Below are 55297 nucleotides of genomic sequence, written 5' to 3'. Positions count from 1 at the left end.
GCGCCGTTACCGTATCGGGTCTGCCCCAGAGGCTCGACCACAATCTTGTAGTGGAAGCACTGGCGATTCAGCTTGGGCATAATGTGGGCGAAATCGCTCTTGCGGAGGGGTGAGTGAAAACGAAAAGGACGAGGCGAACTGACGCCCCATCCTCTTTTACGATGAAGTCATTATGCTCAGTTAGCGCCGGATCGCGCGACCCAAAGCGATCAAGATACAGGCGCCGATAAAGCCCGCGATCAGGTAGCCGAGCCAGCCGCCCAGCACGACGCCGAACACACCGAGGATGGCATTCGCGACGATGGCGCCTACAATGCCGAGCAGGATGTTCATCAGAACGCCCATATTGCTGCGCATGAACTGTTCCGCCAGCCAGCCTGCAATGCCGCCGATAATAATGGCTGCGAGCCAGCCGATCCCTGCATTTTCCATGGCCTTACCCTCCTGTCGATGGTTTCGGTCCGATAACGTCACAAGCGTCGCCATTGTTCCATTGGCGGCAAATGCTGCAGCCGTAGAAAACCTCCGCCGCATTGTCGTTAAAGCCGACCAAACTCCGCCGCTTTCTTTTCCTAGGCGACGCATCTATGGAGTATTTCCAATATTCTGCTCACAGGTTCGATTGGTTGGAGAAGGTCTTGCTGAAAAGCGTTGCCCGTTCACTGGTGTTATTTGTTGTGGTTGCGTTCTGGTCAATCGCTGGAGGCCCGGGGGCCTCCCTTGCACAACAGACGGCGCCAAACGCTGCACCTGTAGCGAATACTCAACCGGATACCGTGGAAGCGAGCGGTCTGCAAAAAACGCAGGCCCTGCTGACGGAGGTTCGCAAGCAGCTAGACCGGATGCAGGCCAATGCGAATGCCAGCAATGCCGAGGATTTTCAGCTGGCCGAGCTGAAGGCGCAGGCGGACGATCTCGCAGGGCAAGTGGACAAGTCCATCGCGGAACTGCGCCAGCGCGTGGAACAGATCCAGGCGCGACTGAAGGAAATCGGGGAGCCGCCGGCGCAGGGCCAGCCACCAGAGGCAACGGTGGTGACGGAGGAACGCAAGAAGCTTCAGAGTGAAAAGGCCGCCATTACTGCGAGCGTGACCGAAGCCAGCCAGGTGTCCACGGCGGTCAAGACTCTGTCGAACAACATCACCGAGAAGCGTCGCAGACTTTTCAGCGATACGCTTTTGAAGCACACCGAACTCTCCCCGGCTGTCTTCGCCGATGCGGGACAGGCGTTTCTCGATGAAGTGGAAGCATTCCGCATTACCATTGCGGGCTGGGCAAAATTCGCTTGGAAGTTCAAAAAACTGTCACTTCTGGCGGCGCTCATTTTGTCCGTCGGATCCGGCCTTCTTTTCCTTGCGGGCGGTCATCGCCTCTTCGGCCGCCTGATGAAGCGGAACCTGGCCGACGAAAACCCGCTCTATACAGCGCGTCTGTCTTATGCATTCTGGTCGATGATCGTCGAAACCCTTTCGCTGACGGCCTTCCTGATCACGACCTTCTTCTTCCTGTTGAGCTTCAACGTATTGCGGCCCGATGTGACCCCTATAGTGGGCGCCATTTTTGGCTTCATCTGGCTCGTTTATTTCGTTGAAAAACTGACAGAAGCTCTGCTGTCTCCGCGCTATCCGGCCTGGAGATTGATGCGGCTTTCCAATTCGGGCGCAAAGGAACTGCGCTGGTTCGTGCTGTCGCTGGCTGTTTTGAATGGTCTTGATTTCGTGCTGGGCAGGATCAGCGAATCCCTGAACTCGCCGGTCTCGATCACGATTGTCAAAAGCCTTACGCTTGCGGTTCTGCAGGGCAGCATCCTGATCGCGATCTCCTTCCTGAAGCCGGTGATGAATGACAACAAGGATCCTGAGGCGCCAGGCCGGCACTGGCCGCGCTTCTTCCCCTCGCTGCTGCGCGTGATGGGTATTGCACTGATCTTTGCTGTCATGACCGGTTATGTCGGGCTTGCGCGCTTCTTCTCGACGCAGATCGTGCTGACGGGTGCTGTCATCGTCACGATGTATATTGGCATTCTATCGGGCAAGTCAGTCGGCAAACAGGGTGCCTTTGCCAAGACCGTGGCGGGGCGCTTCCTCGTGGAGCGCCACAAGCTCGGCGAAGTGACGCTGGACCAGATCGGCCTTGCAGCAGGCCTCGGCATTTACGCCGTTGCCTTTATCTTCGGCGTGCCATTGATTTTGCTCACCTGGGGCTTTCAGATCCAGGATATCCAGTCGGCCGCCTATCGTCTGTTCACCCAAATCTCCATCGGCAACATCAATATCTCGCTGGTCGGAATCCTTGTGGGCGTCTTGTTCTTCCTCGCCGGATATGTCGTAACCCGGTGGACGCAAGGCTGGATCGATCGCAATGTCATGGCCCGCAGCCAGGTGGACCCCGGCGTGCGCAACTCCGTCAAAACGGGCATCGGCTATCTCGGTGTGGGTTTCGCTGTCGTGGTTGGCGTCTCTGCCGCCGGGATCAACCTCTCCAGCCTGGCGCTTGTCGCATCCGCGCTCTCGGTCGGTATCGGTTTTGGCCTACAGAATATCGTGTCGAACTTCGTGTCGGGTCTGATCCTGCTGGTGGAGCGGCCCTTCAAGGTGGGAGATCACGTTGTTACGGGGGCTACGGAAGGTATCGTGAAACGCATTTCCGTGCGCGCCACCGAAATCGAGACCTTCCGCAAGCAGTCGATCATCGTGCCGAATTCGGATCTGATCAACGCTGCCGTCGGCAACTGGACTCACCGAAACCGCATTCAGCGGTCAGAGGTGCAGGTCAGCGTCAGCTATGATTCCGACCCGCAACGCGTGATGGATCTCCTGCTCGACATCATCAATCAGGTGCCGCAGGTCTTGCGCAATCCTGAACCGCATGTGGAATTCCTGCGCTTCGGCGGCTCGTCGCTGGATTTCGAAATGCGCTTTCACTTGGCGGATATGAGCGACGGCATGACCGTGCGTAACAATGTTCGCATTGAAATCCTCAAGCGCTTCCGTGAGGAGGGGATCGAGATCCCCTATCCGCATCAGGATGTGAATATCAGCGGGCCCATCCGCGCCATGTTGGTGCCGCGTGAACCGGAGACGCCGAAGGAGCGTGCCGCTGAAGCTCCGGCTTCTGCTCCGAAGACGGAGCCAAAGCCGGATGCCAAGCCGGCCTGAGGCGTTTGCTGATCAGATGGCAATGGTTTCGAACATTGCCATATCCAGCATGAACGAACCATCGGGCTCGATTTCGAAATGCTGCTTCACTTCAGATGCGGCAAGCACCTGCAGCCTGCGGATGGTCTGGGCCAGATCCGCAGGGGTTGCCATCCGGCGGATCCAGGTATCGAACTCCATCTTCACCCGGAAAGTTCGGACTTTCTGGAGGCCAAAGCGTGCTTGGCCCAGCATCGCGGTCCATTCCTGCAGGCTGTAATCTCGCACATGCGAGGTGTCACGCAGCAGTTCAACCGCCTGCAGATGCGTGTCGAGCAATGGATGGGCCGGTGCGATGACATCGATGAAGACGGCAGGGGCACCGGCTTTGAGCACACGGCGTCCTTCGCGTAAGCCGGCGGTAACATCGTGCCAATGATGCGCCGTATAGCGACAGCCGAGGAAGTCGAAATGGCCACTGTCAAATGGCAGCGATTCGACGGACGTTTCAACAGTTTCGATATTGCCGAGGCCGCGTTCTGCCGCCGTGCGCGCAACAGCGGCCAGCATGTCGGCGGACAGATCGACGGCGACGACCCTACCGGCATGGGCTGCCATCGCGTACGACACATGTCCGCCACCACAGCCGAGATCGATGGCGCGAGCAGGCTTGGCATCGGCGACAATCGCCGTCAGCGCGGCAAGATCCTCGCCGGTCGAATGAACGGCGCTTGTGACATAAGAATTGGCGCGTGCACCGAATTGGCTTTGGACCTGCGCATCATGTGCCGCAGCATTGCTGTTTGTCGTCTCGTTATTCATCGTCCGTCTCCTGTGATGACACACAGAATGCGCCGAATTTATCCTGTTACAAGTGACAAGATATCCTGTTATAGATTCTGCCATGCTGGATTTGGAAAAGCGTAAATTGCTGGGCGATTTCGTCCGTTCCCACCGCGAGCGGTTGGAGCCGGAACGTCAGTTCGGGCGTCGCCGCACGCCGGGCCTAAGGCGGGAGGATCTCGCCGATCGCGCCGGGATCAGCGCCACGTGGTGTGCCTGGATAGAGCAGGGGCGGGAGGTGCATCCTTCCCCGCAGGCTCTTGCGCGGCTGGCTGTCGCGTTGGAATTGACGCGGGCCGAACGGGCCTATCTCTTTCAATTGGCGGGTCGGCGTGATCCGGATGACAGCCAAACGCTGGGTTCCCCGGGGGCGCCGCAGTCACTGGTACGGATGGTCGAATCCCTCGGCGTGCCAGCTTACGGGCTTGATGCGCTCTGGAATGGCTGTGTCTGGAATGCGCCCGCCGAAAACCTGTTTGAGGGCTGGTTGACCGAGGGCTGCGACCGCAACCTGCTTCGCTTCGTTTTTCTGGAACCATCGGCGCGTGGGTTGATCGCCGACTGGGAGCATAGGTCTTTGCGCCTGCTGGCGGAATTCCGGGCCGATTACGGCCAGGCCATGCGAAATCCTGCCATGAGCGAACTGGTCGATATGCTCATGGACAAGAGCGACGTCTTCCGGGATGGCTGGCGCCAGCAGGTCGTTCTGGAGCGGGAGGGCGGCGAACGGCGTTTCCACCATCCGAGGCGTGGTCCGCTGCTTTTCCAGCAGCATACATTCCGTCCCTCCGACCGCCCGGACCACAAGCTGGTGGTGCTTCATCCTGTTTCTGCCGCCGAGGAATAAAGCGGTCGCACCCGCTTGCGGAAAATCAAATTCTTGGACGCGTCGCCGCAATTGATCCGCATGTCGCAAACGGGCGGCAATGCCTCTTTCGTCTTCAGCATAGTCCGATACGATCTGTTTGCGACACAATCCGGTTGCCACGCATGCCGGATGGTCCGGTTCCGGCCGAGACCATTGAAGAGGGGAAGTTAAATGTCGATCAAATCTCAAGCCCGCGCGGTCGTTATCGGAGGCGGTGTCGTCGGCGTATCCACGCTCTATCACCTTGCCAGAAAGGGCTGGACCGATGTCGTGCTGATCGAGCGCAAGGAGTTGACGTCTGGCTCCACATGGCACGCAGCAGGCCTGCTGCCTCTCTTCAACCTGTCCTACTCGGTCGGACAGCTGCACAAATATTCCGTCCGCTTCTACGAGGAGCTGCAGGAAGAAACCGGCATGAATGTCGGTTTTTCGAAAGTCTCCAACATTCGTCTCGCCCGCACCAAGGACCGCTGGGACGAATACATGTATTACGCAGGGATCGCCGAGACGATCGGCGTGAAGGTGAATATCCTCACCCCCGAGCAGGTCAAGGAAGTCTGGCCGCTCTGCGAAACGGACGGCATCCTTGGCGCCATCCAGCATCCCGATGATGGTTACATTCAGCCCGCAGATCTGACGCAGGCGCTTGCCAAGGGCGCGCGCGATCGTGGCGCCACCATTTACCGCAACACGACAGTGACGGGCATCGAGCAATTGGCCGATGGCCAGTGGAAGGTCACGACCGACAAGGGCGAGATCATTGCGGAACACATCATTTCCTGCACGGGTTCCTTTGCCCGCAAGACCGGCGACATGGTCGGCATCAACATCCCGGTCATTCCGGTCGAGCATCAGTACATCGTCACCGAGCCGCACCCGGCCATTCAGGAGCGTCGCAAGCAGGGTCTGCCGGAAATGGGCGTGCTGCGCGAGTCGGACTCCGCCTGGTACATGCGCGAAGAGGCAGGCGGCCTGATCCTCGGCCCGTATGAAGTCGGCGCGCCGGTCTGTTATGTCGATGGTCCCTCGGACCAGAGCGAATACGAACTGTTCCAGGAAGAACTGGACCGGCTGATGCCGCATATCGAAACGGCGATCGCACGCGTGCCGGCCTTCGGCGAAGTCGGCATCAAGAAGGTGTATAATGGCGCGATCGCCTATACGCCGGATGGTAACCCGATCGTCGGTCCAGCGCCGGGCCTGAAGAATTTCTGGCTGAACGAAGGTCATTCCTTCGGCATCACGGCGGCAGGCGGTGCCGGCTGGCAGCTGGCGGAATGGATCGTCGATGGCGAACCCACCGTCGACATGATGGGCGTCGATCCACGCCGCTTTGGCCCCTACGCAACCGAAGGCTACCTCATCGCCAAGAACGAGGAGGCCTATGCCAACGTTTTCACCATGCACTATCCGGACGAGGAACGCGCGGCCGCTCGTCCGCTGAAGGTGACGCCGATCTATGATCGCCTGAAGAAGCTCGGCGGCGTGTTCGGCTCACTCTATGGCTGGGAGCGTGCCAACTGGTATGCGCCTGAGGGCTATGAACTGCCGGAAAGCGAAAAGGGCGTTGGTGCAGATGTCATTACCAACCACAATTATGCGCCTGCGCTGGAAGATGGACGTTTCGTCGAGAAGTGGTCCTTCCGCCGCTCCAATTACTGGGAGCATGTGGGGAATGAAGTGAAGCATGTCCACCAGAATGTCGGCGTGCTGGACATGTCGCCTTTCGCCAAGATCGAAGTCACCGGTCCCGGTGCCCGCGACTGGCTGGAAAGCATCTTCGCCAATGCCATCCCGAAGAAGCGCGGCCGTATCGCGCTCTGCCATCTGCCGACACCGGCTGGCGGCGTGAAGGCGGAGTTCACGGTCTATGAGTGGGCGTCCGGTCGCTTCTACATGGTGTCCGCTGGTGGCCTCGAAGCGCATGACCATGACCTCCTCTGGCGTCTGGCGCCCAAGGATGGTTCTGTCACGCTGCAGCCGATTACGCAAAAATACGGCGTGCTGGTTCTGGCAGGGCCGAAGTCGCGCGATGTGTTGAAAAAGCTCACTCGCACCAGCCTGGAGAACAAGGATTTCCCCTGGCTGACCGGCAAGCAGATATCGGTTGGTGTCGCCACCGCCCATGCGCTGCGCGTCAATTTCATCGGCGAACTCGGTTGGGAGTTGCATCACCCGATTGAAATGCAGGCCTATATCTTCGACAAGCTGTTCGAAGCCGGTGCCGAGTTCAATATCAAGCCCTTCGGTATCCGGGCCATGGTGGCCATGGCGGTCGAGAAGTCCTATCGAAACATGGGGCGCGAACTCTCCATCGAATACAATGCCTTCGAATCCGGCCTCGACCGCTTCATTCGTCCGGAGAAGAACTTCATCGGGCGGGATGCGATGGTGGCCACCAAGGAAAAGGGCCTGCGCTGGAATTTTGTGACGCTGACCGTGAGCGGGAATAGTGATGTCGACGCGCGCGGATCTGAAGCCATTTATGATGAGTCTGGCGCGCTTGTCGGGCGCGTCACGAGCGGTGGCTACGGCTGGCGCATCGGCAAGTCGGTGGCGCTTGCCATGGTCAAGCCTTCACATGCCGTGGTTGGTACAAAGCTGAAGGTCAAAATCCTCGGTACGCAATACGAAGCGGAAGTCGTGCCGGAAAGTCCATTCGATCCCGATAATACTGTGCTTCGGGCGTAAACTGCTTAAGTTTGGGACAGTAACGGTCGGTTGACCATCTTTGAAAGGCGGCCTGTAAAGGTCGCCTTTTTCTGTTGCTTTGTGCCCGTGTAGATGCCGCGGCTTAATCTTTCAGCAATCGGCGTCCGCTAGTTTCACTTCGGATCACAAAGAAGAAGGCGGATCATGACTTACTTGGGCATTTCCGGAATGCAATATTCCGGCGAACAGTTTCCGGACGCTCGTATCATCGTGGCCGAAGACTCGAATGTCTTTACCTCCATGATCCGTCAGCGCCTGACGGAAATCTTTGGGATCGACCCGGAAATCTGCCGCACGTATGAAGATCTGATGATGGCAAACGAGCTGTCGGAAACGCCGGTGACGCTTGCCATCTCCAATATCAATCTGCCGGGCGCCGAAAACGGCGAGGCACTTGAGTATCTGACGGATCTCAATATTCCGACGATTGTCTTCACGGGCACCTTCCAGGAAAACACGCGCGAAAAACTTCTGGCGAAAGATATCGTCGACTACATCCTCAAGGACAATATCTTCGCGGTGGAAATGCTGGTTGAATCGGTCTGCCGCTTCCTCACCAATCATCGTCATCACGTGCTGATCGTGGACGACAGTCCGACGGCGCGTGCGCTGCTCTCCACGCGCCTGAAGCGTTACAATTTCCGTGTCAGCGTCGCCGAAAGCGGCGCCAAGGCCATCGATCTGCTGAAGAAGAACCCGGACATCGGCCTGGTCGTGACTGACTACAACATGCCCGACATCGATGGCTTTGAACTGACCCGTCGCATTCGTTCGGTGCGCGGTTCGCACGAGCTTCGCATTATTGGCGTGTCGTCTTCAACCGATCGTCTGCTGTCCGCGCGTTTCCTCAAGGCCGGCGGTAATGACTTCATGCTGCGCCCCTTCATCGACGAAGAGTTTTATTGCCGCGTGAACCAGAACCTGGACACGCTGCATCAGATCAAGTCCGAGCAGGCCCGACGCGAAACCAGAGCTAAGGCCGCCGTTCCGGCATAAGGCAGCAGTGTAAATGCCCTACATTCAGAATGAGCCTCAGGGCGCTAAGGTACGACGGGACGGACCGATTCTTCTCATCGATGACTCGCGTACCTTCGCCTCTATCCTGACCTATCGTTTCAAGCGTGAAGTCGATCTGGATGTAGTTCATTGTTCGAGTATGGACGCCGCACGCCAGGCGTTGGAGCGCGGAGATCGCTTCTCCATTGCGGTCGTCGGCCTCAACCTCCCCGGTTCTCCGCATGGTGAGGTTGTCGATCTCACAATGAGCCGGCATGTCCCGACAATCGTCTTTACCGCCACATTCGATTTGGGCGTTCGGGAACGCATCCTCGACCGCCGCGTCGTGGACTATGTCTTGAAAGATAGCGAACGTGCCTGCGACACCATCGTCCAATGCGTCAAGCGGACACTCGCGAACCGTGATCGTCGAGTGCTGATTGCCCATCACGATACGACGGTCCGCAACTGGCTTGTCGATTTCTTCCGCTCGCAGCTCTTTTCCGTATCAGAAGCGCTCAACGGTACGACCGCACTTCTGCTGGCGGAGCAGTTCCAGGACATTGAGCTCGTCATTTGCGCCCATAACCTGCCGGATATGGAGGGCAGCCAACTTGCCCGGCGTCTGCGCCGCAAGGTCAGCGAAGACCGAACACGCATCATGGGCGTCTTTCCCTCGTCAGACCGTATCAAGTCCGTCGGCTTTCTGAAGGCGGGTGGCAACGACGTGGTGTATGAGCCGCTGCTGACCGAAGAGGTTCAGTGCCGCGTCAACCACAACATTGATACGCTGGCGCAGATCAAGCAGCTGCGTCAGGCGGCTTCCAGCGACTACCTGACGGGTCTCTTCAACCGCCGCCATTTCTACACGGCAGGTAAGGTGTTGATCGATGATTGCCTGGACAACAAGGAAGCTTGTGGCATGGCCATTATTGATATCGACCACTTCAAGCGCCTCAACGAGAAATACGGCCATGACTTTGGTGACAGCGTGCTCGTGGCCATGGGTGCGCGTCTCATGCAATTGGTGGATCAGGAGAAGCATCTCTTGTGCCGCCTTGGCGGGGAGGAATTCGGTCTTCTGCTGAAAGGCATGGACGGAGAGCAGGCCTCGGATTTCTGCGAAATGATCCGAGAGGAACTGGGGCGTCTTCATTATGTGTTCGGTGATGAAGACATCGCCGCAACAGTCTCGATCGGCCTTGCCGAGGTGCAGGCGCGCGAAACCTTCATCAACTACGTGAATGCCGCCGACCAGTACCTGTTCATGGCGAAACAGTCCGGTCGTGATCGGGTGTTTTCAGACCACTTCATGGTCCGCGAACTGGAGAGCCAAGTGATGAACCGCAAGCGTCTGGCTGTTGCCTGACGCTTGCGTTCGCTAACTGGGGAGCTTCAGGCGGCTGCGCCCATCCTGTGCGTGATGACCGTCAATTTACGCTCTGCCCGTTCCTGTTGCGGTGAGCGATTGTAGATTTCGCGATAACACTTGGAGAAGTGTGACGCGGAGACGAAGCCGCAGGCAACAGCAACTTCAACAACCGGCATCGACGATTGCACGAGGAGATGGCGGGCGCGATCCAGTCTGATTTCGAGATAGTAGCGGGCTGGTGAACGGCCCATTTCCTGCCGGAACAGGCGCTCGATTTGGCGGCGGGAGAGGCCGACATGATCGGCGATCTCGACGAGGGAAATCGGCTCTGCCAGATTGCTTTCCATCAATTCAATGATCGACAGCACCTTGGAGTTCTGCACACCGAGGCGGGCGCGCAACGGCAGGCGCTGGCGATCATGCGGGTTGCGCACGCGGTCCGTCAGCTGCTGCTCGCAAACGCGGTTCACAAGGTTTTCGCCGAAATCCTGGCCGATGAGGTTCAGCATCATGTCGAGCGATGCGGTGCCGCCGGCGCAGGTGTAGATATTGCTGTCCACCTCATAGAGGTCCGCGTAAACCTCGGCCTGCGGAAAGGCTTCTGAAAAGCCCGGCAGATTTTCCCAATGAATGGCGCAGCGCTTGCCGTTCAGCAGCCCTGCCTGTGCCAGCACATGGGCGCCGGTACAGAGGCTGCCGACAGCAACGCCGCGGTTATAGGTCTCACGCAGATAGGCATTGACGGATTTGTTCTGGAACTCTTCCACATAAACGCCGGAACAGACGAGAACCATATTGGGGCGGTTTTCTCCGCCCAAGTGCTTGCGTTCGTCGGCAATGGACGAGTTGACCTCGATTGCGATGCCGCTCGATGAGTACACTTTCTCTCCATCAGCGGATGCGAGCCGCCAGCTATAGGCGGGATAACCCAGCATTCGATTGGCAATGCGCAAGGTTTCGACGGCAGCTGCGAAGGGCAGCATGGTAAAATGCGGTACGAGGAAAAAGACGAGAGTGCGTTTCTTGGCCTGAATCTTGGTCATGGGGCGGGGACTCCGTGGCGGCCCCCATTCGTCGCTTGAAATTGTGGTTCTTCAATGTCCTGTTTGCGACGTCGGGATCAATATTCGCGGCATGCTCGCGAAATCAGTGCAACACGCACGTCGCTAAAAGACAAATGCCCGATGACGGTGCCGTCCTGACGATTATCAGATTGTGGGAGATAGTAGCCTGAAGTTCTTGGATGCGATGGACCGATCGGCTCTGCTGGCGGGCAGGAGCGGGTCGGCCCTTGTCGCAAACAGCAATTTCATCGTGATGCCTTGGTGATGCCGTCGCTGTCTGGCCAGCCCAGATCCTTGCGTACGTCATACGGTAGCGCTTCGAGAAGTCTTTCCGTGCGCCGCTTTTCATAGGCGAGGCGCCAAGCGTGTAAAAGCTTTCCGATCCTGGAAAGCGGAAGATAAGGCCGGGATGGAAGCCAGCCATATTGGCCGGAACTGGTGTCTAACAGTGCCATGGAAGGGGCTCCTTTCGATCGTGGCAATGCAGCATGCGATGAGATGACGCATCACTCAAACGAATTGATTTTATAGGTTTCATCGACATTTGTTGTGTTTCATGAGCTGAAAATGCGCTTGGATTGACGATCAATCAAACGAAATGATATGGTGCTTACTGTGAGAAAAATTGAAGGTTGACCCGATGAATGCTCCGTTTCGCCAATCGCTACCCTTGCTGGATAACGACGTGTTGCGCACCTTCGTCGCCATTGCGGAAACCGGCAATTTTTCGACGGCGGCTGAAGCGGTTTTGCGGACACCCTCCGCCGTCTCCATGCAGATCAAGAAGCTGGAGGAGCAACTGCGGACCACGCTGTTTCTGCGAGACGCGCGTTCCGTTACACTTACCCAGCATGGTGAAATGCTGCTCTCCTATGCCCGGCGAATGATTGCTCTCTCGAATGAGGCGATGTCACGCTTCGTCATGCCCGAGTTGTCCGGTGTCGTGCGCCTGGGTGCGGCAGACGATATTGCCGAGCGTCTGCTACCAGGCATCCTCAGGGATTTTGCCGCAAAGTTTCCGGGCATCATGGTGGATGTGACGGTTGACATGAGCATCAAGCTGCGCCGTCGTATGGAGGAGCAACGGCTGGATCTTGCGCTGATCAACTGCGCGTCAAAGCCGTTTCCGACTGAGGGCGAGGTCATCTACACGGAGAAGCTTGTTTGGGCTGGTGCACGGTGTGGCACTGCCCACTTGCGGGATCCATTGCCGATCTCGATCTGGGAGGATGGATGCATCTGGCGGCAGGAAGCGCTGGAGCAATTGGAGCGGATGAAACGGCCTTATCGAGTGGCGTATCTCAGTGCCAACACAATGGCACAGCGTGCAGCTGTGGTCTCCGATCTGGCCATCGCGCCGTTCCCGCGTTCCTACATCACGGATGACATGCGCGTTCTCGGGCCGAAGGAAGGACTACCCGAACTCATTACCTTCGATATCCGGTTGATCACGGCGGAAACCTTGTCCGTCCCGGCGCGCGCTGTTGCCGAAAACATCCGTGAGGCTTATGTCGAAATGGGTCGGGCAGCCGCGTAATACTGCAATGATATCAAGCCGCTCGCTCCGTTCTCTGTTGAGATCGGAGCGAGTGCTTCATAGAATTCAGGAGATCTGCATTAGCATAACGGCCAAGAGAACCGTTGACGAAGCGATGATCCAGCCGAAACGGATAAACATGCGACGGCGGTGATCATGACCGGTCCAGTCATATTGCATATTGCGGCCTTTCTGTCGTGATATCTGCCAGGTCATTGGCGGATCTGCGACGATGGCGGAGCTCTACATTCCGCCCAGGTTTGCATTAGCACGTGAGACATTCGCGAAACTGGAGACTTTTTGTTCCACAGAATGAAAGGCTTTGCAACGGTCTCATGCGACTTACAAACAGTCGCTACCAGATGCCGCGTTTCAGGCCGTGGAACAGGTAGGTCCAGACCGGTGGCGGGAAGCGGAGTACGGAACGGCCTGTTGGATGCACAGCTGTCGAACGGCCTTCCAACACATCCTCGATGGCCCGAATTGCGGCCTCCGTTCCGGCTGCGGTTATCAATAGCGGATATGTGGAAATGGTGTCGGTGCGCGCGGGGCGCACACGCGCTTCCTTGAGCGTTGCCCCGGTATCGATGCCCGCATCGACCAGATGGACTGTTGCGCCGAAGTTTTCTTCGTCCCTCTCTACCCGTGCCCAATAGCCGCCCATCTGACCTCGATAGGTGGGATTGATGCCGGCATGGAAATTGATGATCGGGCAGGGGATTGCCTCGATCGTGCTGGCTTTCAAAATGCGGCACGAAATGGTGAAGACCACCGCCGGTCTCAGCTTGCGAACCGATTCGATTGTGTCTGCATCGTTGATAGAGTTTACGCGCGTAATGGGCACGTCAGGATGGGGTTTGCCACTTAAGCCATAGTCGCGCAGGATTTCCTCCGTCCGGCGCTGTGCCATCGTTTTTCCGAGCCGGGACACCGCCATGGTTGCGAGTTGCCCAAAGGCTGTCGGCCACCCCAGTCGCCGGGCGCGACGCTTGAGGATCAGCGATTTTGTCTCATACTGTTCTTCGATGACATGCAGGTTGGGGAAATGCCCTGCCAACGCATTGATCATAATCTGCGGATTGAGCCCGCCTCCCGTGAGAACGACAATATTGGCTTGCGTGGTCAAGTCCTGTTTCCTCCGCTCCGATTGTGCTTAGGAATGCGCAAGGGAGTGAGAAAAATCCGTTAAATGGTCAGAGCTTCGGTTGCGTGCGAAGGAGTGCCTCACAACAATTTGCAAGGCGCCGCAGAATATCGTGAACCTTTTTGGCCTTCAAACGTTCCAGTGGCCGGATGAACATCTTCACATCCCTTTCAAACCTTTGTTCACTGGAGCATTTGACATGAAATCCGTCTGCCTGATCGCCGCAACGCTCGTTACCCTGGTTTCTCTTACGTCTTGCGGCAATACGATCCGCGGCATGGGCCAGGATACGGCCAACACCGTCAATGCAACCCAGGATGCCGGCAAGCGCGTTCAGCGCGCCGCTCAGTAACAATTTAAACTGTAACGGCCGGGATACTCTCCCGGCCGTATCCCTATGACAGGGTACCAGACCGCGGCAACTTTATACTTTTGCCTTGGGATAGGCCCGCTCGAAGCCTCCGGAGCGCTTCAGCCCTTCATAAAATGCCTGGTAGGCTGCATGCTGGCTGGATCGCGCGGCCTCCGCCAGGCGGATCTGCAAGCGGCCGGCCGTGAGATTTCCCATCCATTCCCCCGCCTTCTGAAGCTTTAGCGAATTGAGAAACTTCGCTTCGGAAGCGCGATCCAGATAGAGATGAAGGCCATCGAGCAATGTGTCGTCGGCTGCCGGATTTTCCATCATCAGCTGAAGCCAGGACTGGTTATCGGAACTCATGCCGTTGATGGCGTCAGCAACCGACTCGCGTGTTCCGATCGGGGAAACCTTACTCATATTAAAACCTCTTCATCAGGATCGCATTGGCGCGATATTTGCCGCAGCTTCCTGACGCGAAGCTTGTAAGAGCTAAAGTTACAGTCCGGCCTTTACTTTATCCGCGATATCAGGCGTTAGCCAGGCACTCCAGATATCCTCATGGCTCTTGAGGAAATAGAGAGCAGTTTGCTCGTTGCTTGCATTGTGTTCGCTCTGCCAGGCTAAAAGCGTATTCAGCGTGCCGTTACCCCATTGTCGTGCCTTGAGATAGGCCAGCGCCGGGCCGGCGCTGTCGGCGAAGCGCCGCGTGACGACCGTGAACGCCTGTGAGGTCGGATAGGAATTCGGCTTCGGGTTTGCACAATCCTTGACGGAGGTGCAGCCATCCCATTCCGCCTTATCGAAGGGCACTCCCATGGAAAGCTTGACCATCTGATGCTTGCCGAAAATGGCAGTCGGCGCCCAGTAGTAGCCGAGCCAGCCGGTCTTTTCGGCGAAAGCTTTTTCAAGGGAGGCGTCAAGTTCCGCAGCGCTGCCGGAACCGACAAGCGAAAAGCCCTTATCCTTTGCATTCAACGCGCGATAGAGATTCTCCGTGGTAATCTGGCAGCTCCAGCCGGAGGGACAATTGCGGACGGCGCCTTGCGAGGGATTCGAAGGATCGGGAAACAGGTTCGGCTGCTTTAAGGCATCTTGAACGGTACGGATCTCCGGATGTGCGTCCGCCAGGAATTTAGGTATCCACCAGCCCTCGATTGCGCCATCTGCCAGGATCTCGGCTCCGATCACCAGGCGTCCCTGGGCAAACGCCGGCTCAAGCTGGCTGCGTAATGCATTGACCCACAGTTCTGGCGCGATATCCGGCTGGCCGCTTTCATTCATGGTCGCAAAGGTGGAAACCGTGTCGCCTGGTATGAGCTCTGCCGTACAACCGAAGCCCAAGGAGAGAATCAGCCGGTCAACATGGGCTGCCACGCCGGCAGAGTTCCAGTTCATCTCCGCAATGGAGACATTGCCGCAAGCATAGGCGGAGGGCACACCAGCAAGAAAACTGGCAAGGAGACCTCCTGCGGCAAGAAGACTGGCCCTGATCATGGTCTATGTCCCATTGTCATCCGCTTTCGTCGTGGCACTGTCATTGTCTCGCTACTTCACCCCAAGGACATGGCGGTAAAATGACGATACGGCGTTTCTTATCGTGCCTGTTTCCCCTGTGTGATTTCCCTTCAATAACTGTCGTGCGATTTATCCCGCTGTTTTATTAGGATTTCGCTAAACTATTTATGCAGCTGCATAAATTTCAATGGAAACCTTAGGAGCATCCGATCAATAGAAAGATCGGTGTCTCAAAAACTTTTGCGTTGGAGCGGTGAAAAATAACCTCGCGGTAAGAAATTGGCGGCTATTCGTTCAGCGCGGCCATTGATGCCGAAGGCTCCGGAAAGGTAGTGCGTCCCGGAGCCTGTTAATCGCCATTAAGGCGGCCCTCCCTGTTTTGGATCCGTTGCGTTTGCGGTTAGGCAGTTGACAGAATTGCCGGAACTCCCAAAATATATTGTGTGGCGCGTGCCACGATTTCACAATCAGCCCCGGGCGGGGGCCTCTAGGATCTACGAATCTCCCGCTCGGGTTTTCTCATCCTTTCCATTTTTGAATTGCACATGGCGCCTGACAGATCTCGACGCGTGACCTTTGTTCTTGGCGGCGCGCGGTCCGGCAAATCGGCATTTGCCGAACGTCTGGCCCGCGGGGATGGGCGTGAACTCCATTACATTGCCACAGGCCAGGCCTTCGATGACGAGATGCGGGCGCGCATCGCGCGCCATCGCGAAGATCGGGGCGAGGCCTGGATCACGCATGAGGTGACGACGGATCTTGCCGGGAAGCTAGCGGAGATCGATGCGCCGGATCGGGTGATCCTGGTCGATTGCCTGACGCTATGGGTCACCAACCTCATGCTGGAGGAACGGGCCGTCGACGGCGAGGGCAGGGCGTTTGTGTCTTCTCTCTCCGATCTATCCGCGCATCTGATTTTCGTATCGAACGAAGTCGGTCTCGGCATCGTGCCAGAGAACAAGATGGCCCGCGACTTCCGAGACCATGCAGGCCGCCTGCATCAGGCTTTGGCTGCGGCGGCGGACGAGGTTTATTTCATCGCGGCTGGTCTGCCGCTCAAAATGAAAGGCTGATCCCCTTTCAGAAGCCGATCAACTGGCGCAGCGGATGGGCGGGATCGGCAAGAAGCTTTATGGCGAGTGCCAGACAGGAAATAATCAGCAGCGGCTTGATCAGCTTTGCGCCGCTGCGCATGGCGAGCCGCGACCCCAGTTGCGCGCCGATCAGCTGACCGATCCCCATGATGATGCCGAGCTTCCAGAGCATCGTGCCGTTGATGGCAAAAACGGTGAACGAGCCGAGGTTGGAACCGAGATTGATCAGCTTGGTATGGGCGGTCGCCTTCAGCATGCCGAAGCCTGCCAGCAGCACAAAGCCCAGCATGTAAAAGGATCCGGCACCGGGGCCAAAAATGCCGTCATAAAGCGCAACCGCCGACACTGCCGTGATCGCGAACAGGGCGGGGGAGATGCGGCGCGTGCTGTCCGTGTCCGACAGGTTGGGCTTCAGCGCGAAGAACAGGGCGATGCCGATCAGCAGGAAGGGGATGGCTGTTCCCAGCAGCTTGGACGGCATATGTGAGGCAATGATCGCACCGGCTCCGCCTGCCACATAGGCAATGGCGGCCATCGGCAATTGCTCCTTCAGCTTTACATGTCCTTTGCGGGCATAGGCGATCGTGGCGGAGCCTGCGCCGAACGGTCCCTGAACCTTGTTTGTTGCCAGTGCTTCCAGGGGCGGAATGCCTGCCAGTAGCAGGGCAGGGATGGTGATCAATCCTCCGCCGCCTGCAATCGAATCGATGAAGCCAGCAAGAATGGCGACAACAAACAGCAGGAGGACGACATTCAGGGCAAGGTCATGCACGGGAAGGGCTCGGAGGAACTGGAGAGATCGATGCGGCGCTTCTGGCACCTGCGGCCTGTTTCGGCAATCGGATTCTTGTCGCAATTGGATGAAAGCTCTTGTGTCCGCACCGCACGGCGCTATGTTGCCGCGCCTTTGAAACATCAGGACGGCAGACCATGCACAAGGTTATTTTCGATACGGACCCCGGCATTGATGATGCCATGGCGCTGCTGTTCCTGCACCGTCATCCCGAGATTGATCTCGTCGGCGTGACGACCGTCTTCGGCAATGCATCAGTCGATACGACGACCCGTAACGCGCTTTACCTTGCGGAAGCCTGGAACATCGATGCGCCCGTCGCACGCGGCGCAGACCGAACCATCGATCCGGCCCGCAAGGAAGGCCATTGGCCGACCGCCATTCACGGCCATAACGGCATTGGCGACGTGGTGATCCCGCAATCAATTTCGCGTCAGGCCGATCCGCGCCCAGCGCATCAGTTCATCATTGACACCGTACGCGCGCACCCGGGCGAAGTGACGCTGGTCGCCGTTGGCCGCATGACCAATCTGGCGCTGGCGCTTCAGGCCGCCCCTGAAATAACCAAGCTTGCCAAGGAAGTCGTCATCATGGGCGGCGCCTTCGACGTGCCGGGCAATGTGACGCCGGCGGCTGAAGCCAATATCCATGGCGATCCGGAAGCGGCCGATATCGTCTTCACGGCCCCGTGGAAGGTGACGGTGATCGGTCTCGACGTCACCATGAAGACCGTCATGACCAGCGGCTACCTCGCCAAGATGGTCGAGGCAGGCGCCGATGATGTGCGTCTGCTGTCGGATATTTCTCAGCTCTATATCGACTTCTACAAGAGCCGCGTCGGCGATGGCATGGTGGTGCATGACAGCTGCGCCTGCGTCTATGTCGTGCGTCCAGATCTCTTCGAGACTCGCAGCGGCTCCATCCGTGTCGTTTGCGGCGGCATCGCCGATGGCCAGACGATCCAGAAGCCGGATGGCCGCGGTTTTCCGCCGAGCCCCTGGGACGGTCTGCCGAGCCAGATCGTGACGACCGGCATCGATCCGGATGGCGTTCTGGAGGCTATTCGCGCAGCTCTCGTTGAACATCGAGCGGCTTAAAGCTATCAGCCCCTGTCAAGGTCTGATTGCTGTTTCCGCAACACAGCAGATGCAAAAATTTCCCGGCTGAATCGGATGCCATTGGCATTTCGGCTGGATTTCCTTATGTGGGACCCACAATAAATCAAGAATTCAGAGGATACGAGCTTGACCGCTACATTTGACAAAGTCGCCGACATCATCGCTGAAACGAGCGAGATCGATCGCGCCACCATCACGCCCGAGAGCCACACGATCGACGATCTCGGCATCGACAGCCTCGACTTCCTCGACATCGTTTTTGCGATCGACAAGGAATTCGGCATCAAGATCCCGCTTGAGCAGTGGACGCAGGAAGTCAACGAAGGCAAGGTTTCGACCGAGGAATACTTCGTTTTGAAGAATCTCTGCGCCAAGATCGATGAACTGAGGGCTGCCAAGGGCTGAAACGCCCGTGGTGAGAATGCCTGATGCTTCTTGAGTATTTCCAGATGATCGACCGTGTGAGTGCGGTCGATATCGAGGCGAGGACGCTGAAGGCAACCTCCGTGGTTCCACAGGCGAGCCCCGTGTTCGAGGGACATTTTCCTGGCATGCCGCTGGTTCCCGGCGTGCTCCTGATCGAAACGATGGCGCAGGCAAGCGGCTTTCTGCTGCTGGCCTATTCCAATTTTGCCGCCATGCCGTTCCTGATGTCTGTCGACGGGGCCAAGATGAGAAGCTTTGTCGAGCCGAATGCCGTGCTCGACATCGAAGCTTTTCTGGAGCATGACGGTTCCGGTTATGCCGTGACCAAGGCCAAGATCTCGTGTGAAGGCAAGAAGGTCTGCGATGCGCAGCTGAAACTGCGCACCCTGCCATTCGATGAAGTGCCGCTGGCGGATATCGTTCGCAAGCGTGCTTCCGAAGTCGGCCTGATGGAAGCGCTTGGCTCCCGTTCCTGAACGGAAAGCAGAAGGATTGATCCTGAGATGAGCAAGTCCGACAATGATGTCGTGATCACAGGTATTGGCATCGTCACCTGCCAGGGCGTGGGCAAGGATGCCCATATTTCCTTGCTGACGTCCTCCGAGGTTGCTGCCCCGCGGGTCGATGCCGAACGCTTCAAGCCCTACCCCATTCATCCGATGCCCGAGATCGACTGGTCGCAGCAGATCGCAAAGCGTGGCGACCAGCGCCAGATGGAAAACTGGCAGCGGCTTGGTGTTTTCGCCGCCGGTCTCGCGCTGGATGATGCCGGTCTCAAGGACAATGCCGAAGCCTGCGGCACGATGGACATGATCGTGGCGGCCGGTGGCGGCGAGCGCGACATCAATGTCGACACGCTGATCGTCAACGAGGGGCTGAAGCGCAACGACCGCGAACAGCTGCTCAACGAGAAGCTGACCACCGAATTGCGCCCGACGCTGTTCCTGGCACAGCTTTCCAACCTGATGGCCGGCAATATCTCCATCGTGCATAAGGTCACCGGCTCTTCGCGCACCTTTATGGGCGAAGAGGCAGCTGGCATTTCCGCGGTCGAGACGGCCTATCACCGCATCAAGTCCGGCCAGTCCACCCATTCGCTGGTCGGTGGCGCTTTTGTTGCGGAGCGCGCCGACATCATTCTTCTGGTGGAAGGTATCCGCGCGCATGCAACGGGGGACTGGCATCCGCTCTGGTCGCGCGCGATCGAAAACGGCGGCGGCATGATCATGGGCTCCGTCGGGGCCTTCCTGGTGCTGGAATCGCGCACCAATGCGGAAGCACGCGGTGCGCATATCTATGCCGTCATCGACGATATCGAGGGCGATCGTGGCCGTCGTGAGGATCGCGGTCTGGAAACACGCCTTGGCCGGTTGGCGGGTCTGGCTTCCGATCTTCCTGCGTCCGATCTCGTCGTCTTCTCGGGGTCGAGTGGCCTCGTCGATCTTGCGGCACGCGAACGGGCTGTTCTGGAATCGGAATTTCCGGGTGCGGCCATTCGTGGCTATGGTGGCGTAACGGGTCACGCACTCGAAGCGCAGTTCCCGCTCGGCCTCGCGCTCGCTGCATTGGCGCTGGACACCAATGCGCATGTGCCCGCTTTCGACAAGGATCATGAAAAGCCCATGTCCGGCGGCGCGACCCATGCGGTCGTAACGACCGTTGGCTACATCAGGGGCGAAGGCCTTGCCGTTCTTTCCGGCAACGCCTGAGGAGACGATCATGACGAACACTGCTTTCAAGGATCATCTGGGCCGCCCCATCATTGCCGTGACCGGCATGGGGGTGATCACCTCGCTCGGCCAGGGTCTGGCCGACAACTGGGCGGCGCTGACATCCGGAACGTCAGGCATCCACAAGATCGAGCGTTTTCCGACCGAAGGGCTTTCGACCCGCATCAGTGGCACGGTGGATTTCATCGCCATTCCTCGCCCCAATGCCGTCGAGCGCTCCTTTGCCATGGCACGCGAAACGACGACCGAGGCCTTGGCCCAGGCCGGCCTCTCCGGTGATTTCGAAGGTCCGCTGTTCCTGGCCGCTCCCCCGGTCGAACCGGAATGGAGCGATCGCTTTGAGCTGGCTGACCGTGCGCCGCCGCCGCAGCGCGATGGTGATGCCTATGACCGTTTCCTCACGGCCATGCGTCAGCGTCCCGATCCGGTTTTCCTGGAAGCGGCTCAGTTCGGTTCGATCTCGGAGCGGCTTTCCGATCACTTCGGTACGCGCGGCCTGCCGGTGACGCTGTCGACAGCCTGTGCATCCGGTGCAACGGCAATCCAGCTCGGTGTCGAGGCCATTCGCCAGGGTCGTACCGATCGCGCATTGACGGTTGCGACGGACGGTTCCGTCAGCGCCGAGGCGCTGATCCGTTTCTCGCTTCTCTCGGCGCTCTCCACGCAGAACGATCCACCGGAAAAGGCATCGAAGCCCTTCAGCAAGGATCGCGACGGTTTCGTGATTGCGGAAGGTGCAGCAACGCTGGTGCTGGAATCGCTCGAATCTGCGGTGGCCCGCGGTGCCAAGGTTCTTGGCATCCTGAAGGGTTGCGGCGAAAAGGCCGACCATTTCCACCGCACGCGCTCTTCGCCGGATGGCGGGCCTGCCATTGCGACGATCAGAGCAGCTCTTGCCGATGCCGGCATCGGCGAGGACGCGATTGGCTACATTAATGCCCATGGCACCTCGACGCCGGAAAACGACAAGATGGAATATGGCGCGATGCTTTCCGTGTTCGGCGAGCGTCTGAAGGACGGCATTCCCTGCTCCTCCAACAAGTCGATGATCGGCCATACGCTGACGGCAGCCGGTGCGGTCGAAGCCGTGTTCTCCATCCAGACCATGCTGACGGGAACGCTGCCGCCGACCATCAACTACACCAACCCGGATGCGGCCATTCAGCTCGACGTGGTGCCGAATGTGAAGCGGGATGCTGAGGTGAAGGCCGTGCTGTCGAATTCCTTCGGCTTCGGCGGCCAGAATGCCAGCCTTGTCATGACGCGGGAGCCGGCCTAAACACCGGTTCCATTCTGCTGATCCCAGCTATAAAGCGTGTGGCCGTCTTTCAGACCGGCTCTCACGCTTTAGGTCCTTGTTTTACGCATGTCGTTAGCGCAAAACCGCTGCACACTTTTGCGCGACATGCTCTAGACGCCTTCGGGCGAAGGAAGACCCTTATGCGCGCATTGCAACTGATTGATGATCGTCGTCTCGAAGCTGTCGATATCCCCGAGCCGGAAGCCCCGGCACCGGGCGAGGTGACGCTGCGCGTGAAGGCGGTGGCCCTCAATCACATCGATGTCTGGGGCTGGCGCGGCATGGCCTTTGCCAAGCGCAAGATGCCGCTGACCATCGGCGCCGAGGCGTCAGGCGTGGTGGAAGCGATTGGCCCCGGCGTTGCCAATGTGCTGCCCGGCCAGCTTGTCTCGGTCTATGGCGCGCGCGTCTGCGGCCTCTGCAAGCCCTGCCGGGAAGGCCGCGACAATCTCTGCGAACATGTCGGCGGCGTGCATGGCTTCCATCTCGATGGCTTTGCGCAGGAAAAGATCAATATTCCCGCCCGCCAGCTGGTTCCGGCTCCTCCGGGTGTAGATGCTGTCGGCGCTGCCCTTGCACCCGTCACGTTCGGAACCGTCGAACACATGCTTTTCGACAATGCCAAGCTGGAGCCGGGCGAAACCATTCTGGTGCATGCCGGCGGCTCCGGCATCGGCACGGCTGCCATTCAGCTGGCCAAGAAAATCGGTTGCACGGTCATCACCACTGTCGGTTCCGACGACAAGATTGAGAAGGCCAAGGCGCTCGGCGCCGATCATGTGATCAACTACCGCACCGACCGCTTTGAAGGCGTGGTGCGCAAGCTGACCAAGAAGAAGGGCGTCGATGTCGTCTTCGAACATGTCGGCAAGGATACCTGGGCGGGTTCCATGCTCTGCCTCAAGCGTGGTGGGCGTCTCGTCACCTGCGGTTCCACATCCGGCGTCTCGACCGAGATCAACCTGATGATGCTGTTCCAGCAGCAGCTGAAGCTGCTTGGTTCCTTCGGCTGCCGCATGGAAAACATGGCAAACGCCATGCAGAAGATGGCGCGTGGCATTGTGCATCCGGTCATCGATACCGAAGTGGGTTTTGACGAAATCGACCGGGCGCTGGAGCGCATGGAAGGCCGCCAGATTTTCGGCAAGATCATCCTGAGGATGGACTGACCCATTGAAGATGCTGATCACGAGAATTGTACTGGCCCTTCGCCACTTCCAGCAATGGCTGGTGGCGCAGCTCGTGTTCGGCTTCCTGAATACCTTGAAGATCCTGCCCGCCGATCCGGCCATCAATTTTGCCGATTGGCTGGTCCGCAAGATTGGTCCGCGCCTGAAGCGCCACCGGCTGATGCTGGTGAACCTCCGCAATGCCTTTCCGGAAAAGTCCGATGGCGAGCTGGAAGCCATTGCGCTGGCGAGCTGGGGGCATATGGGCCGGCTTGCGGCGGAATATGTGTTTCTGGACCGGATCTTCGACTTTGATCCGCATGCGGTAACGCCGGGCCGGATCGAGGTGGAGGGCATCCCGATCTTCCTCGACCTGCGCGACAATCCGCGTCCCTTCATCGTTTTCACCGCCCATACGGGCAATTTCGAACTGCTTCCTGTTGCCGGCAATGCCTTCGGTCTTGCTGTCACCGTGATGTTCCGCCCGCCGAATAACCCTTATATCGCCGAGAAGGTTTTCTCCTTCCGCGCCTCCCGCATGGGCAAGTTGGTGCCCTCGCATGCGGGTTCTTCCTTCGCGCTGGCCCGCCAGCTGGAAGCGGGCGGGGGCGTTGGGGTGCTGGTCGATCAGAAGTTCCAGAAGGGTCTGGAGACGACCTTTTTCGGGCGTCCTGTGCAGACCAATCCATTGCTTGCCAAGCTGGTGCGCCAGTTCGATTGCGAGGTCTATCCGGCCCGCTGCATCCGTCTGCCCAATAATCGCTACCGCCTGGAAATCGAGCCGAAGATCGACATCCCGCGCAACGAGAAAGGCGCTGTCGATGTGCATGCCACAGGGCAGCTGTTGAATGACAAGGTGGAGAGCTGGGTGCGCGAGCATCCCGAACAATGGCTCTGGTATCACGACCGCTGGAATATCAAGCGTTCGATTTAACTTCGGATTGTTGGCGTCGCCAGTCGCGAATTTCACCCCCCTCTGTCCTGCCGGACATCTCCCCCTCAAGGGGGGAGATCAGCTGAGCGGCTACCCGCTCGTTTCCTCCCTCGACAGTGCGAAGCGTATCGGAATGGCGACGCACAATGGGCGTGGGGCGATGCGACGAGTCGATCTCCCCCCTTGAGGGGGAGATGTCCGGCAGGACAGAGGGGGGTATTATCGGGCGTCGAACAAATGGCCATTTGAGTAGCCCCCGACATCACTCAGCCCACCTCACTTTTCGGCTATGCCCCCTCACCATCCTCCAAGATTCTCTTCAGCGACGTCAGATCCGAAAGCACGTGGGCTGCATCTTGGCTGAACTGTTCCTCGGACATGTCGGGCAGGCGGGTGACCATAAAGATTGCCTCCGCGCCGTCACCGTTCGGGACGATTCGGAACGCGTTATGCACATTGAGTCCCGAAGGCATGCTGACGATGTGATCGATGACGCCGAAGTCGTTCGCTGGCGCAAACGTCACCTGGATCGTTCCCAAGGGGCCGCCATCGGCCAGCCAGTGGTCGTCCTCGCGAACGAGCCCGCGTCCCAGTCCAGACGCCCAGAGGGCCATGTTTTCCGGGTTTGCTGCGAAAGCGTAGACCTCTCGCCATGGCTTCTCGATCGTGACGTGAACGATGATCGTGCCCATTGTCGGCATGTTTATTTCCTCCCTCGCGTTCTCTTAATGTTCTTTATGGCGCGCGGTTGAAATTCTGCAAGAGGCCGTTAGTTCCATCGGCAGAGGTGACCGGACAGGTCGCATCTGCGGGCACGAAATTAAATCGGTTTGACCAAGTGCGGCCTTGCCGTTCGTCGTATGGAGTGCCACAACACGCACGCAAGTCTAATGGAGGCACCCCCCGTGGAACAGGCAGAAATCGGCCTAATCGGCCTTGGCGTTATGGGCTCCAACCTGGCGCTGAATATCGCGGAAAAAGGCAACAAGATCGCGGTGTTCAACCGTACGCAGGAAGCGACCAAGAAATTTTACGCTGAAGCCGGTGCGCTTCAGAGCCAAATCATCCCTTGCGAAACACTCGAAGAATTCGTCGCCGCCATCCGTCCGCCGCGCCCGATCATCATCATGATCAAGGCCGGCGATCCGGTCGACCAGCAGATGGAGCTCCTGAAGCCGTACCTCTCTGCCGGCGACATCATGATCGATGCCGGTAACGCGAACTTCCGCGACACCATGCGCCGCTTCGATTCGCTGAAGGACAGCCCGCTCACCTTTATCGGCATGGGCGTCTCTGGTGGTGAGGAAGGCGCACGCCACGGCCCGTCCATTATGGTGGGCGGCACCGAGGAAAGCTGGAAGCGCGTCGAGAAGGTGCTGACCTCCATCTCCGCCAAGTTCAATGGTGACCCTTGCGTCGCCTGGCTCGGCAATGATGGTGCTGGTCATTTCGTCAAGACGATCCATAACGGCATCGAATATGCCGACATGCAGATGATCGCCGAAATCTACGGCATCCTGCGCGACGGCCTGAAGCTCTCGGCACCTGAGATCAGCAAGGTGTTCGGCAACTGGAATACCGGTCGCCTCAACTCCTACCTGATCGAGATCACTGAAAAGGTTCTGGCTGCGGCTGATCCGATCACCGGTCAGCCGATGGTTGACGTCATCCTTGACGCTGCCGGACAGAAGGGCACCGGCAAGTGGTCGGTCATCGAGGCGCAGAATCTTGGGGTTGCCGCCACAGGCATTGAAGCTGCTGTGGCTGGGCGTATTCTGTCGTCGCAGAAGGCGGAACGCGTGGAAGCCGAGAAGATCCTCGGCCTGCCGGACACGCTGGCTTTCCCGGCCGTCGATGGCGTCGCCTTCCTGAAGGATCTGGAAAGCGCGCTTTTGGCCGCCAAGATCGGTGCCTATGCGCAAGGCTTCGCCGTCATGGCGGCGGCCTCCAAGGAATATGGCTGGCATCTGCCGATGCCCACGATCGCCAAGATCTGGCGCGCCGGCTGCATCATCCGCTCGCAGTTCCTGGATGAGATCACCTCGGCCTTCACCAAGGATCCTGACGTGGCGAACCTGATCGTGACGCCGGCCTTTGCGGCACTCGTCAAGGAAACCGACGGTGCCCTTCGCCGCGTGGTGTCGACGGCTGCCCTTGCCGGCCTGCCGGTTCCGGCGCTTGCCTCGGCACTCTCCTATTTCGACAGCTACCGCCGTTCGCGCGGCACGGCCAACCTCATCCAGGCCCAGCGCGACTTCTTCGGCGCGCATGGTTTCGATCGTGTCGATGGTGTCGACAAGCATCACGGCCCCTGGGGCAGTGGCGCGGCGATCTACTGATCGAACAGCTATGAATGAGATGCTTCGCCGCTTCTTGCGGCGAGGCATTTTCAGAGAGCCATTTTGATGCACGATCGTCTTTATCTTCTCGGCAGCAAGGGTGGCCCTGCCATCCGTCCAGGCGGCCCCAATCCAACATCGATGCTGCTCACGATCGCGGGGCGACGCATCGTGATCGATTGCGGGCTCGGCGTGACGCGTGGTGTCGTCGAGACGGGCATGTCGTTGAAAGAGCTCGACCTCGTCTTCATCACCCATCTGCATTCCGATCATGTGCTGGAATTGGGCGGTCTTCTGCACACCGCCTGGACGACAGGCCTTGCCATCCCGGTAAAGGTCTATGGTCCCGAGGGTACGCGAAAGCTCTGGCGGGGTTTTTTGGCGTCGCTGGACTTCGATATTCGCATCCGCATCGAAGACGAGGGGCGGCCGGATCTGGCGGGCCTGATCGAGATTGTCGAATACAGCGAAGGACCGGTTTTCGAGGAAGCGGGTCTTGTTGTCGAGGCGCTTCGGGTCGATCATCCGCCGGTGACGGATTGCTTTGCACTCAGGTTCAAGGGTGGTGGCAAGACAGTCGTCCTGTCCGCCGATACCGCCTATTTCCCGCCGCTTGCCGGGTTTGCAGCAGGCGCTGATGTTCTCGTCCACGAGGCCATGTTGCCGGAAGGCGTAGAGAATATCATTGCCCGCACAGGCAATGGCGCTCGGCTGAGGGAACATCTCTACGCATCCCATACGCTCGCTGCCGATGCCGGCCGGCTAGCGACGGAGGCGAGAGTGAAAACGCTTGTGTTGAACCATCTGATCCCGGCCGATGATCCGTCCTTTGGTGACGCGGATTGGCGCAATGCCCTTGCACCCGTTTGGAACGGGCCGCTTGTCATCGCCAAGGATGGTCTCGCCGTAGACTTCTGAAATCCGGGGCCGCGCGATTTCGCGGCTCCAAGACTAAAACCGAATCCTGAGGAGGAAAGACCATGGGCTGGCAGCCTGCCGAAGACCGTTATTCCCGTATGAAGTACAATCGCTGCGGCCGCACCGGCTTGCAGCTTCCGGCGATCTCGCTGGGTCTCTGGCATAATTTCGGAGGCGACACGCCTGATGACCGCAAGCGTGCCATTTGCCGAACAGCTTTCGATCTCGGCATCACGCATTTCGATCTCGCCAACAATTACGGCCCGCCGCCCGGCAGTGCCGAAAGTGCGTTCGGCGAAATCCTGCGCACGGATTTCGCAGGCTATCGCGACGAGTTGATCATCTCGTCCAAGGCGGGCTATAACATGTGGCCAGGTCCTTACGGTGAATGGGGCAGCCGCAAATATCTGATTGCGTCCTGTGACCAGAGCCTGAAGCGCATGGGCCTCGACTACGTCGATATCTTCTACTCGCATCGCTTCGACCCTGATACGCCGCTCGAAGAAACCTGCGGCGCGCTGGATCATATCGTGCGGTCGGGCAGGGCGCTTTATGTCGGCATTTCGTCCTATAACTCGAAGCGGACGCGGGAAGCTGCTGCCATCCTGAAGCAGCTCGGCACGCCCTGCATTATCCACCAGCCCAGCTATTCCATCATCAACCGCTGGGTTGAAGAGGATGGGCTTCTGGATACGCTCGACGATCTCGGCATCGGCTCGATCGTCTTTTCGCCCCTCGCGCAGGGCATGCTGACCTCCAAGTATTTGGGCGGCATTCCTGATGACAGCCGCGCGGCGCAAGGCAAGTCGCTGCGTCCGTCCTTCCTCAACGAGCGCAATATCGCGAACCTGCGTGGCCTGAATGCGATTGCCGAAAAGCGCGGCCAGACACTGGCGCAGCTGGCGATCGCCTGGGTTCTGCGGGGCGGTCGTGTTACGTCCGCACTGATCGGCGCCAGCCGTCCAGAACAGGTGGTGGATTGTGTCGCAGCCCTCGACAGGCCTGACTTCACGCCCGAGGAATTGGCGGAAATCGAAGTCTTTGCGAAGGATGCTGATATCAACCTCTGGGCCCAATCCGCCGAGCGCGAAGGCCCGTTGCGTTAAGTTATCTTCACGTCGATGCGTTTGGCCCGATTGGTTCGCCAGCCGGGCCTTTTTGTTGTTCGTCCGTCAGTCTCTCTGCTATTTTTGCCCGACATGACGGATGGGCAGGGCTCTACAGGATTGTCTGAGCAACCAACCGATGATACCCGTAGAAATTGATTTCTGATTTTGTATCTGGATACTGAATTTGCTCATCAATATCATAGGGTACGGACGGGAAATGAGATTGCCTTCAGTTAATGTTTCCATGCGGATTGCGGCAATCCTTGCGTTACTTACCTATTTTATAGCCTTTCTGAATGATCGCATCTTGTCCGCGGATGGGGCCTACTATCTCGCCAGACTTGCGGATTGGCATGGATTTGTTCTTGTCGGCTGGCATCGGAGCAACGCTCAGTTTGCAACCCAATGGTTGCCTGTCTATGGATCGAGACTTTTCGACCTCAGCCTTGAGGAATTGAAAGGCTTATACTCGCTGAACGTCTATTTGGTTGCGGTCGTCAGCTTTCTGCTCTGTTCTGCTTGGATGCGCTCAGCGCCCACGTTACTTGCTCTGCCCCTTCTTTCATTCGTGCTTCTGGAGTTCAACAGCACGTTTATCATCATGGGAGAGCACCATGTGCTGGCTCTCGCCGTGTGGCCCATCCTGGCCTTCTGCCTTTTTCCTTCCACGCGATGGTATGACTGGGGACTTTTTCTCGGGCTTTGTCTGCTTGCGACGAGATCGTATGAGGCAGGTGCTATTGTCCTCGCTTTGCCGTTTCTGCTGTGCCTGTGGAATGCATGGGCATATCGCGCGTCTCATCAGCGATGGCTTTGGGTCCTGGCTGGGATCATCCTCGCCATCGGAATCGTGATCTCGATAGATGGCATCATTCATCCGCGTGACGTCAGCAACTATATGGGCTTTCGCGAGCAGGTGCTCGTCGCGCTTGGTTCGCCGCTTGCGCAGGTGGCACTGGCAATGAGCATAGCCACCGTTGCCGGACTCTATTTCGGGCAGGCACGCTATTTGTTGCTGGGGGTGGTCGCATCCATCGGCATCATCCTTGGGCAGCAGATGACCTTTCACAAGGTCACCGCGCTTCAGAGCTTTTCCGCGCGCACATTCACGGTTTCAGTGCTTCCCTTTTTGCTGGCCATTGCCATCGCTTATGGCAAGCTTGGCATAGGCCGCGATTTCTCCCGCAAGTCCGCCGCTGTGTTCCTTATGTTCATGGGCGTGGCTTGCTTCTATTCCCTGATAACCGAATGGCGTTGGCACAAGGTCACAACCCGCATCGAACAGACGCTCAAAAGTCACTCGGGCTTCGTACCCGTCAGCGAAACGGGTTTGAGTATGGACGAGTTTGTCGGCACGTTTACGATACCGACCATGAGTGTCTTCATGTCGGGGCGCTGCGTCTCGTCCATACTTCAACTGCCGGAGGGATACTGGCTTCCCTATGACCTCGTGAAGGACAACGTCCTGTCGCGGTATCGGCAATATGACCGCACGGTCAACGGTCAAGGCTGTAGCGGCTGATACAGCCTTGACCGCTCAGTATTTCCATTGCCTTGCAGGGCTCACTCGGCAGCCTGCCGCTGCCAGCTTGCGAACGGGTCTGGCAGATTGCGCCAACGGTCCGGCTTGAATTCGCTGTCCGGCAGGAGACAGATATCCAGCTGATTGCGGATCCAGGCTTCGTCCATCGCTTCGGCGCCAATGAAGACGATCTCCTGGCGGCGATCTCCCCAGGTGGGGTGAAGGTAGCGCGCCAGTCCGTCCCGGAACTGCCGGTCCTGAGGCCACTGTGTTTCGGGTACTGCCGCCCACCATAGACCGAGCTTCTGTGTGCGCATGATGGCGCCGGCTTGAGACAGTTCGCCGACGTAATAGGGGCGGGTGGCCAGCCAGAAGAAGCCTTTGGCGCGGATGACGCCCGGCCAGCTGCGGTTGATGAAATCGTGCAGCTTTGCCGGATCAAAGGGCCGCCTTGCTCGGTAGACAAAGGAGCGGATGCCATATTCCTCCGTTTCCGGTACGTGGTCCTTGAAGCCGTGCAATTCCTTGAACCAGAGCGGATGCGTTTCTGCCTTGCCGAACTCGAAGAGGCCCGTGCCGAGAATCTGACGTGGCGCCACCTGCCCAAAGTCGACTTCTATGATGCGCGCGACGGGGTTGAGGCCGCTGACGATCAGTCGTGCGGCTTCAAGCTGTTCCGGCGTTGCCGTCGATGCCTTGTTGATGACAACCACATCGGCAAACTCGATCTGTTCGACCAAGAGATCGACCAGAGTGCGATTGTCACCGTCGCCGGCGGTCTCGCCGCGATCAGCCAGAAAATCGGACGAGCCGTAATCCTTCAGCAGGTTGGCAGCGTCGACCACGGTGACCATGGTGTCGAGGCGGGCGACGTCCGAGAGGCTTCTCCCGTCCTCGTCGCGGAATTCAAAGGTGGCGGCGACGGGAAGGGGTTCTGCGATGCCGGTCGATTCGATCAGCAGGTAGTCGAACCGCTGCTGCTCCGCGAGCTGTCGCACCTCGTTCAATAGATCGTCGCGCAGCGTGCAGCAGATGCAGCCATTGGTCATTTCGACCAGCTGTTCCTCTGTGCGCGACAGCTTGGCATCTCCATCGCGCACGAGTGCGGCGTCGATGTTGACCTCGCTCATGTCGTTGACGATGACGGCCACACGCAGGCCGTCCCGGTTGGATAGGATGTGGTTCAGCAGCGTGGTCTTGCCCGCACCCAAAAAGCCCGAAAGCACTGTGACAGGGAGTCTTTTGTCCATCGTGAGTTCCACTAGAATGTTATACCATTACATATTTTGATCCAGAAAAAGGCGGTCTCCCGCCTTTCCATTCCGGAATGCATTTGCAGTCAGCTTGCCCGGCTAAGACACTCGTTCAGCGATGATGCGAGGTTCTGCATCAACTCAAAGTAGAGGTTCGGTCCTGCCTTGAGGTTCGCCCCTTCCGGATCGAGCACTCCAGTCTTCGCGGATGTGCCCGCGGACACGGTCTGCAGGATCTTTGGCGTGAACTGCGGCTCGGCAAATATACAGGCGGCACCCAGGCTTTGCAGTTTCTCGTGGATCTGTCTCACACGGTCGGCACCGGGGGCAACCTCCGGGCTCACTGTCACGGAACCTGCAACGGTCACGTGATAGCGATTCTCGAAATATTGGTAGGCATCGTGGAAGACGATGAAGGGCTTGGTCTTGATCGGCTCTACCGTCTTCTTGATGTCTGCATCGAGTGCATCGATCTTCTGCAGAACGGCCATCGTGTTCTTGTTATAGACCGCGATATTGGCAGGATCGACCGCGATCAGACGGCGCTCGATCTCCTGCACCAGGACTTTTGCGTTTTGCGGGTCCAGCCAAAGATGGGTATCGATCCCCTCATGCTCGTGCTCTTCGCCATGGGCGTGATCGTGGTCGTGAGCTTCCGCGTGGGCGTCATGGTCGTCGTCATCGGCATGCGGCTCGAAGGTGCCACCTTCACGCATCGGCAATGTCTTGAGGCCGGGGGTGTGTTCCAGCGCAACAACGGTGGAATCCTTGCTCAATGCCTGCAGCGGACGCTCCAGAAAGGCTTCCATGTTGGGGCCGACCCAAAATACGAGATCTGCGTTTTGCAGTGTGCGAGCGTTAGAGGGTTTTAGATTATAGGTATGCGGAGACGCCGAGCCGTCCACAATCAGCGCCGGTTCTGCGACGCCATTCATGACTGCGGCCACAAGAGAATGCAGCGGCTTGATCGATACCACGACATCCGGGGCTGCCGTGGCCGGCGCTGCGGCGGCAAAACTGGATGCGAGTAGGATCGCAGCGGCTGACTTCATCAGGAACTCCTTGAAGAACGCATGTAATGTTATTACATCAATTGAGTAATGCTATAACGTGTGCGATAGCTCTTCGCAACAGCGAGTGAGGATTTTTCGAATGCTAATGCAACCGCGGCCGCAGGAGAGCGTGCTGGTAACGCTTTCTGGTGCCGGTATTCGCCGCCAGGGCCGGTGGTTGGTACGTGGTGTTGACCTTTCCATCAAAGCTGGTGAAATCGTCACGCTGATCGGTCCCAATGGTGCGGGCAAGTCCACAACCGCGAAGATGGCGACCGGCATACTCAAGCCAGATGAAGGCTCTCTCACTGCCGCGGCAGGCTTGAAGATCGGTTACGTGCCGCAACGCTTGTCCATCGATCGCACGATGCCGCTGACCGTCGAGCGCTTGATGCGGCTGACGGGGCCACTCGATACTGCCACTCTCATGGCGGCGCTGGAGCAAGTACAGGCCGGCCATCTCCTGAAGGCCGAGGTGCAGAACCTGTCGGGCGGCGAGTTCCAGCGTGTTCTGCTGGCACGTGCGGTGGCGCGCAAGCCTGATCTGCTGGTGCTGGATGAGCCCGTGCAGGGGGTCGACTTCGCCGGCGAGGTGGCACTTTACGACCTGATCGGTACGATCCGCGACAAGACGGGCTGCGGCATTTTATTGATTTCACATGATCTGCATATGGTCATGGCCGCTACCGATACAGTGATCTGCCTGAATGGCCATGTCTGCTGCCGCGGAACGCCGGCAGCCGTCAGCCAGAGTGACGACTACCGTCGTCTGTTCGGGGACGTTGGCCGCGGTCTCGCGGTCTATAACCATCAGCACGACCATACGCACCTGCCGGATGGCCGCGTGCGCCACCTGGATGGTAGCGTGACGGATCATTGCCATCCAGACGATGGGCACCATCATCACGGCCATGACCATCAACACGATCACGATTATGCGCACGGGCATGGCAAGCCAACGGGAGCGGAGAGGGCGGCGGATCATGCTTGACGATTTCTTCGTGCGTGCCCTGCTCGCCGGTATCGGGCTTGCTTTGACGACAGGCCCGCTTGGATGCCTCGTGGTGTGGCGGCGCATGGCCTATTTCGGCGATACGATGGCCCATTCGGCACTGCTGGGCGTGGCCTTGTCACTGTTCTTCCAGATCAACCTGCTGGTCAGTGTGTTTGTGGTTGCCGTTGCCGTTTCGCTCCTTCTTCTGCTGTTGCAGAAGCGTCAGGCACTCTCGGCGGATTCACTTCTCGGCATTCTCTCACATTCGACGCTCGCCATTGGTCTCGTGCTGGTCGCCTTCATGACCTGGGTGCGGATCGATCTCATCGCCTTTCTGTTTGGGGATATCCTGGCCGTGACGCCAGCCGATATCGCCTTCATCTGGATTGGTGGTGCCGTGGTGCTCGGATTTGTTGTTTATCTGTGGCGGTCGCTGATTGCCTCGACCGTCAGTCCCGATCTCGCCGAAGCCGAGGGGCTGAAACCCGAACGGGCACAGCTTGCCTTCATGTTGCTGATGGCACTCGTGATTGCGATTGCCATGAAGATCGTCGGGATTATGTTGATCACCGCGCTGCTGATCATTCCGGCAGCCACCGCCAGACGCCTGTCTTCGAGCCCCGAAGCCATGGCCGTCACTGCGTCGCTGGTAGGAGCCTTGGCCGTCGTTCTCGGCCTGTTCGGCTCTCTGTACCAGGATACGCCATCCGGGCCGTCGATCGTCGTGGCGGCGTTGGCGCTTTTCGTTATCAGCCTGTTGCCGCTTGGCAGCAGGATCATCCACCGCAGCCCTGCTGGAGATCAAACATGAGCACACTTAATCTGACCAAGAACCAGTCGCTCGTTCTGGATCTCCTGTCGCGGGCAGATCAGCCATTGAGCGCCTACACAATTCTCGATCGTCTTCGCGATCATGGGTTTCGCGCGCCCCTGCAGGTTTACCGGGCGCTCGAAAAGCTTCAGGAAATGGGCGTCGTCCATCGGTTGGAGAGTCTGAACTCATTTGTCGCCTGTTCGCATCAGGAAGAAGCCTGCTGCAGCCATCATGGCACCGTCGCCTTCGCAATCTGCGATAGCTGCGGTCAAGTCAGCGAGTTCCACGATCATACGATTGATGACCGGTTGGCCGAGTGGGCGCGTCAGAAGGGATTTAAGTCTGAAAAGACGACCATCGAAATCCGCGGGCTCTGCAGCGCCTGCGCGGCCTAAAGCCCCATCAGGCCGCCATCACCGTCTGGTTGCGACCGCCGTTCTTGGCCATGTAGAGCGCCTTGTCCGCTGAGGAGACCAACTCTTCGATCGTTGATCCCTCCTGCGGCGTGCAGGATGCGATGCCTATACTGGCCGTTACAGAATGGGTTTGACCGGCCTGGGCGTTCACCAGGGCCGAATGGATGCGGCTCGCGATGAGTTCCGCGACATTTTCGTCGGCACCCGGCATCAGCACCGCAAATTCCTCACCGCCCATGCGAGCGGTCAGATCGGTCATGTGGCGCACTTGGCCTGCAATTGTTCTCGCGACCAATTGAAGACAGGCATCGCCGGCCGGATGACCATAGGTATCGTTGAAGCGCTTAAAGTGATCGATGTCGATGAGAAGAAGCGCAAGCGGGCTGCCATTGGCCTCAGCGCCCGTCCAAGCGGTCCGCAGTGCTTGCTCCATGCGCCGCCGGTTGGCAATGCCGGTCAGGGGATCGGTATAGGAAAAGGCGCTGAGTTCTTCGTTTTCCCGGCTGATCTCGTCATGCCGGATCTGATCTTTCAGCATCATGAGATAAAGCCGTCGCATGGTGCTGTCGAGGCGTGTATTGGCCAGCAGTGTAATGACGGCGGTGATGTACATGTAACTGACCGCCTGCCAATAGCCCGGCGAGGTGGTGGTCAAGACCGGCCACATGAAGGCTGTTGTGATCGCGCTGATGCCAACGGAAGTGAAGACTGCGGGTAGCGTCCGCAGTTGCAGAATGATGTTGCAGACGATTAGAAGCAGGCTGACCAGAAAGGCTTTGTGGTTGGCAGGTGCCTCGCGCATCAGGGCCAGACTATTGATGGCGCAGGCGATGAGCAGCATGCTGGCGCTCAACAGCCAGTCATGCAGTCGGTAGTTCTTCCAGAAAAACAGCAGCCAGCCGACGCATAGGCAGGGAATGGTCACGCCGATGATGCGGATTGCCAAGGCGAAGTAGAGGATTTCCGGTTTAACGTAATTATCCCAGAAAACGCCCAGATTGAACAACAACAGGCAGACACCGAAACCGATCAGGCTGGGGCGCAGTTTGATGCGTGCGGTGTGGGCAATGTAATGGTCTTCGATTTTTGAACTAAAGCGCCAGATGCGATCGCGTGCCTGAAGATACTTGTCGATCAGCGATCGGTTCTGGACGTCATTGGGCTCGAACAAACGTTCATTGTCACGCATCAATCCCTCCGCCCGGCGCTTTGGATCCTCGACTTCGAGTTAAAGTATAATGATGAATTTTAGCTTATGTTGTATGTGCATAAGCGAATATAAGCGCGATGACATCCTAAACGGGGCGAAGCTCGCTCGCAAAGCGTTTCCAGTTGCGGATGTAGTTCTCGGCGGAAAGCTTTAGCTTTGCCACCGCCTCCTCATCCAAGGTACGGATGGCCTTGGCGGGGCTGCCGACAATCAGGCTGTTGTCCGGAAACTCCTTGCCCTCCGTTACCAGCGCATTAGCCCCGACCAGGCAGTTGTTGCCGATCTTCGCACCGTTGAGGATCGTTGCGCCCATGCCCACCAGCGAATTGTTGCCGATGGTGCAGCCATGGATGATCGCACCATGGCCAATGGTGCAGCCTTGACCGATGGTTGCGGGAAAACCCCAATCCGTATGGATCAGGGTGTTTTCCTGAATATTCGTGCCAGACCCAATGGTGATCCATTCGTTGTCGCCGCGAATGGTGACGCCGAACCAGATGCCGACATCCTCTCCGATGTCTACCTTGCCGATGACATGCGCGCCGGGTGCAACCCAGTAGCGACCGTCGGCCGGCGTTTTCGGTGATGACTCCCCCAGAGTGTAAAGCGGCATCCGGTTCTCCCTCCCTCGGCGTAGGTGCGATCAGATAACGGCGACGTCCAGCATTGCGACGCCATCTACGGCGCCCTGGATATGATCACCACGAACCACCGGACCGACGCCTGCGGGCGTTCCCGTCATGATGATGTCGCCGGCTGCCAGCGTAAAGAGCTTCGAAAGTTCAACGATGATTTCCGGCAGCTTCCAGATCATCTGCGACAGGTCGCCCTTCTGTTTGCGTGAGCCGTTGACATCCAGCCAGATCGCGCCGCTCTGTGGATGGCCGATCTTGTCGGCGGGTACGAGCGCCGAAACAGGAGCGGAGGCTTCAAACGCCTTTGCAGCCTCCCAGGACCGGCCAGCCTTCTTGAGGCCGTCCTGAAGATCGCGGCGGGTGAAATCAATGCCAACGCCGTAGCCCCAGACGCAATCGAGAGCCTTGTCAGCGGCAATGTCGCTGCCGCCGGCTTTCAGCGCCATCACCAGTTCGACTTCAAAGTGAACGGAGTTGGAAAGCGGCGGGTAGGGGAACCGGCCATCGGTGACCAGATTCTGGGCGTTCTTCTGGAAGAAGAAGGGCGGCTCGCGAGTCGGATCAGCGCCCATTTCAATCGCATGATCGGCGTAGTTTCGGCCGACGCAGTAAACCCGTCGAACCGGAAACCGCGCTTCCGATCCGTCGATCGGCAGGAGCACAGGGGCGGGCAGAGGAATAACGGTGACGGGCATATCGGCCATGGACTCGATCCTTCGTAATGGTCTGGCCACGTTACTAGAAGAAGCTACGGTTCTTGTCTCGCCTGTTCTGGCTCAAATGACTGTGTGTCTGATCAAAGCCACATGGCTTTATGCCCCTTAGCAAGGGCTGGCCAAGCGCCCGAATTCACCAGGAATATTTCAATTCCACGCCCAAATAGTTGCTGTCGCGCGCGCCTGCATGACGAAGCGTCTGGCCCACTTGGTAATGCACGGCTTCCACTGCGCCGGTCAAATTGGCATTGAATTTGTAATCAGCCCGAAACTGAGCATAGGCGCCCGTCCATGCATCGCCTTGTCCTGCGGTCTTGGCAACGGGAATGTTCGGTTGCGTATAGACAGCATCCTGCGTCGTTTCGCGCCACAACAGTCCGATAGCGCCCGTCAGGGTCAGGTTTTCGACCGGAATCACCGTCACTGAAGGCTTCAGATGGATCAGGTTGGCGTAACCCGTGTAGCCCCCGAGGGAGAAATAGTAGCCGTTCGGGAAGAGCGGGTTGAAAGTGGCGATGGTGCCATCGCCAGACTTGCGATCACCGGAGGCAATATCAAACTGCAATCCGAGACGCGGGCTCCATGTCGCTGTCTCAAACGTGTAGCCACCCCGAGCTCCGAAAGCCCATGCCGCAATATCCTTGGAGCCGACGCGGCCTGCCTGTCCCATTGCCTCGATGTCCCAATCGAAACCCTGTGCGTTGCCGGCAAAGCGGACGTCCAGGATATGGCGCTGCTCGTCACCGCTCGCATCGAGGTAATGAGCCTGCTCGCGTTGATAGAGCGCATAATAGGCCGAAAGCTCGTTGCCGCCCAGAACAAGCCGTTCGACGCGTGCCGTGCTGAAGCGGAAGCCGTCATCGGAAAAGTCGTCAAAAGGGCGGTTGTCGCGATACTGAACGGGCTGGCTGATAAAGCCGAGAACACGCCAATCGGAGGTCTCCCAATCCGCCCAGACAGCATCAAAGGATTGACGGACATTGGGACCATCTCGCGAGGAAACGAAGCGTTGCAGGTCGAACGCAAAGTCCTGGCGTCCGATGCGGGCCTTGAACGTTCCGGCATCGAAGTCTTGCGAATAGGAAAGAAAGGCGAGCCTGAGATCCATCTCGTTGGCATCGGCGGGACCGACCTGCTGCTTATCGAAGGCCCTGGCATCCTCAAATTGCGTGAAGATCTCCCAGTTTTCATTCAGATGGGCATCAATGTGAAACTGGAGACGCTGGATCAGATAGGAGTCCCTGATATTCGAGCCGGTCCCGAACGCCGGCGCATCATTCGTTTCAAAGCGTTCCCGCGCCGTCACACCAAGTGAGATGTAGCTTTGGAGATCGTCCGGAAAAAGCGGGATGTATTTCAAACTGTCGAGGGGCTCGGTGCGCAGGGCCGGGTCTGATAGCGGTGACCAGTCTTCCTGCCAGCGGTTGCTCTGGATCGCAGTGCGTTTGGACGCCTGGGCTTTGCTGTCGGCGGCGTCTGCGCTGTGAATGCCGATGCCCAGCGAAAGGATCAGGAGAGAGATGCCTGCGAGGACGAACTGTTTTTGCGCAATGGTCATGGAGCTTTCCGGGGTGATGCCGAGCGGTAATCCCCATAAGCTTAAGACGGCGCCAAGCAGATCGCTTGAACGGAATTCGGGTCTTAGTCCAATCCTGTCATGGCAGACGGATGCGCCATGATTAGCATAACCGGACATATTGAGTGGTGGTGGAGGTTATCTCCTTCGGCGTCACAAGCGAGACCGGCGGCGCTCCATCCGGCCGATCTCGCCTGCCGTTCAGAGGTGCCCGCGTTCCATCGCTTCGAGAAGTGCGGCGATGTATCCGTAGCAGAAGGCGAAGGCGACGCCGACGGGGTCGCGTCCCGAAATCGTCGGTACGTGATCCGGCATGATCATGTATTTGTAGCCGACTTCCCTGTAGATCTTCAGCGACCGCACCATGTCCATGTCGCCTTCATCCGGGAAGGTTTCCATGAAGGACAGCTTGCCGCCGCGGATATTGCGGTAGTGCACGTTGAAAATCTTGTCGCGGCTGCCGAACCAGCGGATGATGTCGTCGATTTCTTCTCGGGGATTCTCCAGCATCTCACCGATCGAACCCTGGCAGAAATTCAGGCCGTGATACGGGTTTTCGCGCATCAGCACGAACTTCTTCAGCCCCTCGACGGTGCCGAGCACGCGGGTCACGCCCTTGTAGCCCGGCGGCGTGTAGGGGTCATGCGGGTGGCAGGCGAGCCGCACTTTGTTGCTTTCTGCCACGGGCACGACGCGTTCAAGGAAATAATCGATGCGCTCCCAGTTCTCATCTTCCGACAAAACGCCGGCGAGACCCGGTGCAGTATTGGGATCGGCTTTCTCCCAGCGCCATGCTTCGTTCAGCGAGCCGCCGCGGCCCCGCTCCATTTCCGTGCGCGGAATGCCGATGAGGTTGAGATTGTATTTGGCGGCAGGAATGCCGGCCTTGGCGATGTTCTCGATCATGGTGCAGACAGCATCGATCTGCCGATCACGGTTCGGCCCTGCCAGCAGAATGTCCTTGTAGGGGGCCTCTTCGATCGGTCGCGATGACATCGGCAACTGGATCATGTCGAGGATCAGGCCGAAGCTTTCCACCTTGTCGCGGTGCCGCTCGATGTCGTCGAACGTCCAGCTTTCCGGTGCGCCCGGCGGATCTGCGCAGATATGCTTGAGCCCGAGCTGCGCCCAGACCCTGAAATCATCGTCCTCGCGAGCGGTGACCTGTGTGCCTACATACATTTCGATTTCATCCGTGTTGGTGACGTGAAGACAGACGGCGCCAACGGCGCCGACAATTTAGAGAGCGCTGGCTTCGAACAGCATGCGGGAATAGTCGTTATGAGTGCGCCCCTCATACAAGTCCTCCCTGCTCAGCGCGTCAACGAAGACTCCCCCCTTCATGACCAACACACGGTCGCACATATGCGCGATGACGCCAAGGTCATGACTGACGAGGACATAGGTCAGTTGCCGTTCATCCTTGAGGTCAGCGAGCAGGTTGAGCACTTCCGCCTGGACCGACACATCCAACGCCGACGTCGGCTCATCCAGAAGGATGATCTGCGGTTGAAGCATCAGCGCCCGGGCAATGGCGACACGCTGGCGTTGCCCGCCTGACAGCTGGTGGGGAAAGCGATCGGCAAAGCTTACCGGCAAGCCCACCTGCTGCAAGGCGGCATCGACTTTATCCCAACCCTTGCCGAGCCCCATGGCGCGGATGGGTTCGGTCAGGACGCGACTGATGCGATGGCGCGGATGTAGCGAACCATAGGGGTCCTGAAACACCATCTGCGTCAACAGCATCTGGTCGCGTGTGCGGACCTTGTCGACATCCGTTCCGGCCAGATTGATGCGGCCATTCCAGTGGCGGTCGAGGCCTGCGAGCGATCGGAGAACGGTGGATTTGCCGCAGCCGGATTCGCCGACGATGCCGAGTGTTTCTCCCTTGGCGACGGAGAAAGACACGTTTTTGACGACTTGGCGCGCGGAGGCGCCGTTACCGAAAGAGACGGAAAGCTCCTGAACGTCGATCATGGGAGGCGTGGGGATCATGGGCGAGGCTCCAGGGCATCGATCGCGGTTCTGTCGAGGATCTTCAGACGGTGTACCGGTGCATGCAGGTCGGGCATGGCGGCAATCAGACCACGGGTATAGGGGTGTTGCGCCTCATCAAGACTGGTCAGGATCTCCACGACCCGCCCCTTGTACATGACCATGATGCGCTCGCAGAAGGCGGCCACCATTCTGATGTCGTGACTGATCAGGATCAGGCCCGCATCGTTTTCGCGCACCAATTCGTCAAGCAGTTTCAGGACATCACCGCGGACCGAAACATCCAGCGCCGAGGTGGGTTCATCGGCGATGACCATGCGTGGCTTGGCCAGCAGCATCATGGCAATCATCACTCTTTGCCCCATGCCGCCTGAGATCTGGTGCGGATAAAGCTTCATGGTGCGTTCGATATCGGCGATGCGCACCCGCTCCAACATGCCCCTGGCCAGCTCATAAGCCTTTGCCTTGCTGACGGGGAGATGGAGGAGTGCTGCCTCCGCCACCTGCTTGCCGATGGGCAGGACCGGGTTGAGCGAGTATCGCGGATCCTGCATGATCAGCGCCATGCGATTGCCGCGCAGCTTGCGCATCTGCTTTTCCGTGGTCGATAGCAGCGGCATGCCGTCAAACATAAGTTCGTCAGCGCTGGCACGCCCGATGGACGGCAGCAGGCGCATGATCGCGCGACCGAGCGTCGATTTGCCGGAGCCGGATTCACCGACAATGCCGAGCCGCTCTGCCCTCAGGTCGAAGCTGACATTTTCGACCGCCGGTCTGGCAAGGCGGCCAAAACGAACGGACAGATTTCGGGCCGTGAGGATAAGGTCTTGATCAGGCGCGGGCATGGCGAGGATCCAGCAGGTCGCGAAGCGTGTCGCCGACAAGGTTGAAGGCAAGGCTGGTCAGGAGAATGGCAATGCCAGGCATGACCGCGACCCACCAGTGATCCAGCATGAATTTACGGCCGCTCGAAATCATCGCACCCCATTCAGGCGCCGGCGGTTGTGCGCCGAGGCCGAGGAAGCCAAGCGAGGCGGCCGTCAGGATGATGCCGGCCATGTTGAGCGTAAGCCGCACGACGACGGAGGGGATGCACATGGGGGCGATGTAAAGGAAGAGCAGGCGTAGAGGTGATGCGCCGTACAGCCTGGCCGCAGCCACGTAGTCTGTATTGCGCACGATCAGCGCTTCGGCCCGGGCGAGGCGCGCGATCGCCGGCCAGCTGGTGAGGGAGATCGCGACGATTGCCGTGCCGAGGCCTGCGCCCAGCGCGGCCGCAAAGGCAAGCGCCAGGATGAGAGACGGAAATGACAACACTATATCCGTGAAACGCATCAAAATGGCATCCGTCCTGCCGCCGACGAAGCCGGAAACGACGCCGATGATCAGCCCGATCGGGCCGACGATCAGTGTAACGGAAAGGATGGTGGAGATGGTGATGCGCGCGCCGTAAATCAGGCGGGACAAGATATCGCGCCCGAACTCGTCGGTACCGGCGAGATGCGCCCAGCTGGGCGGCAGGAAGGCAGCCTGCAGGTTCTGTGCCGCAGGATCAAAGGGAGCAATGGCGGGAGCGAGTGCCGCCACCAGGATCAGCAAGCCCAGGAAGACGAAACCGATGAGACCTACGGGTTCGTGCGAAAGTTTTTCCCAAACCAGAGCAAGTCCGGACAGGATGGCTGAACGCGGTCGGACTGCGACGGTCGAGGAGACATGGGGCGCGCTCATTGCGTTACCTCGCGCGTGCGGGGGTCCAGAACCAGATAGGCCAGATCCGAGATGAAGTTCAAAACCATGAAGATGGTGCCGATCACCAGCGTGCCGGCCAGGATGGCGTTCATGTCACCAATCATCAGCGCGTTCGTCATGTACTGGCCAATGCCCGGCCAGGAGAAGACGATCTCGGTGACGACAGCGCCTTCCAGCAGGCCGCCATAGGAGATGGCAAGGATGGTCACGAGCTGGACAGCAATGTTCGGCAGTAGGTGCCCAATGACGATACGTCGGCTTGAGGCGCCCTTGGCGCGGGCGGCAATGACGTAGTCCTGGTTGAGCTGCTCCAGGGTGAAGCTGCGGGTCATGCGAGCGATATAGGCCATGGCCGAATAGGCAAGGATGCAGGCCGGAAGCACGATATGGCTGACGGCATTCCAGAAGGTCTCCGTGTCACCCTCCAGCAGGCTGTCCACGAGAAGCAGGCCTGTGCGCGGCTCGATCAGGCCGTCCAGGTAGGTATCGACGCGTCCGGGCCCGCCAACCCAGGCCAGCGTGGCATAGAAGATGACGAGGCCGACCACGCCAAACCAGAAGACGGGAATGGAGTGCCCAACCAGTGACACCACGCGCGCAATCTGATCGAACCAGGTGTCACGGAAGAGGGCCGCCAGCATGCCAAGCGGGACCCCGATGATCGTTGATATGATGACGGCAAGCGTTGCCAGTTCGAACGTTGCGGGAAACGCCTTTGCAAGATCCTTCGTCACCGGATTGCCGGTCAGGATGGCTGTGCCAAGATCGCCGCGCAGCAGCGACCCCACATAAATGATGAACTGTTGATAAATTGGGAGATCAAGCCCGAGTTTCTGGCGCATCGCCGCAAAAGCCGCGGGGTCCGCCAGTTCACCGACAATGGCTCCGACCGGATCGGTCGGCAGAACGCGCCCGATCACGAAAGTCACGATCAGCAGTGCGAAGAGGCTCACGGCGAGTTGTCCAACACGCCGCGCGACTTCAATGGGTGTAAATTCCTTCATGATCGGTCGACCGACTACTTCTTCGCCGTCTTCGTCACGTTCTCAAGTCGATTCAGCGCCCAGAGATTGGGGCTGTAGCCAACCACGTTGACATTGCGCACGATGGGTTCAAACCGCTCGAACATCGGCAACACCGCCGGCTTTTGCGCAATGAACATTTCCTGCAACTGCTTGACCATGTCTGCGCGCTTGGCCGTGTCGGCTTCGGCATTTGCCTTGTCGCGCAGGGCGTTGATTTCCGTAATGTTCCAGTCCGAACGCCAGACAAAGTTGCCGGCATTCTTCGCTTCCGCGCGGTTGTCAGGGTTGGTGACGAAGTCATTCAGGGCGCCGAGCGCATTCGGCATGACGGCAGCCGACTGCGGTATCAGAAGATCGAAATCACGTGCGCGGTGCTGGGCCACGATATCTGCGCCATTACCCTGCTTGATCTCCACCTTCACGCCGATCTGGGCCAGATTGGCCTGGATGGCCGTCGCCATGTCGACGCGGGGCGGTTGTGCGATGGTCTTTAGCGTCAGCGAGAAGCCGTTCGGATAGCCAGCCTTGGCCAGCAGCGCCTTGGCCTTTTCCGGCTGGAAAGACCAGTCGGGGTTTGCGATGGCGCCTGCCCAGTCTTCCGGCACCGGCACGTTGCGTGGACGACCGTAAGGCCCCAGGATCGTCGCAGCGATATTCTTGTAGTCAATGCCATAGGCCAGCGCTTCACGCACCTCGGGTTTCGACAGAGGCTCGCGGGCCGCGTTCATCGCCAGAACATAGAAGCCGCCGACCTTGGTGGCGTCGATGGCGAACTTCGCATTCCCGACAAAGGACTTCACGTCAGGCGCCGTCAGCGCATTGGCGATGTCGATATCGCCCTTTTCCAGCATCAGGCGCGCGGTCTGGCTTTCGGGTACATGCCGCATGATGACGCGGACCATCTTCGGTGCGCTGCCCCAGTAGTCCTTATTGGCTTCCAGAATGACGGTTTCGTTCGGGGTCCAGCGGCGCAGGACATAAGGACCGGAGCCTGCAGCATTGGTGCGAAGCCACTCATTGCCATAGTCATTATTGGCAAAGTGCTTCTGTACCTCCACGCTGTCCACGACGCTCGAGATACCCATTGCCAGACGATAAAGCAGATCCTCGGATGTCGTGGCTTTGGTCAGTTCGATCCGCAGCGTCTTCTGGTCCACCGCCTTGACGAGGGTTTCGATGTTGTCGGCACTAAAGCCTGAGTTCTTGAAGTAGGATGATGCTGACTGGTTGAGCTTCAGCAGGCGCACCAGTGAAAAGACGACATCCTTGGCAGTGACCGGATTTCCTGAGGAAAATTTCGCGTCACGCAGCTTGAAGGTGATGCCTGTCTGGTCGACTGTCCAGCTCTCTGCCAATTGAGGCTTGAGCTGGTTCTTCTCGTCCACGTAGACGAGGCGGTCATAGACGGCAGCGAGGATTTCCTGGGTCTTCGGCTCCGTTCCCTGCTGCGGGTCCACAGAAAGAACCTGCGCCAGGGACGTACCAATGACCAGCTGGTTAGCTGGTGTTTCAGCTTTCGCGATTGGTGCGGTCGAAACCAGAAGCGCCAGGGCGGCTCCCGAAATTGATCTGGTAATAAGATAAGTCATTAGAATTCCTCCTCCCCAAAAGATATCCGGATCGGTGTTGCGCCGATCAGGTATGCTGTTCCTACTTTTCATTGAATGTCTGGCGTCGCGTCCTCAGCTTCCGCCCGGTGAGACTCGACTCGTAAAGAAACTGATCGCGGCAAAACCGCCTCTACCTTACGACTAATCCAGCCCGTTGCCGGCCTTAGCAGCCCGCTTCATCGCCAAGCCTCCCCTCTCGACAAAATTAAAGTTACTGACTTTAATAATTCGGTCAAGCGCCTTTTAAGGCTGGATGAGCTTGCCGAGGTGAGGTAGGTGAGGTGCAATGGAGAGATTGATGCATGATCTCTGGGACCTGACACTATCCGACGTTGCACAACTGGTTTTCACCCACCTGCTTGAGGCAGGCGAGGCGAACCGTAGACTCCTGAGCGAGCGCACAGGGCTTAGCTTTCCGTCCGTTACGCTTGGGCTCTCGGAATTGGCAGCAAGTTCAATTGTGACCGAGTTGCGGCGCGAGCAGGGTGCGCGAGGGCGTGCGACGATTGTCTATGGCGTTAGTGACGAGGCGGGTTGGGTCCTGGGAGTCGACATCGGTTCTACCCAGGTAAGCTTTACGGCCCGCTGTCTGAATGGCCGCCTATTGGCGCATGAAAGTGTAAAACATCGCGAAAACGCGGCGGTGGTCGGCAGGTTGGCGGGCGAACTGGTCGCTGCTTCGCGCGTCCTTGCAGGCCTGCAGAAGGCTCCCCTTGTTGTGGCTCTCGCCGTCAATCAGGTCGTGCCAAGGCAATTGTTGCGGCCCGATCGGCCGCGGCCGCTTGCTCTCGACATCACAGAACTATTCGTTGCAACGTCGAAGCTCCCATCCTCTATTCCATTCCTGGTGGAGAACAACGTCAATTGCGCAGCGGTGGCGGAGCATCAGGACGGACTGATGCGCGGTTATGATGACGCAGCCTATATGCAGATTGGGGTCGGTATCGGTCTCGGCTTCTTCGCCGACGGCGCCTTGATCCGAGGCGGGCAGGGCGGTAGCGGCGAGCTTGCTCAGGTCCCATTGTCCTGGAGCGATGCGGTGCCGTCAGAGAAGGATGCGATCGAACGTCGTTACGGATCGGTGGGGCTTATGCGGGCTGCTTCGGCTATTGAGGCCAAGGGACAGCCTGTGTCTTCACCGGAGGAACTCTTTTTGCTTGCGGCAAATGGTTGCGGACGCGCAGAAACCCTGATGCACGAGCATGGCGTCGCCCTTGGCCGTATTGCGGCAGCTGCCGCCAGCATCCTCGACCCGAGCGTCATGGTTCTGGGTGGAGGACTGACCCGCAATGCCGCCTTTGCGAAAATCATCGTTGATGAATTTCAAAACCGCAATCAGGACACTTTGGTCGCCATATCCGAAAAGGGATCGGAGGCAACCTTGCTGGGGGCATGCCTGTTGGCGCGCGATCTTGCTGCGCGCCGTATTGCTGAACGGTTTTACAAACCCTTGCTGGCAAAGCCTACTTTGCTGCCTTTGACGTAGGGTGATCGTCCTCACCCTAGAGGGCGCGGATAGGTCAACCAGCGACCTTCTCCAGTTCGGAGAGCGCATCTTCCGGCAGTTCGAGCGTATCCACGGCCAGATTTTCCCGTAGATGGATTCGTGAAGAGGTGCCGGGGATCAGGAGAATATTCGGCGAACGCTTGAGGAGCCAGGCCAGCGCAACCTGCATGGGGGTTGCGTCGAGCCGGGCTGCAACGTCCGACAGGGTAGACGATTGCAATGGCGAAAAGCCGCCGAGCGGGAAGAATGGTACGTAAGCCGTTCCTTCCGCGGCCAGCTTGTCGATCAAGCCATCGTCTTCGCGGTGAGCCAGATTGTACTGGTTCTGAACACAGGCGATGTCGGTGATGCGTCTGGCATCGTCAATCTGCTTTGCGGTGACGTTGGAGAGGCCGATATGCCGGAGCAGGCCTTTCTGCTTCAGGTCGGCCAGAACTTCCAACGGCTCGTCGAGCGATCCTTCGGCCGGGCCGTGCACATCGAACATGGCACGAAGGTTCACCACTTCGATCACCTCAAGGCCGAGATTGCGCAGATTGTCGTGGATTGCCTGTGTGAGTTCTTCCCGCGAAAAGGCCGGGTTCCAGGACGCGTCCGCACCGCGTTTCGCTCCGACCTTGGTGACGATGGTAAGGTCGTCGCCATAGGGATGCAGAGCCTCCCTGATGATCTGGTTGGTGACGTGCGGGCCGTAGAAGTCGCTGGTGTCAATGTGGTTCACGCCGCTCTCGATCGCCTCGCGCAAAACGGCAATCGCTTCTGCGTGATCGCGTGGCGGACCGAAGACGCCCTTGCCAGCCAGCTGCATCGCCCCATAGCCAAGACGGCGCACGGTGCGGTCGCCAAGCGTGAATGTTCCCGATTTTCCAATCTGTGTCATGGCTTAGTCTCCTGTTGGTGAGCGCAAGATAGGGCCCTGACATAGAAGTCACAATCGGCTACAATCCGGACACGGTGTCCGCCTGAGCGGACAATCCGTTGAAGAAGTCGGAGACAAAGATGCCCGAGATGGCGGATGTGGAAGCGTTTCTTTTGGTCGCCCGCGCCAGAGGTTTCCGCGAGGCATCCCGTGCGAGCGGAATGAGTTCGTCGGCCTTGAGTGACGCCGTCAAGCGCCTGGAAGGAGATCTGGGCGTCCGCCTTCTGAACCGCACCACGCGGAGCGTGCAGCCGACCGAAGCAGGGCGGACGTTGATGGAGCGGGTGGGGCCGGCATTTTCTGAAATCGCGTCGGCGCTGGATCACGCAACAAGCCACGGAAACAGGCCCGCCGGATCCTTGAAGCTGAACGTTCCGGGCAGCGCCGCCCGGCTTGTCCTTCCGGACATTGTACCCGCCTTTCTGGCGGCCTACCCGGATATCAGCCTGGAGATCGTCACCGATGAAAGCTTTGTGGACATCATAGAAAGCGGCTGCGACGCCGGGATACGCTATGACGAGCGGCTGGAGCAGGACATGATTGCCGTGCCGATCGGCCCGCGCCGGCAGCGGTTTGCCTTGGCTGCGTCGCCCGCTTATCTTTCCGCCAACGACGTTCCCCAACATCCGCGTGATCTGCTTGCGCATAACTGCATTCGTGGACGCTTTTCCGGTCGTGCACTTCCGTCGTGGGAATTCGAGCGGGGCGGTGAGGTGGTGATGATCGAACCCAGCGGCAGTCTGGTCGTTCAATCCGGCGGCAGCACCGACCTCGGCGTCGAGGCGGCAAAGGCGGGTGTCGGTGTGATCTATCTCTTTGAAGACTGGCTGAAGCCGCACTTCGAGAGTGGAGCGCTTGTGCCTGTGATGGAGGATTGGTGGCTCAGTTTTTCCGGGCCGTTCCTCTACTATCCCGGTCGGCGGCTCGTGCCGGCGCCTCTGCGTGCTTTCATCGATTTCGTAAAGGCAACGGCAAAGTCAGCTACCAGCGAAGCAGGCGTTTGCCGAGAAGCGCTCCGGCACTCGTGACGAGAGCAATTGCGGCTAGGTACCATGTCGCGACAAACAACGGGCTGTCATCCGGGCAGTGGAGAGCGTAAACGCAAGCGGCAAGCGCGCCTGATGCAAGCCCCGCGACCGCTCCGGCCTTGGCCGGGTTTTCCGGTGCCGCCTGTCGCAGCGCGTAGATCAACCCCGTCAGCGGTGCGAGCGACAGAAGGCTGACGAAGAAGACGCAAGCCGCAGGATAGCGCCCAACCAGGCTTGGCTCCCATTGTGCGGCGGGAACCACGGCGAGTTCCGAGACAACACCGATCACGAGTGCTGCCGCGGGCAGCGCAAGCGCCAGAAGGGCAGGGCGCAAGGGCACGCCTGGTTTGCCGATACGCAGCGCAACCTGACTGCCGGTGATGGCCAGCAGAACGGTGAGGCCGATCTTGAAGGCAACGCGGGGCGTCTGGGCCGCCTGCAGGAGGTTCTGCCTCAAACCGAGCGTGATCAGGAGCAGCACGAAGGATACAAGCAGGCTGACTGCTATTGCTGTGACGAAGACATGGTTGAAGCGCCGTTTGACCGGGGCGTCTTTCGTCAGCAGTTGGATCAGATCATCTGTCTGCACGCTCTTCACTCCGATAGAGAACTGCAAGCCCCTTCAACGCCCGGTGCAGGGCCACACGCACGGCCCCTTCAGACATCTTCAGGCGCTCGGCCGTTTCCCGAATACCTTCGCCGCCCACCGAGATGGAACGAACAATCTCTCGCTGCGGATCACGCAAGCCCGCCAGCATTTTTTCGACATCGATCCGGTCGAGACCGGGTTGCCGGTTGTCCGCCTCCAGCGTCTCCATCACATCCTCGATCGGCACGCTGACATGCCGGCCGCGGCGGCGAAAGCTGTCGATCATCTTGTTGCGCACGATCGTCGAGAGCCACGGACCGATCGGCCGTGTGGTATCCCATGTTCCGCGCTTCAGGTGAACGGCCAGCAGCACTTCCTGCACCACATCTTCCGCCTCGCCGGTGGGGATGCCGAAAAGGTCGCACCGCCGGCGTGCGATGGACCTCAGATAGGGCGTCACCGCCCGCAGAAAGCGATCATAGGCCGCAGCATCGCCCTTCATGGCCATGCGCAACCAGTCCGCCCATTCCTCTTCACGGGCTGAATGCTTCATTCACCCATCATCCCCGCGTCCCGTCCCATGACCCCCGGGCAGATCGCCCACTCGCGACCTGCCTTTGGGATCGATGCATTGAACGTATGAGCGGCGAAGACTTCAAGAGAAAGTTACGGTCCGCTGCGGGCGGTCCCATAGTTTTAGGCGGCATTGCAAATAAAACCAGTGATTTACAATCAAGGCGCAGGCCATGGCCGGACCGTTCAACTGACCATGACCTGCGGCGAACGGCTCCAGATCCGCGCAATCACGTGGTCGATCGACATGCGTCCCGGCCCCAGTCGGATGATGGCAAGCGCCATCGCAACCCACGTCAAATGGATCGGCCATCCCTCCGGTACAGTCAGCTGGATGACGAGGGTCATTCCCAGCAGGCCAAGACCTGCAAAGCGGGTCGCAAGGCCGATGATCAGAAGCGTGGAGAACACCACCTCGCCGCAGCCGGACAGAAAGGCCATCAGCGTTGGAGCAGGGTAGGGATAGGGGCCGCCCGGCAGGTGCAGCATGAACTCCTGCGTAAAGAGATCAACGGCGGTATCGCTCAATTGCAGGAAACCGTCCCACTTCAAGATGCCCGATTTCCAGAAAGGTACGGCGAGTGCCAGCCGTAGTGCCAGTGACACAAGATCAGGCTGTGCGAGGCGCTGCAGTGCTGTCAGGGCTCCGGTGATGGCAGCGAGTGGCGCCAGGCTTGTCGTGTTGCGTATGGGGCGTGAAATTTCAGTCATGGGAGGTCTCCATGTCCAGGGAGGAAAAGGCGCCGGCATCGAGTGCGACAGCGATCAGTCGAGAAAGATCGAGGTTCGGGTTCGCCTCCAGGCCGAGTGCGGCGGCGGTGCCGAGCGTTTCCCCTGCGATCAGTGCCTGCAGGAAGTCGGCAGCACCGCTGTCCAGATGCGTTACCATCACCTCGTCATCTCTGCGGGTCACCAGCGCATCTTCCGGGCGGTCTTCGACGGCAGAGACTTCTCCGCCATTGTGGTTCATGCTGAAGATCGTCACGGCAGGGTAGGCCGAGCGAAGGATGCGCGTTGCGGGGTGCGGGCGAAATCGCAGAGCCCCCAGACCCTCGGGCGCGATCTCGGACAGCATGTCTGGGGCCAGATGGGCGGCATCGGCGGCGTGATAGGCATCCAGCCATGCCCGTTCAATGCGCGCGACATCGGCAAGCCATGGCATGGAGCTGGCATATTCGTAAGCCTCGATGAAATCGGGGAATTCGCGGCCATAGGCGAACAGCAAAGGCGAGCGGGGCGGATGCGCCCGAATGTAGAAGCGCGCCATGGCGCGGAAGAAATCCTCGCCAGTAATGCGCTGCACCGCCGGATAGATGGATGCCACCGCATTGATGAGGCTGACCGTAACATTGTTGCGGTAGACGTTGTAGCGCTCGATCAGTCCAGCACCATGATGCGATGTGATGTCCTGTGGTACCGGTTCGTTCGGGCGCAGAAGCGCTCCGGCGAAGGACGCCGCTATTGGCGCTGTGCCATCATTCTGCAGCATCGCGCAATCCTCCCGTGTCGCTATGGCGATCGAGAATGGCCTGAGCGGCGCGTGCCTCGGCGCGCAGAACCGGCCAATCAGGCAGCTCGCTATCCCATTCGATCAGCGTCGGTACCGGTCCACGCCGGGAAAGCACGATCTCGTAAAGCTGCCAGACAGCGTCTGCGACAGGCCGGTCATGGCTGTCGATCAGCAGCTTTTCGCCCGCGCCATCCTCCTGTTCTGCATGTCCGGCGAGATGGATCTGCTCGACACTTTCAAGCGGAAAATCCTTGAGGTAGTCGAGCGCTGAGAAGCCGTGATTGGCGGCCGAGACGAAGACATTGTTGACATCGAGCAGGAGCCCGCAGCCGGTACGTCTTGCGATCTCGCGGATGAAATCCACCTCGGCCATGGTGGTGTCCGTGAAAGCGACATAGGTCGACGGGTTTTCCAGGAAGATCCGGCGGCCGATCACGCTCTGCATCTGGTCGACATGGTCGCAGACATGCGTAAGCGTGGCCTCGTTATAGGGCAGCGGCAGCAGGTCGTTGTAGAAAATGTCGTCATGCGTCGACCAGGCCAGATGCTCCGAGATCATCGCCGGTTCGTAGCGGTCCACCAATGCCTTGAAGCGTTGAAGGTGGTCAGGGTCGAGCGGCTGAGGGCCGCCGAGCGACATGCAGACACCGTGGATCGAGACCGGATAATCCTGGCGGATGCGTTCGAGTGCGCGATGCGGCGGGCCGCCGGCGCCCATGTAGTTTTCCGCATGCACTTCAAAGAAGCCGCAGCGATCGCTCGCCGCCAGAATGGCCGGCAGATGCTCCGGCTTGAAACTTGTGCCCGCCTGTCCGGCGACCGCATAATGTGGAAAGCGGACGGCATCAGCCCTGTCCGCAAGGTTGTTCTGCATCCCCATGGAATTGCTCATCATCCCCTCCGCTTTCCAAATTCAGATCACATGTCGCGGGTCAGCGGCTTCAGCGAGCCCTTGCGGTCGCCCGGCAGTTGCAGCGAAACGCAGGTGCCGCCCTGAACGAACTTCCACGCATTGCCCTGGAAGTCCTTGGTGGAAGTGCCCTGGCAGGTGGTGCCGGGGCCGGCGGCGCAATCATTCTGGCCCTTCAGGGCAACACCGAAGCACTTTTCCTTATGGGCTGCGACGGCAGCATCGGCTTCCGCCTTGGTGAGCGGACCTGCGGCGGCAAGAGTAGACAGGGCAGAGGTAATGACACCGGCGAGCAGGGCGGTGCTGATGGCGGCTTTCGACATGGATGTTCTCCGTTGCTGATGATGTCCCAAACTGCTGGGCACACCACCTCTTCGGAGGGCGCAGGATGTTCGTTACAGAGATCGATGTCACGAAGCCGTGAGCATGTGCGACCCGCTTCCGCTGCCTGCCTATCAAACGGCACCATCTCGTGATATGGCACCCGCGCACACCCATTACGCCGGTGTGGGTAATATGAGCTGATCCAATCCCGCTGCTGTTTTCTCTATACGCCATGCCTCCCGTCTTCAGGTGATGACAGTATAGCCGATCCAGAATGCAGGGGGACGAAACGAGAGACAAGATTGACGCAGACGTCCAACGCCAGACTGCACGGCCGCTATTTCAAGGCTCCCGTCTTCGCCGTGGCCCCCATGATCGACTGGACTGATAGTCGCTGTCGCTTCTTCCACCGGCAGCTGTCGGCGCATGCTGTTCTCTTCACGGAAATGGTGGTGGCGGATGCGATCATCCATGGCCCGCGTGAACGGCTGCTGTCGCATCACGCCGCCGAGCATCCTGTGACGCTGCAGCTTGGCGGCTCTGATCCGGCCAAGCTTTCTCAGGCCGTGAAGATTGCCGCCGACTTCGCCTATGACGAAATCAATCTCAATGTCGGCTGCCCGTCGGACCGGGTGCAGAGCGGCACCTTCGGCGCTTGCCTGATGAAGACGCCTGATGTGGTGGCGGATTGCGTCTCCGCCATGAAGGCGGCGACGGCGCTTCCCGTCACCGTCAAATGCCGCATCGGCGTCGATGACCAGCAGCCGGAAGAAGTGCTGCCCGCCTTCGTTGCCCGCATGGTGGAGGCCGGTGCCGATGCCTTGTGGGTGCATGCCCGCAAGGCCTGGCTGCAGGGTCTGTCGCCAAAGGAGAACCGAGAAATTCCGCCGTTGGATTATGATCTCGTGCACGCGGTAAAGCGGGAAAACCCTAACCTTTTCATGGGCATCAACGGTGGTCTTCAGGATTTGAGTCAGGCTGCGGCGCATCTTTCCGTCATGGATGGAGTCATGCTCGGCCGCGCCGCCTATCAGAATGCCGGGCTGCTGACGGGCGTCGATGCCGCCTTCTATGGGGAAGAGCCTCGCGATTTCGACTGGCTGGCGCTGCGCGACAAGATGATGGCCTATGCGGATGAGGTAATCGCCTCGGGCGGGCGGCTGCACCATGTCACAAGGCATATGGTCGGCCTGTTCCAGGGCTTTGCCGGCGCGCGCCGTTTCCGCCAGATCCTCTCCACCGATGCCACCAAGCCGGGTGCGACACCTGACATCATCGCCACCGCCTTTGCCGTTGTCGATCTTGCCGCAGGCCCGAAGGCAGCCCAGCCGGACGCCGAACGGCTTGCGGGCTGAGACACCGCGCTTCTCAGACCTCGTCCGTCAGGCCGCGTGACAGCTTGCGCTGCACGATATCGACATTGCCGCGCACATAGATGGAGATCGGCTTGCCGCCTGCGCCGATGGCGGCCAGCGCGATGATGGTGACTTCCGCCTCATAGACGGTGACGTAGAGCACCTGCGCCGGGTTGATGAAAACCGGCTGGTTCTGCGTGTTGATGAAACCGATCATGGAGGCACTCATCCTGATATCATGCGTTTTCCTCGTATATGCCATCTGTCCGTTGATGCTCATTTAACGGCGGAAATTTTCTACCCCCATTTTTCGAGGGTGCGGCTTGCGCGCGCCACTGCGGAGCAGGGTGCGGTTGATGCGCCGCCAGTAGCGCTTGGGGCTGATCATGCGCACCAGCCGGATTGCCATCTCGCGTTCGGTTGGGTCGGCCTCGGCCATGCCTTCGGCAGGCGTGCCACGCACCGTGGCCTCGATGAGGTTCAGTGCCAGACGCGAGATGCGTGCGGCCGCCGCGGACCCGCCAAAAGGCTTGCCATGTTCGCAAGGCAGATGGTCGTCCGCGAAAATACCGACGCAGCGGTGATAGCGGCGGCAGGCGCGGTTGCCGCACTGAAGCGACGGCGCGCCCGATACCTCCATGACATGGCGAAGGAAGAAGGGAGATTCCTCCTCGGGACTTGGCTGCATGATCGTCATCGGTTGATCTCCTGGAGATTGGGGTTCACACGCGGCCATGCGCCGCCCTTCACGCGACCGGGTGGCCCGTGGTTTGGTTTCTGTTCTTGCCGCATGTCCCGGGCGCAAAACCGCTGCGCACTTTTGCTGGACCTGCGGGTATTTCGGCCGGGGCGCTGAAAGCTGCCTCGTATTGGGTAGTATAGGTAGCACCTCTCAGCGCCCCGTTCGGTTGTTTCTGCCCGCGTGTGGGGTCCCTCTGACTGGAAGATCGGATCGAGCCGTTTGCCATCGCCGTTCCCGCTGGCTCTTTCGAACCGGCAGGCGGACAACGGGCGATGCGCGCCCGAACCCGTCTTCCCCTTGTGCATCACACAGATGCGTCCGACGCGCCGCTGGGTATTTCGAAGAGAAAGCGCTGACGTCCGACGCGCATCCTCTCCGCCCGTGTCGCCGGAGGGGGACTCAAGTTTCGCGAACCCGGATGATGAGGCTTTGCGTCTTGTCCTCAACACCCGAACCGGCTCCGCATCGCCGGCACGCCTGCCGGTGTATCCGCTGCGGAACGGGATGATTGTAGGCACGAGTTTTGGGAGCGGGGAAAATGCAGAAGCAAATTTTTTTGGGAGACGCGCGGCCATGCCTTTGTATCGCGCCAGAGGAACAAGCTAAATCAAAAGCTTGCGCGATCTGTATGCTCGTCGAAATTCTTGTCACCCCCCTCTGCCCTGCCGGGCATCTCCCCCACAAGGGGCAGTGTTTACAGAATCAGCTTTCGGGATTCTATTTGGTTCCGGCAGGTGATTTGGAGAGGAGGGTCGCGGATGGATTGCCCGAGATGCCATGGACAGGATCTGCGCAAA

General features: G+C 58.9%; 57 protein-coding genes (1 of these 57 cut by a window edge). 27 read left to right on the top strand and 30 right to left on the bottom strand.

Features of this window, described 5'->3' with window-relative positions; all coding sequences use genetic code 11:
- Window positions 1–113, top strand: partial view of a heme-degrading domain-containing protein gene (locus Q2T52_RS20095; protein WP_302078760.1) — the final stretch only. 385 nt of this gene lie to the left of the window's left edge; the window shows 113 of its 498 coding nt (coding positions 386–498); the start codon falls outside the window, past its left edge; its stop codon occupies window positions 111–113.
- A 67-nt stretch (window positions 114–180) separates the two neighbouring features.
- Here Q2T52_RS20095 and Q2T52_RS20090 read toward each other — a convergent pair whose 3' ends face one another.
- The gene (locus Q2T52_RS20090; protein ID WP_302078633.1) at window positions 181–432 is read right to left on the bottom strand and encodes a GlsB/YeaQ/YmgE family stress response membrane protein; all 252 of its coding nucleotides are present in this window, start codon (window positions 430–432) and stop codon (window positions 181–183) included.
- A 155-nt stretch (window positions 433–587) separates the two neighbouring features.
- Here Q2T52_RS20090 and Q2T52_RS20085 point away from each other — a divergent pair, with 155 nt between their 5' ends.
- Window positions 588–3158 carry a mechanosensitive ion channel domain-containing protein gene (locus Q2T52_RS20085; protein ID WP_436799562.1) on the top strand — a complete coding sequence of 857 codons (2571 nt, stop codon included), beginning with the start codon at window positions 588–590 and terminating at the stop codon, window positions 3156–3158.
- 12 nt (window positions 3159–3170) lie between these two features.
- Here the strand turns inward: Q2T52_RS20085 and Q2T52_RS20080 are convergent, their stop codons facing one another.
- Entirely contained in the window at window positions 3171–3959 is a 789-nt protein-coding gene (locus Q2T52_RS20080) for a class I SAM-dependent methyltransferase (protein ID WP_302078631.1), read from the bottom strand.
- 82 nt (window positions 3960–4041) lie between these two features.
- On the opposite strand from Q2T52_RS20080, the gene Q2T52_RS20075 reads away from it, so the two are divergent.
- The 4 genes from Q2T52_RS20075 (at window position 4042) to Q2T52_RS20060 (ending at window position 9925) form a co-directional block, all read left to right on the top strand.
- Window positions 4042–4827 carry a helix-turn-helix transcriptional regulator gene (locus tag Q2T52_RS20075; protein WP_302078630.1) on the top strand — a complete coding sequence of 262 codons (786 nt, stop codon included), beginning with the start codon at window positions 4042–4044 and terminating at the stop codon, window positions 4825–4827.
- Window positions 4828–5025: 198 nt separating this feature from the next.
- Window positions 5026–7539 carry a GcvT family protein gene (locus Q2T52_RS20070; protein ID WP_302078759.1) on the top strand — a complete coding sequence of 838 codons (2514 nt, stop codon included), beginning with the start codon at window positions 5026–5028 and terminating at the stop codon, window positions 7537–7539.
- A gap of 165 nt (window positions 7540–7704) precedes the next feature.
- Complete coding sequence (locus Q2T52_RS20065; RefSeq protein ID WP_302078629.1) at window positions 7705–8556, top strand: response regulator; 852 nt, start codon at window positions 7705–7707, stop codon at window positions 8554–8556.
- A gap of 13 nt (window positions 8557–8569) precedes the next feature.
- The gene (locus Q2T52_RS20060; protein ID WP_302078628.1) at window positions 8570–9925 is read left to right on the top strand and encodes a GGDEF domain-containing response regulator; all 1356 of its coding nucleotides are present in this window, start codon (window positions 8570–8572) and stop codon (window positions 9923–9925) included.
- A 26-nt stretch (window positions 9926–9951) separates the two neighbouring features.
- Here Q2T52_RS20060 and Q2T52_RS20055 read toward each other — a convergent pair whose 3' ends face one another.
- Complete coding sequence (locus tag Q2T52_RS20055; protein WP_302078627.1) at window positions 9952–10971, bottom strand: GlxA family transcriptional regulator; 1020 nt, start codon at window positions 10969–10971, stop codon at window positions 9952–9954.
- A 266-nt stretch (window positions 10972–11237) separates the two neighbouring features.
- Entirely contained in the window at window positions 11238–11447 is a 210-nt protein-coding gene (locus Q2T52_RS20050) for a hypothetical protein (RefSeq protein ID WP_302078626.1), read from the bottom strand.
- 185 nt (window positions 11448–11632) lie between these two features.
- Here Q2T52_RS20050 and Q2T52_RS20045 point away from each other — a divergent pair, with 185 nt between their 5' ends.
- Entirely contained in the window at window positions 11633–12529 is an 897-nt protein-coding gene (locus tag Q2T52_RS20045; protein WP_302078625.1) for a LysR family transcriptional regulator, read from the top strand.
- A 355-nt stretch (window positions 12530–12884) separates the two neighbouring features.
- Here the strand turns inward: Q2T52_RS20045 and Q2T52_RS20040 are convergent, their stop codons facing one another.
- Window positions 12885–13598 (bottom strand): formyl transferase, encoded by a 714-nt coding sequence (locus tag Q2T52_RS20040; RefSeq protein ID WP_302078758.1) that lies wholly within the window; start codon window positions 13596–13598, stop codon window positions 12885–12887.
- Window positions 13599–13872: 274 nt separating this feature from the next.
- Between Q2T52_RS20040 and Q2T52_RS20035 the strand changes: the two genes are divergently transcribed.
- Window positions 13873–14025: an entericidin domain-containing protein gene (locus tag Q2T52_RS20035; RefSeq protein ID WP_302078623.1), complete on the top strand. Its 153-nt coding sequence runs from the start codon at window positions 13873–13875 to the stop codon at window positions 14023–14025.
- A 72-nt stretch (window positions 14026–14097) separates the two neighbouring features.
- On the opposite strand, the gene Q2T52_RS20030 is transcribed toward Q2T52_RS20035, so the two are convergent.
- Both Q2T52_RS20030 and Q2T52_RS20025 read right to left on the bottom strand, forming a co-directional pair.
- Window positions 14098–14448: a hypothetical protein gene (locus Q2T52_RS20030; protein WP_302078622.1), complete on the bottom strand. Its 351-nt coding sequence runs from the start codon at window positions 14446–14448 to the stop codon at window positions 14098–14100.
- A 78-nt stretch (window positions 14449–14526) separates the two neighbouring features.
- Window positions 14527–15525 (bottom strand): glycine betaine ABC transporter substrate-binding protein, encoded by a 999-nt coding sequence (locus tag Q2T52_RS20025; RefSeq protein ID WP_302078621.1) that lies wholly within the window; start codon window positions 15523–15525, stop codon window positions 14527–14529.
- 566 nt (window positions 15526–16091) lie between these two features.
- Here Q2T52_RS20025 and cobU point away from each other — a divergent pair.
- Window positions 16092–16619, top strand: coding sequence for a bifunctional adenosylcobinamide kinase/adenosylcobinamide-phosphate guanylyltransferase (gene cobU, locus Q2T52_RS20020; protein WP_302078620.1), 528 nt, complete (start codon window positions 16092–16094; stop codon window positions 16617–16619).
- 7 nt (window positions 16620–16626) lie between these two features.
- Here the strand turns inward: cobU and Q2T52_RS20015 are convergent, their stop codons facing one another.
- Window positions 16627–17412, bottom strand: a complete 786-nt coding sequence (locus tag Q2T52_RS20015; protein ID WP_302078619.1) for a TSUP family transporter — start codon at window positions 17410–17412, stop codon at window positions 16627–16629.
- 158 nt (window positions 17413–17570) lie between these two features.
- Here Q2T52_RS20015 and Q2T52_RS20010 point away from each other — a divergent pair, with 158 nt between their 5' ends.
- From Q2T52_RS20010 to Q2T52_RS19980, 7 genes are all read left to right on the top strand, one after another.
- Window positions 17571–18530, top strand: a complete 960-nt coding sequence (locus Q2T52_RS20010; protein ID WP_302078618.1) for a nucleoside hydrolase — start codon at window positions 17571–17573, stop codon at window positions 18528–18530.
- 147 nt (window positions 18531–18677) lie between these two features.
- Entirely contained in the window at window positions 18678–18956 is a 279-nt protein-coding gene (locus tag Q2T52_RS20005; RefSeq protein ID WP_034477251.1) for an acyl carrier protein, read from the top strand.
- A 23-nt stretch (window positions 18957–18979) separates the two neighbouring features.
- A complete protein-coding gene (locus tag Q2T52_RS20000) occupies window positions 18980–19453 on the top strand; it encodes a 3-hydroxyacyl-ACP dehydratase FabZ family protein (RefSeq protein ID WP_302078617.1) in 474 nt (157 codons plus the stop codon).
- 27 nt (window positions 19454–19480) lie between these two features.
- Entirely contained in the window at window positions 19481–20686 is a 1206-nt protein-coding gene (locus tag Q2T52_RS19995; RefSeq protein ID WP_302078616.1) for a beta-ketoacyl-ACP synthase, read from the top strand.
- 10 nt (window positions 20687–20696) lie between these two features.
- The gene (locus tag Q2T52_RS19990; protein ID WP_302078615.1) at window positions 20697–21986 is read left to right on the top strand and encodes a beta-ketoacyl-ACP synthase; all 1290 of its coding nucleotides are present in this window, start codon (window positions 20697–20699) and stop codon (window positions 21984–21986) included.
- Window positions 21987–22147: 161 nt separating this feature from the next.
- A complete protein-coding gene (locus Q2T52_RS19985; RefSeq protein WP_302078613.1) occupies window positions 22148–23176 on the top strand; it encodes a zinc-binding dehydrogenase in 1029 nt (342 codons plus the stop codon).
- 4 nt (window positions 23177–23180) lie between these two features.
- The gene (locus tag Q2T52_RS19980) at window positions 23181–24110 is read left to right on the top strand and encodes a lipid A biosynthesis lauroyl acyltransferase (RefSeq protein WP_302078612.1); all 930 of its coding nucleotides are present in this window, start codon (window positions 23181–23183) and stop codon (window positions 24108–24110) included.
- A 287-nt stretch (window positions 24111–24397) separates the two neighbouring features.
- On the opposite strand, the gene Q2T52_RS19975 is transcribed toward Q2T52_RS19980, so the two are convergent.
- Complete coding sequence (locus tag Q2T52_RS19975; protein WP_302078611.1) at window positions 24398–24811, bottom strand: SRPBCC family protein; 414 nt, start codon at window positions 24809–24811, stop codon at window positions 24398–24400.
- A gap of 204 nt (window positions 24812–25015) precedes the next feature.
- Here Q2T52_RS19975 and gnd point away from each other — a divergent pair, with 204 nt between their 5' ends.
- From gnd to Q2T52_RS19955, 4 genes are all read left to right on the top strand, one after another.
- Window positions 25016–26449 carry an NADP-dependent phosphogluconate dehydrogenase gene (gnd, locus tag Q2T52_RS19970; RefSeq protein WP_302078610.1) on the top strand — a complete coding sequence of 478 codons (1434 nt, stop codon included), beginning with the start codon at window positions 25016–25018 and terminating at the stop codon, window positions 26447–26449.
- A 66-nt stretch (window positions 26450–26515) separates the two neighbouring features.
- Window positions 26516–27367 carry an MBL fold metallo-hydrolase gene (locus tag Q2T52_RS19965; RefSeq protein ID WP_302078609.1) on the top strand — a complete coding sequence of 284 codons (852 nt, stop codon included), beginning with the start codon at window positions 26516–26518 and terminating at the stop codon, window positions 27365–27367.
- A 62-nt stretch (window positions 27368–27429) separates the two neighbouring features.
- Entirely contained in the window at window positions 27430–28473 is a 1044-nt protein-coding gene (gene mgrA / locus Q2T52_RS19960) for an L-glyceraldehyde 3-phosphate reductase (protein ID WP_302078608.1), read from the top strand.
- A 187-nt stretch (window positions 28474–28660) separates the two neighbouring features.
- The gene (locus Q2T52_RS19955) at window positions 28661–29998 is read left to right on the top strand and encodes a hypothetical protein (protein WP_302078607.1); all 1338 of its coding nucleotides are present in this window, start codon (window positions 28661–28663) and stop codon (window positions 29996–29998) included.
- A 41-nt stretch (window positions 29999–30039) separates the two neighbouring features.
- On the opposite strand, the gene zigA is transcribed toward Q2T52_RS19955, so the two are convergent.
- Complete coding sequence (gene zigA, locus Q2T52_RS19950; protein WP_302078606.1) at window positions 30040–31248, bottom strand: zinc metallochaperone GTPase ZigA; 1209 nt, start codon at window positions 31246–31248, stop codon at window positions 30040–30042.
- An 89-nt stretch (window positions 31249–31337) separates the two neighbouring features.
- Window positions 31338–32303 (bottom strand): zinc ABC transporter substrate-binding protein ZnuA, encoded by a 966-nt coding sequence (gene znuA, locus Q2T52_RS19945; RefSeq protein ID WP_302078605.1) that lies wholly within the window; start codon window positions 32301–32303, stop codon window positions 31338–31340.
- Between the two features lie 100 nt (window positions 32304–32403).
- Between znuA and Q2T52_RS19940 the strand changes: the two genes are divergently transcribed.
- The 3 genes from Q2T52_RS19940 to Q2T52_RS19930 are packed head-to-tail and all read left to right on the top strand — an operon-like array spanning window position 32404 to window position 34506.
- Window positions 32404–33294 (top strand): ATP-binding cassette domain-containing protein, encoded by an 891-nt coding sequence (locus tag Q2T52_RS19940; RefSeq protein WP_302078604.1) that lies wholly within the window; start codon window positions 32404–32406, stop codon window positions 33292–33294.
- Window positions 33215–34108 (top strand): metal ABC transporter permease, encoded by an 894-nt coding sequence (locus Q2T52_RS19935; RefSeq protein WP_436799561.1) that lies wholly within the window; start codon window positions 33215–33217, stop codon window positions 34106–34108. Before Q2T52_RS19940 ends, Q2T52_RS19935 begins: the two co-directional genes overlap by 80 nt.
- Window positions 34105–34506: a Fur family transcriptional regulator gene (locus tag Q2T52_RS19930; RefSeq protein WP_302078602.1), complete on the top strand. Its 402-nt coding sequence runs from the start codon at window positions 34105–34107 to the stop codon at window positions 34504–34506. Before Q2T52_RS19935 ends, Q2T52_RS19930 begins: the two co-directional genes overlap by 4 nt.
- Window positions 34507–34513: 7 nt before the next feature.
- Here Q2T52_RS19930 and Q2T52_RS19925 read toward each other — a convergent pair whose 3' ends face one another.
- The 10 genes from Q2T52_RS19925 to Q2T52_RS19880 form a co-directional block, all read right to left on the bottom strand.
- Window positions 34514–35716 (bottom strand): GGDEF domain-containing protein, encoded by a 1203-nt coding sequence (locus Q2T52_RS19925; RefSeq protein ID WP_302078600.1) that lies wholly within the window; start codon window positions 35714–35716, stop codon window positions 34514–34516.
- Window positions 35717–35822: 106 nt separating this feature from the next.
- A complete protein-coding gene (locus Q2T52_RS19920) occupies window positions 35823–36350 on the bottom strand; it encodes a gamma carbonic anhydrase family protein (RefSeq protein WP_302078598.1) in 528 nt (175 codons plus the stop codon).
- Between the two features lie 30 nt (window positions 36351–36380).
- Complete coding sequence (locus Q2T52_RS19915; protein ID WP_302078757.1) at window positions 36381–37067, bottom strand: fumarylacetoacetate hydrolase family protein; 687 nt, start codon at window positions 37065–37067, stop codon at window positions 36381–36383.
- Window positions 37068–37221: 154 nt separating this feature from the next.
- The gene (locus Q2T52_RS19910) at window positions 37222–38646 is read right to left on the bottom strand and encodes an alginate export family protein (RefSeq protein ID WP_302078596.1); all 1425 of its coding nucleotides are present in this window, start codon (window positions 38644–38646) and stop codon (window positions 37222–37224) included.
- Window positions 38647–38865: 219 nt separating this feature from the next.
- Window positions 38866–39846: a mannonate dehydratase gene (locus Q2T52_RS19905; RefSeq protein ID WP_302078595.1), complete on the bottom strand. Its 981-nt coding sequence runs from the start codon at window positions 39844–39846 to the stop codon at window positions 38866–38868.
- 57 nt (window positions 39847–39903) lie between these two features.
- On the bottom strand, window positions 39904–40641 hold the full coding sequence (locus Q2T52_RS19900) for an ABC transporter ATP-binding protein (protein WP_302078756.1): 738 nt from the start codon (window positions 40639–40641) through the stop codon (window positions 39904–39906).
- A 14-nt stretch (window positions 40642–40655) separates the two neighbouring features.
- On the bottom strand, window positions 40656–41504 hold the full coding sequence (locus Q2T52_RS19895) for an ABC transporter ATP-binding protein (protein ID WP_302078594.1): 849 nt from the start codon (window positions 41502–41504) through the stop codon (window positions 40656–40658).
- On the bottom strand, window positions 41491–42387 hold the full coding sequence (locus tag Q2T52_RS19890) for an ABC transporter permease (protein WP_302078593.1): 897 nt from the start codon (window positions 42385–42387) through the stop codon (window positions 41491–41493). The genes Q2T52_RS19895 and Q2T52_RS19890 overlap by 14 nt, the downstream gene beginning before the upstream one ends.
- Window positions 42384–43412: an ABC transporter permease gene (locus Q2T52_RS19885; RefSeq protein WP_302078592.1), complete on the bottom strand. Its 1029-nt coding sequence runs from the start codon at window positions 43410–43412 to the stop codon at window positions 42384–42386. The genes Q2T52_RS19890 and Q2T52_RS19885 overlap by 4 nt, the downstream gene beginning before the upstream one ends.
- Before the next feature lie 14 nt (window positions 43413–43426).
- Window positions 43427–45022, bottom strand: coding sequence for an ABC transporter substrate-binding protein (locus Q2T52_RS19880; protein WP_302078591.1), 1596 nt, complete (start codon window positions 45020–45022; stop codon window positions 43427–43429).
- Between the two features lie 319 nt (window positions 45023–45341).
- On the opposite strand from Q2T52_RS19880, the gene Q2T52_RS19875 reads away from it, so the two are divergent.
- Entirely contained in the window at window positions 45342–46529 is a 1188-nt protein-coding gene (locus tag Q2T52_RS19875) for an ROK family protein (protein WP_302078590.1), read from the top strand.
- A gap of 34 nt (window positions 46530–46563) precedes the next feature.
- Here Q2T52_RS19875 and Q2T52_RS19870 read toward each other — a convergent pair whose 3' ends face one another.
- On the bottom strand, window positions 46564–47430 hold the full coding sequence (locus Q2T52_RS19870; RefSeq protein WP_302078589.1) for an aldo/keto reductase family oxidoreductase: 867 nt from the start codon (window positions 47428–47430) through the stop codon (window positions 46564–46566).
- A gap of 119 nt (window positions 47431–47549) precedes the next feature.
- Between Q2T52_RS19870 and Q2T52_RS19865 the strand changes: the two genes are divergently transcribed.
- On the top strand, window positions 47550–48497 hold the full coding sequence (locus Q2T52_RS19865; RefSeq protein WP_302078588.1) for a LysR family transcriptional regulator: 948 nt from the start codon (window positions 47550–47552) through the stop codon (window positions 48495–48497).
- Here the strand turns inward: Q2T52_RS19865 and Q2T52_RS19860 are convergent.
- The 6 genes from Q2T52_RS19860 to Q2T52_RS19835 all read right to left on the bottom strand — a co-directional run bounded on the left by Q2T52_RS19860 (window position 48451) and on the right by Q2T52_RS19835 (window position 52402).
- Window positions 48451–49086 carry an NrsF family protein gene (locus Q2T52_RS19860; RefSeq protein WP_302078587.1) on the bottom strand — a complete coding sequence of 212 codons (636 nt, stop codon included), beginning with the start codon at window positions 49084–49086 and terminating at the stop codon, window positions 48451–48453. The genes Q2T52_RS19865 and Q2T52_RS19860 overlap by 47 nt on opposite strands.
- A complete protein-coding gene (locus tag Q2T52_RS19855) occupies window positions 49073–49639 on the bottom strand; it encodes a sigma-70 family RNA polymerase sigma factor (RefSeq protein ID WP_302078586.1) in 567 nt (188 codons plus the stop codon). The genes Q2T52_RS19860 and Q2T52_RS19855 overlap by 14 nt, the downstream gene beginning before the upstream one ends.
- A 206-nt stretch (window positions 49640–49845) precedes the next feature.
- Window positions 49846–50370 (bottom strand): DoxX family protein, encoded by a 525-nt coding sequence (locus Q2T52_RS19850; RefSeq protein ID WP_302078585.1) that lies wholly within the window; start codon window positions 50368–50370, stop codon window positions 49846–49848.
- The gene (locus Q2T52_RS19845) at window positions 50363–51148 is read right to left on the bottom strand and encodes an HvfC/BufC N-terminal domain-containing protein (protein WP_302078584.1); all 786 of its coding nucleotides are present in this window, start codon (window positions 51146–51148) and stop codon (window positions 50363–50365) included. The genes Q2T52_RS19850 and Q2T52_RS19845 overlap by 8 nt, the downstream gene beginning before the upstream one ends.
- Window positions 51135–52043 (bottom strand): MNIO family bufferin maturase, encoded by a 909-nt coding sequence (gene bufB, locus Q2T52_RS19840; RefSeq protein WP_302078755.1) that lies wholly within the window; start codon window positions 52041–52043, stop codon window positions 51135–51137. The genes Q2T52_RS19845 and bufB overlap by 14 nt, the downstream gene beginning before the upstream one ends.
- Before the next feature lie 44 nt (window positions 52044–52087).
- Window positions 52088–52402, bottom strand: a complete 315-nt coding sequence (locus Q2T52_RS19835) for a BufA1 family periplasmic bufferin-type metallophore (RefSeq protein WP_302078583.1) — start codon at window positions 52400–52402, stop codon at window positions 52088–52090.
- 303 nt (window positions 52403–52705) lie between these two features.
- On the opposite strand from Q2T52_RS19835, the gene dusA reads away from it, so the two are divergent.
- The gene (gene dusA, locus Q2T52_RS19830; RefSeq protein WP_302078582.1) at window positions 52706–53758 is read left to right on the top strand and encodes a tRNA dihydrouridine(20/20a) synthase DusA; all 1053 of its coding nucleotides are present in this window, start codon (window positions 52706–52708) and stop codon (window positions 53756–53758) included.
- Between the two features lie 13 nt (window positions 53759–53771).
- Here the strand turns inward: dusA and Q2T52_RS19825 are convergent, their stop codons facing one another.
- Complete coding sequence (locus tag Q2T52_RS19825; RefSeq protein ID WP_302078581.1) at window positions 53772–53987, bottom strand: hypothetical protein; 216 nt, start codon at window positions 53985–53987, stop codon at window positions 53772–53774.
- Between the two features lie 51 nt (window positions 53988–54038).
- Window positions 54039–54455, bottom strand: coding sequence for a hypothetical protein (locus tag Q2T52_RS19820; RefSeq protein WP_302078580.1), 417 nt, complete (start codon window positions 54453–54455; stop codon window positions 54039–54041).
- A gap of 583 nt (window positions 54456–55038) precedes the next feature.
- Here Q2T52_RS19820 and Q2T52_RS19815 point away from each other — a divergent pair.
- On the top strand, window positions 55039–55297 hold a 259-nt coding region (locus tag Q2T52_RS19815), incomplete at its 3' end, for a hypothetical protein (protein WP_302078579.1).

This window comes from Rhizobium oryzicola (assembly GCF_030504645.1).
Lineage (GTDB): Bacteria > Pseudomonadota > Alphaproteobacteria > Rhizobiales > Rhizobiaceae > Neorhizobium > Neorhizobium oryzicola.
This window is presented reverse-complemented; position numbering and strand designations above follow the sequence as displayed.

What these genes read in the sequence shown, in the direction of transcription:
- Q2T52_RS20090 (WP_302078633.1), bottom strand. Translation starts at nt 432, where the DNA reads ATGGAAAATGCAGGGATCGGCTGGCTCGCAGCCATTATTATCGGCGGC.
- Q2T52_RS20085 (WP_436799562.1), top strand. Translation starts at nt 588, where the DNA reads ATGGAGTATTTCCAATATTCTGCTCACAGGTTCGATTGGTTGGAGAAG.
- Q2T52_RS20080 (WP_302078631.1), bottom strand. Translation starts at nt 3,959, where the DNA reads ATGAATAACGAGACGACAAACAGCAATGCTGCGGCACATGATGCGCAG.
- Q2T52_RS20075 (WP_302078630.1), top strand. Translation starts at nt 4,042, where the DNA reads ATGCTGGATTTGGAAAAGCGTAAATTGCTGGGCGATTTCGTCCGTTCC.
- Q2T52_RS20065 (WP_302078629.1), top strand. Translation starts at nt 7,705, where the DNA reads ATGACTTACTTGGGCATTTCCGGAATGCAATATTCCGGCGAACAGTTT.
- Q2T52_RS20060 (WP_302078628.1), top strand. Translation starts at nt 8,570, where the DNA reads ATGCCCTACATTCAGAATGAGCCTCAGGGCGCTAAGGTACGACGGGAC.
- Q2T52_RS20055 (WP_302078627.1), bottom strand. Translation starts at nt 10,971, where the DNA reads ATGACCAAGATTCAGGCCAAGAAACGCACTCTCGTCTTTTTCCTCGTA.
- Q2T52_RS20050 (WP_302078626.1), bottom strand. Translation starts at nt 11,447, where the DNA reads ATGGCACTGTTAGACACCAGTTCCGGCCAATATGGCTGGCTTCCATCC.
- Q2T52_RS20045 (WP_302078625.1), top strand. Translation starts at nt 11,633, where the DNA reads ATGAATGCTCCGTTTCGCCAATCGCTACCCTTGCTGGATAACGACGTG.
- Q2T52_RS20040 (WP_302078758.1), bottom strand. Translation starts at nt 13,598, where the DNA reads ATGATCAATGCGTTGGCAGGGCATTTCCCCAACCTGCATGTCATCGAA.
- Q2T52_RS20035 (WP_302078623.1), top strand. Translation starts at nt 13,873, where the DNA reads ATGAAATCCGTCTGCCTGATCGCCGCAACGCTCGTTACCCTGGTTTCT.
- Q2T52_RS20030 (WP_302078622.1), bottom strand. Translation starts at nt 14,448, where the DNA reads ATGAGTAAGGTTTCCCCGATCGGAACACGCGAGTCGGTTGCTGACGCC.
- Q2T52_RS20025 (WP_302078621.1), bottom strand. Translation starts at nt 15,525, where the DNA reads ATGATCAGGGCCAGTCTTCTTGCCGCAGGAGGTCTCCTTGCCAGTTTT.
- cobU (WP_302078620.1), top strand. Translation starts at nt 16,092, where the DNA reads ATGGCGCCTGACAGATCTCGACGCGTGACCTTTGTTCTTGGCGGCGCG.
- Q2T52_RS20010 (WP_302078618.1), top strand. Translation starts at nt 17,571, where the DNA reads ATGCACAAGGTTATTTTCGATACGGACCCCGGCATTGATGATGCCATG.
- Q2T52_RS20000 (WP_302078617.1), top strand. Translation starts at nt 18,980, where the DNA reads ATGCTTCTTGAGTATTTCCAGATGATCGACCGTGTGAGTGCGGTCGAT.
- Q2T52_RS19995 (WP_302078616.1), top strand. Translation starts at nt 19,481, where the DNA reads ATGAGCAAGTCCGACAATGATGTCGTGATCACAGGTATTGGCATCGTC.
- Q2T52_RS19990 (WP_302078615.1), top strand. Translation starts at nt 20,697, where the DNA reads ATGACGAACACTGCTTTCAAGGATCATCTGGGCCGCCCCATCATTGCC.
- Q2T52_RS19985 (WP_302078613.1), top strand. Translation starts at nt 22,148, where the DNA reads ATGCGCGCATTGCAACTGATTGATGATCGTCGTCTCGAAGCTGTCGAT.
- Q2T52_RS19975 (WP_302078611.1), bottom strand. Translation starts at nt 24,811, where the DNA reads ATGCCGACAATGGGCACGATCATCGTTCACGTCACGATCGAGAAGCCA.
- Q2T52_RS19965 (WP_302078609.1), top strand. Translation starts at nt 26,516, where the DNA reads ATGCACGATCGTCTTTATCTTCTCGGCAGCAAGGGTGGCCCTGCCATC.
- mgrA (WP_302078608.1), top strand. Translation starts at nt 27,430, where the DNA reads ATGGGCTGGCAGCCTGCCGAAGACCGTTATTCCCGTATGAAGTACAAT.
- zigA (WP_302078606.1), bottom strand. Translation starts at nt 31,248, where the DNA reads ATGGACAAAAGACTCCCTGTCACAGTGCTTTCGGGCTTTTTGGGTGCG.
- znuA (WP_302078605.1), bottom strand. Translation starts at nt 32,303, where the DNA reads ATGAAGTCAGCCGCTGCGATCCTACTCGCATCCAGTTTTGCCGCCGCA.
- Q2T52_RS19940 (WP_302078604.1), top strand. Translation starts at nt 32,404, where the DNA reads ATGCTAATGCAACCGCGGCCGCAGGAGAGCGTGCTGGTAACGCTTTCT.
- Q2T52_RS19935 (WP_436799561.1), top strand. Translation starts at nt 33,215, where the DNA reads ATGACCATCAACACGATCACGATTATGCGCACGGGCATGGCAAGCCAA.
- Q2T52_RS19930 (WP_302078602.1), top strand. Translation starts at nt 34,105, where the DNA reads ATGAGCACACTTAATCTGACCAAGAACCAGTCGCTCGTTCTGGATCTC.
- Q2T52_RS19925 (WP_302078600.1), bottom strand. Translation starts at nt 35,716, where the DNA reads ATGCGTGACAATGAACGTTTGTTCGAGCCCAATGACGTCCAGAACCGA.
- Q2T52_RS19920 (WP_302078598.1), bottom strand. Translation starts at nt 36,350, where the DNA reads ATGCCGCTTTACACTCTGGGGGAGTCATCACCGAAAACGCCGGCCGAC.
- Q2T52_RS19915 (WP_302078757.1), bottom strand. Translation starts at nt 37,067, where the DNA reads ATGCCCGTCACCGTTATTCCTCTGCCCGCCCCTGTGCTCCTGCCGATC.
- Q2T52_RS19910 (WP_302078596.1), bottom strand. Translation starts at nt 38,646, where the DNA reads ATGACCATTGCGCAAAAACAGTTCGTCCTCGCAGGCATCTCTCTCCTG.
- Q2T52_RS19905 (WP_302078595.1), bottom strand. Translation starts at nt 39,846, where the DNA reads ATGTATGTAGGCACACAGGTCACCGCTCGCGAGGACGATGATTTCAGG.
- Q2T52_RS19900 (WP_302078756.1), bottom strand. Translation starts at nt 40,641, where the DNA reads ATGATCGACGTTCAGGAGCTTTCCGTCTCTTTCGGTAACGGCGCCTCC.
- Q2T52_RS19895 (WP_302078594.1), bottom strand. Translation starts at nt 41,504, where the DNA reads ATGCCCGCGCCTGATCAAGACCTTATCCTCACGGCCCGAAATCTGTCC.
- Q2T52_RS19890 (WP_302078593.1), bottom strand. Translation starts at nt 42,387, where the DNA reads ATGAGCGCGCCCCATGTCTCCTCGACCGTCGCAGTCCGACCGCGTTCA.
- Q2T52_RS19885 (WP_302078592.1), bottom strand. Translation starts at nt 43,412, where the DNA reads ATGAAGGAATTTACACCCATTGAAGTCGCGCGGCGTGTTGGACAACTC.
- Q2T52_RS19880 (WP_302078591.1), bottom strand. Translation starts at nt 45,022, where the DNA reads ATGACTTATCTTATTACCAGATCAATTTCGGGAGCCGCCCTGGCGCTT.
- Q2T52_RS19875 (WP_302078590.1), top strand. Translation starts at nt 45,342, where the DNA reads ATGCATGATCTCTGGGACCTGACACTATCCGACGTTGCACAACTGGTT.
- Q2T52_RS19870 (WP_302078589.1), bottom strand. Translation starts at nt 47,430, where the DNA reads ATGACACAGATTGGAAAATCGGGAACATTCACGCTTGGCGACCGCACC.
- Q2T52_RS19865 (WP_302078588.1), top strand. Translation starts at nt 47,550, where the DNA reads ATGCCCGAGATGGCGGATGTGGAAGCGTTTCTTTTGGTCGCCCGCGCC.
- Q2T52_RS19855 (WP_302078586.1), bottom strand. Translation starts at nt 49,639, where the DNA reads ATGAAGCATTCAGCCCGTGAAGAGGAATGGGCGGACTGGTTGCGCATG.
- Q2T52_RS19850 (WP_302078585.1), bottom strand. Translation starts at nt 50,370, where the DNA reads ATGACTGAAATTTCACGCCCCATACGCAACACGACAAGCCTGGCGCCA.
- Q2T52_RS19845 (WP_302078584.1), bottom strand. Translation starts at nt 51,148, where the DNA reads ATGCTGCAGAATGATGGCACAGCGCCAATAGCGGCGTCCTTCGCCGGA.
- bufB (WP_302078755.1), bottom strand. Translation starts at nt 52,043, where the DNA reads ATGCAGAACAACCTTGCGGACAGGGCTGATGCCGTCCGCTTTCCACAT.
- Q2T52_RS19835 (WP_302078583.1), bottom strand. Translation starts at nt 52,402, where the DNA reads ATGTCGAAAGCCGCCATCAGCACCGCCCTGCTCGCCGGTGTCATTACC.
- Q2T52_RS19825 (WP_302078581.1), bottom strand. Translation starts at nt 53,987, where the DNA reads ATGAGTGCCTCCATGATCGGTTTCATCAACACGCAGAACCAGCCGGTT.
- Q2T52_RS19820 (WP_302078580.1), bottom strand. Translation starts at nt 54,455, where the DNA reads ATGACGATCATGCAGCCAAGTCCCGAGGAGGAATCTCCCTTCTTCCTT.